The sequence below is a fragment of the Pedobacter zeaxanthinifaciens genome, from assembly GCF_003313335.1.
GTDB lineage: Bacteria > Bacteroidota > Bacteroidia > Sphingobacteriales > Sphingobacteriaceae > Pedobacter > Pedobacter zeaxanthinifaciens.
This window is the reverse complement of the sequence record NZ_QMHP01000004.1, coordinates 333988-391658: the sequence shown is the minus strand read 5'-3', so window position 1 is coordinate 391658 and position 57671 is coordinate 333988. Positions and strand designations below refer to the sequence as shown.

45 protein-coding genes and 1 tRNA gene (1 of these 46 running past the window's edge) are annotated in these 57671 nt (G+C 39.4%); 17 read left to right on the top strand and 29 right to left on the bottom strand.

Annotated features, from left to right (window positions below; translation table 11 throughout):
- From DUT68_RS08655 to DUT68_RS08585, 15 genes are all read right to left on the bottom strand, one after another.
- On the bottom strand, positions 1–1002 hold the 5' portion of the coding sequence (locus tag DUT68_RS08655; protein WP_237088297.1) for an alpha-amylase family glycosyl hydrolase. It extends 768 nt beyond the left edge of the window; 1002 of the gene's 1770 nt are visible here — the first part of the coding sequence; the start codon lies at positions 1000–1002; the stop codon falls past the left edge of the window.
- 10 nt (positions 1003–1012) lie between these two features.
- On the bottom strand, positions 1013–3331 hold the full coding sequence (locus DUT68_RS08650) for a glycoside hydrolase family 65 protein (protein ID WP_113637532.1): 2319 nt from the start codon (positions 3329–3331) through the stop codon (positions 1013–1015).
- Between the two features lie 21 nt (positions 3332–3352).
- Complete coding sequence (gene pgmB / locus DUT68_RS08645; protein WP_113637530.1) at positions 3353–4009, bottom strand: beta-phosphoglucomutase; 657 nt, start codon at positions 4007–4009, stop codon at positions 3353–3355.
- A 19-nt stretch (positions 4010–4028) separates the two neighbouring features.
- Positions 4029–5873 (bottom strand): glycoside hydrolase family 13 protein, encoded by a 1845-nt coding sequence (locus DUT68_RS08640; protein WP_113637528.1) that lies wholly within the window; start codon positions 5871–5873, stop codon positions 4029–4031.
- 3 nt (positions 5874–5876) lie between these two features.
- A complete protein-coding gene (locus DUT68_RS08635) occupies positions 5877–8321 on the bottom strand; it encodes a glycoside hydrolase family 31 protein (protein ID WP_113637526.1) in 2445 nt (814 codons plus the stop codon).
- A gap of 75 nt (positions 8322–8396) precedes the next feature.
- Positions 8397–10166 carry a SusE domain-containing protein gene (locus tag DUT68_RS08630; protein ID WP_113637524.1) on the bottom strand — a complete coding sequence of 590 codons (1770 nt, stop codon included), beginning with the start codon at positions 10164–10166 and terminating at the stop codon, positions 8397–8399.
- A gap of 8 nt (positions 10167–10174) precedes the next feature.
- Positions 10175–10945: a hypothetical protein gene (locus tag DUT68_RS08625; protein ID WP_157960817.1), complete on the bottom strand. Its 771-nt coding sequence runs from the start codon at positions 10943–10945 to the stop codon at positions 10175–10177.
- Between the two features lie 4 nt (positions 10946–10949).
- A complete protein-coding gene (locus DUT68_RS08620; protein WP_113637521.1) occupies positions 10950–11447 on the bottom strand; it encodes a DUF5004 domain-containing protein in 498 nt (165 codons plus the stop codon).
- Positions 11448–11458: 11 nt separating this feature from the next.
- Positions 11459–12832, bottom strand: a complete 1374-nt coding sequence (locus DUT68_RS08615; RefSeq protein ID WP_113637519.1) for a RagB/SusD family nutrient uptake outer membrane protein — start codon at positions 12830–12832, stop codon at positions 11459–11461.
- Positions 12833–12853: 21 nt separating this feature from the next.
- On the bottom strand, positions 12854–15913 hold the full coding sequence (locus DUT68_RS08610) for a SusC/RagA family TonB-linked outer membrane protein (protein WP_113637517.1): 3060 nt from the start codon (positions 15911–15913) through the stop codon (positions 12854–12856).
- A 430-nt stretch (positions 15914–16343) separates the two neighbouring features.
- On the bottom strand, positions 16344–17354 hold the full coding sequence (locus DUT68_RS08605; RefSeq protein ID WP_113637515.1) for a LacI family DNA-binding transcriptional regulator: 1011 nt from the start codon (positions 17352–17354) through the stop codon (positions 16344–16346).
- A gap of 156 nt (positions 17355–17510) precedes the next feature.
- A complete protein-coding gene (locus tag DUT68_RS08600) occupies positions 17511–18782 on the bottom strand; it encodes a DUF1501 domain-containing protein (protein WP_113637614.1) in 1272 nt (423 codons plus the stop codon).
- A 10-nt stretch (positions 18783–18792) separates the two neighbouring features.
- Positions 18793–20775 carry a DUF1800 domain-containing protein gene (locus DUT68_RS08595; protein WP_113637514.1) on the bottom strand — a complete coding sequence of 661 codons (1983 nt, stop codon included), beginning with the start codon at positions 20773–20775 and terminating at the stop codon, positions 18793–18795.
- Positions 20776–21117: 342 nt separating this feature from the next.
- Positions 21118–22650 carry an FAD-dependent oxidoreductase gene (locus DUT68_RS08590; RefSeq protein WP_198659557.1) on the bottom strand — a complete coding sequence of 511 codons (1533 nt, stop codon included), beginning with the start codon at positions 22648–22650 and terminating at the stop codon, positions 21118–21120.
- 7 nt (positions 22651–22657) lie between these two features.
- Positions 22658–23281: a hypothetical protein gene (locus DUT68_RS08585; RefSeq protein ID WP_113637510.1), complete on the bottom strand. Its 624-nt coding sequence runs from the start codon at positions 23279–23281 to the stop codon at positions 22658–22660.
- 186 nt (positions 23282–23467) lie between these two features.
- Between DUT68_RS08585 and DUT68_RS08580 the strand changes: the two genes are divergently transcribed.
- From DUT68_RS08580 to DUT68_RS08570, 3 genes are read left to right on the top strand one after another with little or no spacing between them, the layout of a single operon-like run.
- The gene (locus DUT68_RS08580; protein WP_113637508.1) at positions 23468–24091 is read left to right on the top strand and encodes a DUF4142 domain-containing protein; all 624 of its coding nucleotides are present in this window, start codon (positions 23468–23470) and stop codon (positions 24089–24091) included.
- A 13-nt stretch (positions 24092–24104) separates the two neighbouring features.
- Entirely contained in the window at positions 24105–24860 is a 756-nt protein-coding gene (locus DUT68_RS08575) for an SDR family oxidoreductase (RefSeq protein ID WP_113637506.1), read from the top strand.
- On the top strand, positions 24860–27070 hold the full coding sequence (locus DUT68_RS08570) for a hypothetical protein (RefSeq protein ID WP_113637504.1): 2211 nt from the start codon (positions 24860–24862) through the stop codon (positions 27068–27070). The genes DUT68_RS08575 and DUT68_RS08570 overlap by 1 nt, the downstream gene beginning before the upstream one ends.
- A gap of 28 nt (positions 27071–27098) precedes the next feature.
- Here DUT68_RS08570 and DUT68_RS08565 read toward each other — a convergent pair whose 3' ends face one another.
- Positions 27099–27539 carry a hypothetical protein gene (locus DUT68_RS08565; protein WP_113637502.1) on the bottom strand — a complete coding sequence of 147 codons (441 nt, stop codon included), beginning with the start codon at positions 27537–27539 and terminating at the stop codon, positions 27099–27101.
- 216 nt (positions 27540–27755) lie between these two features.
- On the opposite strand from DUT68_RS08565, the gene DUT68_RS08560 reads away from it, so the two are divergent.
- Complete coding sequence (locus DUT68_RS08560) at positions 27756–28034, top strand: SemiSWEET family sugar transporter (protein ID WP_113637500.1); 279 nt, start codon at positions 27756–27758, stop codon at positions 28032–28034.
- A gap of 31 nt (positions 28035–28065) precedes the next feature.
- Here the strand turns inward: DUT68_RS08560 and DUT68_RS08555 are convergent, their stop codons facing one another.
- The 3 genes from DUT68_RS08555 to DUT68_RS08545 form a co-directional block, all read right to left on the bottom strand.
- Positions 28066–30378: a mechanosensitive ion channel family protein gene (locus DUT68_RS08555; protein WP_113637498.1), complete on the bottom strand. Its 2313-nt coding sequence runs from the start codon at positions 30376–30378 to the stop codon at positions 28066–28068.
- A gap of 68 nt (positions 30379–30446) precedes the next feature.
- Entirely contained in the window at positions 30447–30758 is a 312-nt protein-coding gene (locus DUT68_RS08550; protein WP_157960811.1) for a hypothetical protein, read from the bottom strand.
- Between the two features lie 23 nt (positions 30759–30781).
- Positions 30782–31237, bottom strand: coding sequence for a ferritin-like domain-containing protein (locus DUT68_RS08545; protein ID WP_113637612.1), 456 nt, complete (start codon positions 31235–31237; stop codon positions 30782–30784).
- 325 nt (positions 31238–31562) lie between these two features.
- Here DUT68_RS08545 and DUT68_RS08540 point away from each other — a divergent pair, with 325 nt between their 5' ends.
- The 7 genes from DUT68_RS08540 (at position 31563) to DUT68_RS08510 (ending at position 42036) form a co-directional block, all read left to right on the top strand.
- The gene (locus DUT68_RS08540; RefSeq protein ID WP_113637495.1) at positions 31563–32165 is read left to right on the top strand and encodes an RNA polymerase sigma factor; all 603 of its coding nucleotides are present in this window, start codon (positions 31563–31565) and stop codon (positions 32163–32165) included.
- 94 nt (positions 32166–32259) lie between these two features.
- On the top strand, positions 32260–33435 hold the full coding sequence (locus tag DUT68_RS08535) for a FecR family protein (RefSeq protein ID WP_113637493.1): 1176 nt from the start codon (positions 32260–32262) through the stop codon (positions 33433–33435).
- 361 nt (positions 33436–33796) lie between these two features.
- On the top strand, positions 33797–37348 hold the full coding sequence (locus DUT68_RS08530; protein ID WP_237088296.1) for a SusC/RagA family TonB-linked outer membrane protein: 3552 nt from the start codon (positions 33797–33799) through the stop codon (positions 37346–37348).
- An 11-nt stretch (positions 37349–37359) separates the two neighbouring features.
- Positions 37360–38733 (top strand): RagB/SusD family nutrient uptake outer membrane protein, encoded by a 1374-nt coding sequence (locus DUT68_RS08525; protein ID WP_113637489.1) that lies wholly within the window; start codon positions 37360–37362, stop codon positions 38731–38733.
- A 17-nt stretch (positions 38734–38750) separates the two neighbouring features.
- Positions 38751–39719 carry a discoidin domain-containing protein gene (locus DUT68_RS08520; protein WP_113637487.1) on the top strand — a complete coding sequence of 323 codons (969 nt, stop codon included), beginning with the start codon at positions 38751–38753 and terminating at the stop codon, positions 39717–39719.
- Positions 39720–39754: 35 nt separating this feature from the next.
- Positions 39755–40882 (top strand): TlpA disulfide reductase family protein, encoded by a 1128-nt coding sequence (locus DUT68_RS08515; protein WP_113637485.1) that lies wholly within the window; start codon positions 39755–39757, stop codon positions 40880–40882.
- Positions 40883–40911: 29 nt separating this feature from the next.
- The gene (locus DUT68_RS08510) at positions 40912–42036 is read left to right on the top strand and encodes a TlpA disulfide reductase family protein (RefSeq protein ID WP_113637484.1); all 1125 of its coding nucleotides are present in this window, start codon (positions 40912–40914) and stop codon (positions 42034–42036) included.
- A 153-nt stretch (positions 42037–42189) separates the two neighbouring features.
- Here DUT68_RS08510 and DUT68_RS08505 read toward each other — a convergent pair.
- From DUT68_RS08505 to carA, 5 genes are all read right to left on the bottom strand, one after another.
- Positions 42190–42263: transfer RNA gene (locus tag DUT68_RS08505), tRNA-Pro, on the bottom strand.
- A 104-nt stretch (positions 42264–42367) separates the two neighbouring features.
- Complete coding sequence (locus DUT68_RS08500; RefSeq protein WP_113637482.1) at positions 42368–42928, bottom strand: NADPH-dependent FMN reductase; 561 nt, start codon at positions 42926–42928, stop codon at positions 42368–42370.
- 286 nt (positions 42929–43214) lie between these two features.
- Positions 43215–44306, bottom strand: coding sequence for an ABC transporter permease (locus tag DUT68_RS08495; RefSeq protein WP_113637481.1), 1092 nt, complete (start codon positions 44304–44306; stop codon positions 43215–43217).
- Positions 44307–44359: 53 nt separating this feature from the next.
- A complete protein-coding gene (locus DUT68_RS08490) occupies positions 44360–45124 on the bottom strand; it encodes an ABC transporter ATP-binding protein (protein WP_113637480.1) in 765 nt (254 codons plus the stop codon).
- 400 nt (positions 45125–45524) lie between these two features.
- Positions 45525–46637, bottom strand: coding sequence for a glutamine-hydrolyzing carbamoyl-phosphate synthase small subunit (gene carA, locus DUT68_RS08485; RefSeq protein WP_113637478.1), 1113 nt, complete (start codon positions 46635–46637; stop codon positions 45525–45527).
- A gap of 476 nt (positions 46638–47113) precedes the next feature.
- Between carA and panB the strand changes: the two genes are divergently transcribed.
- A complete protein-coding gene (panB, locus tag DUT68_RS08480; protein WP_113637476.1) occupies positions 47114–47929 on the top strand; it encodes a 3-methyl-2-oxobutanoate hydroxymethyltransferase in 816 nt (271 codons plus the stop codon).
- Positions 47930–48116: 187 nt separating this feature from the next.
- On the top strand, positions 48117–48803 hold the full coding sequence (locus DUT68_RS08475) for an RluA family pseudouridine synthase (RefSeq protein WP_113637474.1): 687 nt from the start codon (positions 48117–48119) through the stop codon (positions 48801–48803).
- Between the two features lie 11 nt (positions 48804–48814).
- Here DUT68_RS08475 and DUT68_RS08470 read toward each other — a convergent pair whose 3' ends face one another.
- Genes DUT68_RS08470 through DUT68_RS08460 form a run of 3 tightly spaced genes read right to left on the bottom strand, consistent with a single transcriptional unit; the run spans position 48815 to position 50467 of the window.
- On the bottom strand, positions 48815–49273 hold the full coding sequence (locus DUT68_RS08470; RefSeq protein ID WP_157960809.1) for a hypothetical protein: 459 nt from the start codon (positions 49271–49273) through the stop codon (positions 48815–48817).
- 54 nt (positions 49274–49327) lie between these two features.
- Positions 49328–50068 (bottom strand): SDR family NAD(P)-dependent oxidoreductase, encoded by a 741-nt coding sequence (locus tag DUT68_RS08465; protein ID WP_113637471.1) that lies wholly within the window; start codon positions 50066–50068, stop codon positions 49328–49330.
- A gap of 51 nt (positions 50069–50119) precedes the next feature.
- A complete protein-coding gene (locus tag DUT68_RS08460; protein WP_113637469.1) occupies positions 50120–50467 on the bottom strand; it encodes a hypothetical protein in 348 nt (115 codons plus the stop codon).
- A gap of 467 nt (positions 50468–50934) precedes the next feature.
- Here DUT68_RS08460 and eno point away from each other — a divergent pair, with 467 nt between their 5' ends.
- The 3 genes from eno to DUT68_RS08445 all read left to right on the top strand — a co-directional run bounded on the left by eno (position 50935) and on the right by DUT68_RS08445 (position 53287).
- Positions 50935–52230, top strand: coding sequence for a phosphopyruvate hydratase (gene eno / locus DUT68_RS08455; RefSeq protein WP_113637467.1), 1296 nt, complete (start codon positions 50935–50937; stop codon positions 52228–52230).
- Between the two features lie 190 nt (positions 52231–52420).
- Positions 52421–52720, top strand: coding sequence for an FtsB family cell division protein (locus DUT68_RS08450; protein WP_113637610.1), 300 nt, complete (start codon positions 52421–52423; stop codon positions 52718–52720).
- Between the two features lie 66 nt (positions 52721–52786).
- The gene (locus tag DUT68_RS08445) at positions 52787–53287 is read left to right on the top strand and encodes a hypothetical protein (protein ID WP_113637466.1); all 501 of its coding nucleotides are present in this window, start codon (positions 52787–52789) and stop codon (positions 53285–53287) included.
- Here DUT68_RS08445 and DUT68_RS08440 read toward each other — a convergent pair.
- Entirely contained in the window at positions 53284–53895 is a 612-nt protein-coding gene (locus DUT68_RS08440; RefSeq protein ID WP_113637464.1) for a trimeric intracellular cation channel family protein, read from the bottom strand. The genes DUT68_RS08445 and DUT68_RS08440 overlap by 4 nt on opposite strands.
- Complete coding sequence (locus tag DUT68_RS08435) at positions 53895–55979, bottom strand: hypothetical protein (protein WP_113637463.1); 2085 nt, start codon at positions 55977–55979, stop codon at positions 53895–53897. The genes DUT68_RS08440 and DUT68_RS08435 overlap by 1 nt, the downstream gene beginning before the upstream one ends.
- 123 nt (positions 55980–56102) lie before the next feature.
- On the opposite strand from DUT68_RS08435, the gene DUT68_RS08430 reads away from it, so the two are divergent.
- Positions 56103–56837: a L,D-transpeptidase family protein gene (locus tag DUT68_RS08430; protein ID WP_113637461.1), complete on the top strand. Its 735-nt coding sequence runs from the start codon at positions 56103–56105 to the stop codon at positions 56835–56837.
- Positions 56838–57671: the final 834 nt, after the last annotated feature.

Genomic DNA, 57671 nt, shown 5'->3' with positions numbered 1-57671 from the left:
TACTGTTGGGTTATAAGCCTCGCCAATGAAAATCAATTTCGGGTTCACCTTTTTCACTTCTGGAATTACCCAGCTCCAAAACTCCACAGGAACCATTTCTGCCACATCACATCTAAAACCATCTACTCCTTTTTCTGCCCAGTACACTAAAATATCTTTCATCTTAAGCCAAACTGGTGGCATGGGCGTTAAATGTTTAATTTCTTTTCCGTCCTTAAATTCAATTCCGTAGTTGAGTTTTACGGTTTCGTACCAATCATTAACCGAAGGTTGCGCAGCAAATACATTGTTGCCTGTAGCTTTAGCCGGACTTTCAGCGAATTTCCCATCCTGCAAAACTGCTAAAGGTCCATCGCTTTTTGAATTTGCGGGTACTTTAAAATCTTGACCGGGAATATAGTAAAAGTCGTTTGTAGCTTTGTAAGCCACTGTTTTATCATCAGTAGCGCCAAAATCTACTACATTTTTAGGCTTTGCGAAAGATTGATAACTTCTAGCTACGTGGTTGGGCACAAAGTCAATCAAAACCTTTAACCCCTTATTGTGAGTACGCTGTACCAAGGCCTCAAACTCGGCCATACGCTTATTAACGTCCACTGCCAAATCCGGATCCACATCATAGTAATCTCTAATAGCATAGGGCGAACCAGCCCTACCTTTCACTACGTCGGCATCTCCGGTGGGTATACCGTGCTTACTGTAGTCGGTTAAGCTAGCATGGGCAATTACGCCCGTGTACCAAACGTAATCCACATTTAGCTCTTTCAACCCATCTAGCGCCTTATCGTTGATGTCGTTAAATTTACCACAGCCATTTTCTACAATGGTTCCGAAAGGTTTATTGCTTGCATTGGTATTACCGAACAAACGAGGCAATAGCTGATAAATAATGATGTTATCTTTCTTATCGACTGTATTTGGTTGTTGATTTTCCTTGCACGACATCATCATCAAAACTAATAAACCTACAGCAAAGCTGAAATTAGCACTAAATTTCCTCATCATTTTATGTTTATGCCAGTACCTCGTTGGAGATTTTCAATTCTTCTGCAGCACCCAATTCGTATTCCTTATCGTGAATTTGCAGCGATAAACCTTTTTGAGCTAAATTAACGATATGGATTTCTTCTTTACTGATACTCAACTTGATATTAGCGCCTCTGAAACCTACAGTAAATGAAAACGATTTCCACTTTTGTGGCAAGAAAGGATTGAAAATCAACTTATCGTTGCGCACCCTCATTCCTGCAAAACCTTCCACCACGCTCATCCATGTACCAGCCATCGAAGTAATGTGCAGTCCATCTTCGGTATCGTTATTATAGTCGTCCAAATCTAATCGAGAGGTACGTAAATAAAACTCGTAAGCCCTGGCCTCATCATGCAGTTTAGCAGCTAAAATACTGTGTACGCAAGGCGATAACGAACTTTCATGCACCGTACGTGGTTCATAAAAATCGAAATTGCGTTTATGCGCATCAAAGTCGAAGTCATCTTCAAAGAAGTAGAAGCCTTGCAACACATCAGCCTGTTTAATAAAGCAAGAGCGTAAAATCCTGTCCCAGCTCCATTTTTGATTCAATGGACGCTCGGCTGCAGGTAAATCTTTCACCAAAATTTGCTCTTTATCCAAATAGCCATCCTGCTGTAAATACACGCCAAACTCCTCGCTATATGGATAATACATATTCTCTACAATGTGCTGCCATTGCGCAAATTCATCGCCAGAAAAATTAAGTTTCGACTTTAATTCCTGATAACGTTGAGGTGCATTTTGCTGAACCCAAGTTGCTGCCTCTTGTGCATATTTTAAGCACCAAACAGCTAAATAATTAGTGTACCAATTGTTGTTGATGTTGTTTTCATACTCGTTAGGTCCGGTAACCCCTAACATCACATATTGCGATTTGGCCTGACTCCAATTTACACGCTGTTTCCAAAAACGAGCAATACCGAACAACACTTCCAAGCCATATTCTGCTAGGTAATCAGCATCACCAGTGTAGCGGATGTAATTGAAAATGGCATAAGCAATGGCACCGTTTCTGTGGATTTCCTCGAAAGTAATTTCCCATTCGTTATGGCACTCTTCTCCGTTTATAGTTACCATTGGATATAAAGCCGCACCATTAGTAAAGCCTAACTTTTGTGCATTTTCGATGGCTTTATCCAGTTGTTTGTAACGATAAATCAGTAGGTTTTTACTTACTTGCTGTGGTGCAGTTGCCAAGTAAAAAGGCACACAATACGCTTCCGTATCCCAATAAGTTGAGCCACCGTATTTTTCACCAGTAAAACCTTTTGGCCCAATATTCAAGCGATCATCAGCACCAGTGTAGGTTTGAAATAGTTGATAGATATTGAAACGAATGGCTTGCTGTGCTGCTACATCGCCTTCAATAACGATATCGCTTTCTTGCCATTTTTTTGCCCAAGCTTGTTGCTGTTCAGCAAATAGCTGGTCGAAACCTTTTGCCACTGCATTGTCCAAAACAGTTTTTGCAGCTTGAAGCAATTGCTGGGGCTCATAATTTTGGGACGACAAGTTGACTGCCGTTTTGTAAAACGTTACTTCATCGCCTTTGGCTATTGCAACCGTAAATTGTTGTGCAATATATTTTTCCTGGCGGATAGTTTGCATTGCCAACTCTTGCTTTTGTCCATTTTTTTGCACCGAAATATGAGCTCCAGTACAAATTTCAAAAGCACTTTTCTTGGTCCTTAGTGTTAAAAAACAGGAGTTGTTAGCCTCATCATCAGCTACAAAATCCCAAAATTTTTCATCGTAATTGCTATCCTGATTTTTAACATCACCATCGATGTACGATTTAATGTTAAGCTCACCATCAAAATTTAACGCTTTAATTTGATATTTAATGGCACCAACCTCATCATCAGCTATGCTGCAAAAACGGATGGCTTTAACTTGCACCTGATGACCATTAGACAAAGTAGCTTTAAAGTTCCTCTCCAAGTAGCCTTCTTTCATGTGCAACACCCTTGAAAAATCCTCCACTTTTGCCTGAGCCAAGTCTAGTATTACGCCGTCAATTTCAATGGCAATGCCTATCCAATTGGCAGCATTTAGCACCTTTGCAAAATATTCTGGATAGCCGTTTTTCCACCAACCTACGCGTGTTTTATCAGGATAATACACCCCGGCAACATAATTTCCTTGTAGTGTTTCGCCAGAATAGGACTCCTCAAAATTGGCACGTTGCCCCATTCGTCCGTTGCCCAAACTGAAGATACTTTCAGATATCTTATTCAAATGCGGATCAAAACCCTCTTCAATAATGTTCCACTCGTGTGCTTTGATGTAATTCTTCATTTCTTTTACTGATTCAATGTCTTATAATTCGTCCATTTGGTGCAAATGCGCAACTGAGAGCCTACTTAAATCTTTTACTACAATGGTAGCTTCGGTTAAAACTTCTGGCGAGCCAATACCTACGCTCCTCATCCCCGCCCTATTGGCCGCCTCGATACCGGCAATAGCATCTTCAAAAACCAAACATTCTTGCGCTTTCATGCCTAAAAGCTCAGCCCCTTTTAAAAATACTTCCGGATCTGGCTTAGATTTACTCACCAAATTCCCATCAACAATAGCATCAAAAAAATGCGCTAAGTTGGTACGTTGTAATATGATAGCCGAGTTTTTACTGGCAGAACCCAGTGCAATTCGGTAACCTGCATTTTTGATGGAAGTGAGAAAATCCACTGTGCCGTTGAGCACCTCGGCGGGTGTCATTTGCTCAATCATGGCTACGTACCATTCATTTTTTTGTGTGGCCAAAGCAACCTTTTCCTCTTCCGACTTTTGTAGGTTGCCCCAATTCAAAATCCTGTCCAAACTCTCCATCCTACTAATGCCTTTTAGTTGCTCATTTTGTTCTTCGGTAAAATCAAAACCTAAACTGTTGGCCAATTGCTTCCACGCTTTAAAATGATAGATTGCCGTATCTACCAAAACTCCATCTAAATCAAAAAGGCAAGCCTTAATTTTCATCTATAATCTCTTTCTTATCTTATTGTAACTCTAATACTAATGTGGTTTTCGCAGGTATTTTCAGTTGACTGATATCTGCTAACAACTCATCGCTCACCACGTTTTTTGCGGCTTTTCTACCCAAAATCATTTCACTAAACCTATCTGTACTTAGCGTTTTGGCTTCTGTATTTCCGTTCATCACCACCATAACCGTTTTTTGATTGTTATACCTGAAATACACATAAATACCATCTTCGGGGATAAACTGCATCATTTTTCCAGTTTGTAATACCTCGTTGTTTTTGCGATAGTTGGCGAGCTTTTTTACATAGTTAAAAGCTTCGTTTTCTTTAGCTGTACGGCCCGTCGACGAAAACTTGTTAACTTTATCCGTAGCCCAACCACCAGCAAAATCGCTACGAACCAAACCATCTGGATTAGCGTAATTTTTCATCAGAATTTCGGTACCGTAATAAAACTGAGGTATGCCACGGGTAGTAAGTAACCAAGCAATCCCCGATTTATACTTATCGAAATCCTCACCAACTACCGAGTAAAAACGGCTGATATCGTGGTTGTCCAAAAAAACGACGTTGCGAGTAGGATCTTCATACATGTAATCGTTAGTGAGCGTGTTGTACAAACGTACTACACCATCAGTCCAACCGAACTTCCCGTTAAGCGCTTCATTAATTGCCCATAAGGCCTGAAAATCAGTTACGCCTTGCAATTCTGTATCAATGCCTTGATTTATTTTATTTCCTTTAGTGAAGAATGCCTGATTAGGCACTCCATGTACCCAAGTTTCGCCAAAGAAGGTGAATTTTGGATACTCTTCCATGATACGTTTACCCCATTCAGCCATAAACTTGGCATCGTTGTAAGCATAGGTATCTAATCTAAACCCATCCAAATCTGCATATTCTATCCACCAAATGTGGCTTTGGGTGAGATAGTTTTTCACAAACTCGTTGTTTTGATTCAAATCTGGCATGTGCCTATCAAACCAACCATTCAGCATCAAATCCTTATCTTTTTTTGAAACATAGGGATCAAAATGTACCTGTTCGCGGTAAGTAGTTTTGGTATAAGTTGGCCATTGATGTACCCAATCCTTAGTTGGCATATCTTTAATGGTAAAATGCTCCGTTCCGAAATGGTTGTGCACCAAATCTTTGATCATTTTCATCCCACGCTGATGGCAATCTGCCACCAATTGACGGTAATCTTCGTTAGTACCAAAACGGGGATCAATTTTATAATTTTCGGTATTGGCATAACCGTGATAAGAAGTTTTAGGCTGATTATTTTCTAACACCGGATTTAACCACAGCGCAGTAACACCTAACTCTTGCAAATAATCTAAATGGGCAGCAATTCCTTTCAAATCGCCACCATGCCTGTAATACATGCTATCGCGATTTAAGGCTGTTTCATTCATTCCCTTCACCACGTCATTCTTTGTATCGCCGTTGGCAAACCTATCTGGCATAATGAGGTAAATGAAGTCTTTATTCGTTACGCCCTGAAATTTTTGCTGATTAGCATTTCGCGTTTTTAATTCGTAAGTATATTTTGCTTGTTGTTTTCCATTTTGGCTAAAAACGATATCGAACTTGCCAGCCGGGGCGTCAGCCGAAATCAATAAATCCAAGAAAAGATAGTTAGGATTATCTACCTGATTTACCTTCATCAATTTTACTCCGGCGTAATTGATGCTTACTTCATTTTTGCTGATATCTTTTCCATGCACTAATAATTGCAGGTTAGGATTTTTCATTCCTACCCACCAAAACGAAGGTTCTATTCGCTCTAATTTTGGAAGTTGAGCTAATAGGGCTAACGGAACAGCTAAAAACAGCAATAACAAAGTTCTTCTCATGATCTAATATTTGATTTCGAATTGATTTTTATCGTTGGAGATGGTAACACTTTTAACATTACAACCAGTGGTTGGGTTGGCGGTACCTTGCGGATCAAACCTAGAAATTGGTGCGATAAACGATACAAAATCATTCTGTAACGCAGTACCTGTTTGAATTTTATCTTGATCGCCAAAGCCGTGGAAAACTAATTTCAGCTGGCTAAACTTCGATTTAAAATTACCTTCCACTTTTGCGAAAACAATTTTGCGCTGTTTAGCATCGTAAGTAATTTGCCTTTTGTAGAAATCGCCCTTTTCGTAGTTGTAGCTTTCGCCATCATCTTCATAATAAACGAAGCTGTTATTTTCCGAACCTTTGTAGATATGCAGCACCAACGTATCGCTTGGCTTTTCGGCAGTGCTTTGTATTAAAGATTGCATAGGCACAATGCTACTTCCCTTTACGAAAACGGGCAATTGTTGTAAGCTTAGGCGTATAATTTTCTCGGTATCCCCTTGCAAAGGTTCATCATTGTATAAACTGTACCAATTTCCTTTTGGAAAAAATACAGCGCCATATTCCTTAGTGCTTTCAAAGGGTGCTACCAAAAATGCCTGACCGAACATGAACTGATTTTGGAACTTACCATCGTAAACTCGTGGCTCATGGGTATTGGTAAACGCTAAGCTTCTTACCACCGGCATGCCCGTAGTGGCTGCTTCGTTAAAAGTGGAATACAAATAAGGCAGTAATTTGTAGCGTAGATTAATGAAGTTTCTTGAAATTTCTGTCACTTCTTCTCCGTAAGCCCAAGGCTCTGAAGATTTGGTATTAACAGCAGTATGGTTACGGAAATAAGGATTGAAGGCTCCAATTTGAATCCAGCGGGCATACAAACTCACCGAAGGATTACCGGTAAAACCACCGATATCCATGCCAGTGAAAGCTACACCACTTAATCCTAAACTGTTCAGTAAGCGAACGCCTGCCATCATGTGATCTTCCTCTGAGCGGTTATCGCCAGTCCAAATAGCAGTGTAACGTTGTAAGCCAGCATAACCAGCTCTAGTTAAATTAAAAGGACGTTTGTTGGTGGCTTGCACCATGCCTTCAAAACTTGAACGGGCCATTTGCATACCATATACATTGTGAGCTTGCTTGTGGCTTGCCAATGCACCATCGTAGTTAAATGAAATGTTTGATGGCATTTTTTGCCCCCAACTGGCAATCTCGTTCATGTCGTTCCAAATGCCATCAACTCCTGTATTTGCAAAAAACTTGATTTTTTCATGCCACCAATTTCTACCCAAGGGTGAAGTAAAATCGGGAAAATGGCACCATCCAGGCCACACCTGAGCGGTAAAGTTGGTGCTATCAGGATATTTGACGAAGATGTTTTTTTTAACCCCATCTTCGTAAGCGGCATAACCTTCTTCAACTTTGATTCCTGGATCTACAATTACAGTGGTTTTAAAACCCATTTCTTTGAGTTTTTTGTTCATGGCCAAGGGATCACCGAAACGTTGTTTATCCCAAGTGAACAATTTGTACTGATCCATGTAGTGGATATCCAAGGTAATTCCATCTGCAGGAATTTTCTTTTCACGCAATGTTTGTGCAATACGCATTACTTCCGTTTCTGGATAATAACTGTAGCGGTTTTGTTGGTAGCCTAAGCTCCACAATGGAGGCATTTTCATTCTGCCAGTTAAAGCCGTGTACGACTTTACGATATCCGACAGTTGAGTATGATAAATGAAGTAGTAGTTCAACTCTCCACCTTGTGCAGAAAAAGATGAAAAACGGTTGTTACTAGCTCCAAAATTAAAGTCAGTTTGATAGGTATTATCTAAGAAGATACCGTAATTTAAATTGTGATGTATTCCGATGTAAAAAGGAATAGAAGAATAAAGCGGATCTTGTCCGGTAGAATAGCCGAAAGCATCGTAGTTCCAATTGGTATAACCATTGCCTTTCCTATCTAAGTTTCCGTTTTTTTCTCCCAAGCCTACGAAGCGTTCGCCAGCTTGCATTTGTTTGTATGCAGTTACCTCGTCGGCAACCCATGAGTTTTGCAGACCTTTTTCATCCTGATTGATCAATTTACCGTCAAGGGTATAAAAAGCTACTGCGAATGGTTTTTTAGAAATTACTGCTTTTAAAGAATCTGTTAGCAGTACAATTTCGCTATCGCTTTGCGAAATTTTTACAGTTGTTTTTTGCGGCTGCATCACCACCGCATAAGAAAAATCTTTTGCCAATGCTTTTTTATCTAACCTTACCCTTATCACATTTGGAGAGTACACCAAAATTTCGCCTTGGGCATGTTCAGTTTTAAACGCCAACTTTTGCTGCTCGTTAGCGGTGCTGGTGATATTTCCTACGGATAAAACTGGGTTTTGCTGTGCAATGGTATGATTGCCTAAGGCAAAAAGAAAGAAGGCAAAGTAGATTAATCTTCGCATATCGGCATAAAAAAATGATAGAAAAAAGGAATAAAGGCCGCTTTACGCTATGGCGATAAGCGGCCTTTATACATATTAATTTTTAACTACGGTATAAGTTTTTGTAAACTCATTCAACGTAATGGTGTAGTTTCCTGAAGTGGCTACGCTTAAGTTTCCACCGCCATCCACTACGGTACCAGCAGTTGCTCCAGCACCATAACTGTAATCCCATGTACCTTTTTGCAACAAGAACTTAAACTCACCTGCGGTTAAGTTAGCAGTAACCCTCCACACACCGTTGCCTTGGTAGCTCATTGCCGGCAATGCAGCGTTATTGTTATCCCAACCACCTGCGGTAGCAGCACCAATTAAGTAAAGCGTACCAGTAGTGATTTGATATTTTAAATTTTTGATGTTAGTACCATCCCAGATTAAGCGATACAATGCTGTAGCTCCCGGAACAGTCATGTTATCTGCATCACCTTGAGTAATGGAACCATCAGTTTTGCCTTTCACTTTACCGAAATCTTTAGATCCATTTGCTGTACCATCTCCCCAAGCAGCACCATCAATAAATTTCCACTCTTGGCCAGCGGTTAGCGTTACAAAGCCCATAAATTTATTGGTTCCAATTAAGGTTAAAGCCTGTGTTGGGAATACCGAACCCGGATTCCAACCCGCAGCAGTTGCCGCTCCAACAGCCGCCATTCTACCCTGCTGAATGTAGTACTTGTTATTTTTCAAATCGGCACTTACGCGATAGTAGCCCGCAGCAGGAATATCGATGTTAGCGCTACCTCCACTTTGTAATAGGATGCCATCAGCCGAACCTTTACCATAAATTTTCTGCGAAGGCGTACTCCAATCGGTATTTTCACTTAAGAACTTCATGCCATCTTGTGTTAAATAAACATAAGAGTAGAATGTTCCCGGAAGGTTTTTATCTGGAATCATTTGGATTGCTTGTGGCGGATTCCAACCAATTGGCGTTGCACCACCCACCATGAATAACTTCACTTCTCTAACAATACTCAAGTTGTTTACATAATCAGAAGTTTTAGTGTAGGTACCCGATTTTGCCTCAACTGTCCATTGCAATTTAGCTGCCGATGATTGATCAGAAAATCCTTTTGCGGTCAGCATTTGGTCCATTGCTTGGTAGCTGATAGTAAATGTAGAGTCGGAACCTGAGTTGTTTGAAGCAGCTTCAAAAATTGGCGCATCAAAACTACCACCTTCGGCCACAAACTTAATTTTGTAAGTTACCGGATTGGTAGATTTACCAGGAAACGCTTTTTGCCATTTGAAGGTTAGCACGTCAGTGGTTGAATTAGGATTAATTTCGATGTTATTGGCAGAAGAAACTGGCCCGTACAACAAGAAATTGCTGATACCATCTCCAAAGCGGGTGATGGAAATATTGTAGCTCAAGCTTGCCATTTCTTTTTTGGTACCATTATCTGCTCTTACGTTCCAAATCAAGTCAGTTTTAGCTCCTTCGGCAACACCTTTACCTTTAAGGGCATCATCCAATTGCTTTTGAGTAAGCGTAAGTTTGTTGCTTTTTCCATTGTCATCTGACGGAATTTCTAGCAAAGGTTGTGTTAATGAACCCGTTTTAAGCGCCGCAACAAAAGTGTAGGTTGGCGCTGTAGATACACCAGGTTTCGCCGCCGACCAAGAAATTTGCACTTGTGCATTTGGAGTGGCACTGTTTAACACCAACATGGCATTATTTTGCGGAGCGCTTAGGCTAAAAGTACCCAATGCCTCCCCTTTCGATGCTTCATCGAAATCTATCTTTTTACAACCAAAAATTATTACTGATACTGACAGTAATAAATAAAACAGTTTATTCTTCATATCAATAGTTAATTAAAGGTTAAGTATGCTACCTCCACTACCGGTCCGCTGTATGGTACGTTGGCACCATTGGCATCTTTCAAATTACCAGAAAACTGATAGCTAAATTTAGAAAGCGTGGTTCCAGCCGGAAGCGTAATTAATTTTTCAGGGATAAAAGAATAAGAATATAATTTATCCGATTCTTTTTTAGCTACGATATTAGCTTTTTGCGAAAACTGATTACCAGCACCATCATAAAATGTAATGGTTACTTTGACATCAAATAAACGCTGTAAATTTTGATCGGTTGCCAAATCCTGGTGAAAGTAAACCGTTGCCATATCGGTTTGGTCTAACTTTGCCGGGAAAATCCTGAACTGTGACGGAGAAAATACCAAGGGATCAAATTTGTAAGGCTTGTAATCAGGAGTTTGTTTAGAACCGTCTTTTGTTTTAGCCAAAAAACCAAAATTGATTAATTCCGCCGGACTTTGACCGAATATGGTAGTACCTGTAAATTTGTAAGTAAATTTATTGGTAGCAATTTTGGTGAATTTAGCAGTTTCAGAAGAGTTTGTCCACTGGCCGTTTACCAAACCATCTTTTCCGCCACCAACACCATCGTTGGAGAAAATCCAAATGTAAATATCATTTAACCCAGCTAAAGGCGTATTAGAAACGTCTAAAGTAATGGTCACCTCGTCTTCGGCTGTAAAAGTTGCCGGACTAAAGGTTACTTGAGAAAATGCCCACAGTGAACATAAACTGAATAGCATTGAAAATAAAAACTTTTTCATCATGTTACTTTTTAGTGAACTCGTATTTGTAAGAGATAATCACCTTACCGTTAATTGACTTATTTTTAGTTAGATAAAACTTACCACTGCTTAATCCAGCGTAAGAACCTAATTTTAACAAATTGGTAGTAGTACCATTTTTCAATGTAATGGTAGTTGGTGCCATCGCATCATCTGCAGTCCATGTACCAGAAGTTAAATCGGCAATTTTTGGAGAGTTCCCGTTTGTGATAGTGAACGTGGTTGGATTGCCAGACGCATCACCTGACAAAGCAATAGTTAAATCTTTGTACGGATACACATTGGTAATGTCCAATTCTTTGTAAGGAAATCCTTTAGTGGTAGCATCTTGATCTACCTGCGTTACTTTAGTTAACCCCCAAGTTCCCTGTATTTGTTTCACCACATTTACCTCCGAAGTAATTGGGCCAAATTTTTCGGGCTTACATGCAAAAGCAAAAAGTATGCAAGCCAATAATGAGAAATATTTTAACGTTTTCATCTGTTTATATTTTAATTACAACCTCCCTCAGGATTACGAACAAAACTTGCATTGGTAGCCATTTCACCTTGTGGAAATTGTAGTACCAATCCATTGCAATTCCAACTAGCGCCACGTCTGTCGATATTTTCGCCTTTAGCACCAATCCTTTTAATTTCCGAAATTCGATTGCCCTCGCCAGCCATTTCAATGCTGCGCTCAAATCGTGCATTAGTTCTAATTAAACTAGCTGATGAACCAGCAGGAATGGATTTTGTGCCACCATAAGCTCTACTTAAGATATCATTGATGTCTTGAATCGCTATAGTTAAATTGGTGTTAGTTTCAGCAGCCGACTCAGCTCTGATTAACTTCATATCAGTTAGGTACAATACAGGAACCTCAAACCTATCGCTATTGTATTTTTTAGTAGCAACAAAACCTGGATATTTTACTGTTTCGTATAACGCTTTTCTTGTATCAGTAGCTGTGTTAACTGTAGCCCAAAAAGCACTGTTGAAACGTAATGTTGGCAAGTTAAAATCAGATCTAAACTGACCTCTTAATTCGCCTCCTGGCTCGTAAGTACCTTTACTATTCGTTATTTTAAAGATACTTTCTTTACATCCGGTTTCAGAAAATCTTGATGCATAGGTATCTAATGTGAACTTGTTTGAAGCAATTACCTGATTAGCGTAAAGGTAAGCATTGGCAAAATCATTCATTTGGAAATAAACCTTTGCCAATAATGCTTTAGCAGCCCATTTAGTTGCATAGCCATTATTTTCATCTGGCAGTCTTACTTCGGCAATTTTCAAATCAGCAATAATCTGATCATAAACCTGTTTTACCGTAGCCCTTTGTTGCGTTACAATGCTTGCAGCAGTTCTTAACGGCACACCAAGGTGACTGTTATCAGAAGAATAGCCGTAAGGCTGTGCCCATAATTTCACTGCTTCGAAATGTCCTAACGCTCTTACAAATAAAGCTTGCCCTTCTAGGTTGTCTCTAAGTGAACTGGTAACGCCAAGGTTTTCTAATACAATATTGGCACGATAGATGGCTTGATAAATGTCTTTATACATATCGTTTTTGTAAGCGCCAAAAACTGATGTTTTTCTACCATAGATTTCGCCAAAATCGCCGTTTAGTTGTGAGCCATCAAGCTGATCAGCAAGCAATTCGCCCATTACCTGAATTTTACCACCAAACATATTGGTTCCGCCAACAATTTGGTAAGCACCGTTCATTTCCTGCACTACGCCTTGCTCATTAGCTAAAGCCACTGATTTATTGATAGATTCAACTGGGGTTGCTTCTAAAAATTTCTTACATCCAGTACCAAAACCTGCTACCACAGAAAGTACAATGAATGATTTCCATATATTGTTATACTTAATTTTCATCTCTTTTTCGTTTTATTTTGGTTAAAATGATGTTGTTAAACCAAAGGTGATCGACTTTTGCTGTGGCGTAGTTAAGTAAGTCACGTTAGGACTCATATTTCTATCCTGAGGGTTTTCGAAATCACGAGCAATCTCTGGATCGCCACCTGGATATTTACTGAACGTTAACAGGTTCATACCAGTGGCAAATAACTTTAAGCTTTGCAACCTTAACTTACTCACTGCTTTTGCAGGAAGTGTATAAGAAAGTGTTACTTCTCTCAATCTAACGAAAGTTGCATCATACAAAAACATGGTAGAGTTGTACTGCCACTCACTTGATAAACCTGGATAGTTACCAGCATTCATTGTTAAACGAGGGAATTTAGCTACATCGCCTGGTTTTCTCCAACGATCAGCGATATCCTCTCTGATATTCCAATCTGTTACCACACCTAATTGGCGCTTAGCTGAGGCGTCGTATAAATTACCGCCGATAGCAAAAGTGAACATCGTATTTAATTCAAATCCCTTGAAATTGAATGTATTGGTTAATCCGCCAACATAATCTGGCAATACTTTACCAACTGGCACACGGTTATCTAACGAGAAAGTTTTAGTTTCAAAACCATCTTTGTCTAACCAAATAGGCAAACCATCATTAGGATCAACTCCTTTATATCTAACCAAGAAGTTAGTGCCAATAGGATATCCTTCGGCAATACGTGTATCGTTAGTACCACCACCAACTGCATCTGGACTAAAACCACCTAAACTTAATACTTCATTAAAGTTTTTTGAAGCATTTAACCTGGTTGTCCATTTGAAGTTTTTACCTTGGATATTGATAGTGTTTAACGAAAGTTCGTAACCTTCATTCAAAATTTCACCTACGTTCAACCAGCCTTTATCAAAACCTGTTGATGGAGAAATAGCGCTATTGATTAAGGCATCGGTTGTTTTTTTCCTGTAGTAACCTAACTCACCGCTAATACGGCCATTAAATAATCCAAAATCTAAACCTACATCTAAGTTTCTTCCCTCTTCCCATTTTAAGTTAGGATTTTCGGCATTAACAGGGAACAAAACTGGACGACCGTTATAAGATCCACTATATTCAAATTTTTGATAGTATTCGCCACTTGGGAAGTTGGAACTACCTACCAAACCGTAACTAGCTCTTAATTTTAAGTTACTGATTACCTTACTGCTTCTCAAGAAATCTTCCTGATTGATGTACCAAGATCCAGAAATTGAAGGAAAATAACCGTATTTGTTATTCGGACCAAATTTTGAAGATCCATCTCTACGAACAACTCCTTGCAAGTAATATTTATCTTTATAAGAGTAGTTGATACGTGCAAAAAGTGAGGAGAAAGTCTCTTTGTTAAAGCCAGTATAGAAGTTTAAGCCTCCAGCTGCAGCACCCACACGCATTGCTTCGTAATAGCTTGCCAAATCTTTATTGAAAGGGCCATCAGCATCGCCTGAAATACCGTTTCTGTATAAAGTTCTATCTGAAAACTGTGCCTCGGCACCAGCTAATAAAGTCAACTTATTGTCTTTGTTAATAGCTAAATCGTAGGTTGCAGTTCCAGTTACTGTACGGTTAAAAATACTTGTTGGATAAGCGGTTGCAAAACCTCTAGACGCATTTCTTAATGACGCTGGAGTAAATATATTATCGTCAACATCTAAGTTATCCATATTACCGATAGCTTTCAAGCTTAGGTTTTTAACTGGTTTCAATTCAAGCGTGATTCCTCCTATCAAACGTTGGTTAATTGTTTTCCAATCTAATAAACCAAGATTCCTTGAAGGGTTGGCGCCGTTTGAAAAGAACGAACCATCGCCGTTATATACTGGGTAAATTGGTAGTGCAGTTGACATTGCATCACCTAAACCACCAGCCCAAGCAGCATTTACACGATTATTAGTTCCTTTATCGTAGCCAATGTTAATGTTAGTAGTGAAATACGATGTTGGTTTTACATCTAAGTTTACACGGAAACCATAACGTTGGTAAGAGTTACCTTTAAGGTAGCTATGGTTGTCGCCGTAACTGGCAGAAATATAAGTGTTAACTTTCTCAGTACCTTGGCTGTAAGAAATAGATTGATCATTTGACTTACCTGTTTCAGTAACGATATCCCACCAATCTGTATCATTTTGACGAGCTTGTGCCCATGTTAAACCACCTGGCAGTGGAGCTAAACCGGTGTTACCATCGTTAGTCCAAGCCTCTTGGCGTAACGCTAACCATTCAGCGCCATTAGCAAATTTTGGTCTGTTGGCATAAGTACTTAAACCATACCTGCTAGAAAGCGTAATGGTTGGCCTTTTACCTGCCTTACCTCTTTTGGTAGTTACTAAGATTACCCCGTTTGCACCCCTAGAACCATAAATACCCGCCGCCGCAGCATCTTTTAAAATCTCAATAGATTCGATATCATTTGGATTGATGGTTGCCAAAGGGTTTTGGTTCATTGCACCACGGTTACCAGCGATAAAAGGATCAGAAGTGATCGGAATACCGTCTACTACGTAAAGCGGATCACCACCGGCGCTAATAGAACCGATACCACGGATACGAATTACCGAGCCGCTACCTGCCAAACCGCTACCTTGCGTAACTTGTACACCAGGTGCCTGTCCTTGTAAGCTGGCTTCAAAACTAGGGGTAGGCAAAGCGGTTAACTTTTCACCTGTAACCTTTGAGATGGCACCAGTAACCTGACGCTTGGTTTGCGAGCCGTAACCTAATATCACGACATCGTCTAGCATTTGACTATCTGACTGTAAGTTGAGGGTTACTTCGGTTTTACCAGAAACTTTTACCGTACGCAGTAAAGTTTTGTAAGCAATGATCCGTACTTCGAGTACTACATCGCCATTGGCAATTCCTGAAAATTGGAACACACCGTTATTGTCTGTTGACGCGGCCTTGTTAGTTCCTTTGATAAAAACAGAGGCTCCTGGCAAAGGAAGTCCGGTTTCATCTAGCACCTTTCCGGAGATAGATCCAGTTTGCGCCTGAACCTTCAGTACCATAAAGATAAATAGTAAAGAAAGCCCCCGTTTTAGTAAGTAAAATATTTTCATACTTAGGCTAAATTTGATTAATGAATTTGGTTAGAATTTTAGTTAAAATACACGAAGGACTAATTTACAAGTAGAAACTAGTAATCAAAATTTATTTGAAAATTAATTTTTTGCACCAAAATAGCCTACTTTTTTAACGTGATAAATCACACTTAGTGGCGTAAAAAATTCAAAAAACAACTAAGAAATAAACTATTTTAAATTATTGATAATCAATATATTGAAAACAATTTAAAATTAAAGAAAGTGTAAGCAAAACACTAAGCTTAATGGTACACTAAATAACGGGAACGTTCCCGTTATTCGAAGCGCATTTTGAAACAAATTTTCGGGAACGTTCCCGAAAATTTGTTGAAATTCTTCTTAAAATACACTAAGTGATGAAATTTTTTGAAAAAATAGCCTTGAAAAACCGTACTAAAAAACGGCCTTATTTCGCAGTGGATTTGCGCCCGTAAAGCTTTGATTTTAGGACCACTTCTTGAATGGTTTCTACCGACTCCTGACCTTCCAAAATATTGAAAAGTAGCTGTGCGGCCTGAGCTCCTATTTCGGTAGCAGGCTGAGTCATTGTGGTTAACGAAGGATTTAGCAATGGCGCAATTTCAAGGCTAGAAAAACCAATGACCTTCAAATCATCTGGGATACGTAAATTTAAATCAAAGCAAGCGTAGTAAGTGGCAAAAGCTAAACGCTCCACGGATGCAAATACGCCATCGGGTTTTAAATCTTGTAGTGCATTTTTGATGATCAACGCATTTTCTTCGTAGCTGTTACTGCAATCAACAATAAGTTTTTCGTTGAAAGGAATTTGATATTTTGCCAAAGCATCCTGATAGCCCCTCATACGTGTTTTACCAATACTTAGGTTTTTATTTACCACGAGGTAGCAAATGCGCTTACAACCCTGCTGAATCAAATGTTCTGTAGCTTTAAAACTGCTGTCATAATCATTTGTAATCACTCTAGGTGCCTCTATATCTTCATAAATACGGTCGAAAAACACCAAAGGCAATCGCTTTGCGCCTAAATTATTTAAATAAGCATGATCATCGGCCTCGCCTGAAGCAGACATAATGATACCATCAGCACGTCCGTTGTGCAAATGCCTAATGAAATCTACCTCTTTTTGATAGTCATCATCAGTTACATAAATTAAAATATGGTACTGGTGCTGGCGAGCAATGCGCTCAATACCGTGAATGGCTTGCGAAAAATAGTTATTAGCCAATTCGGGAACTATGATGGCAATGGTTCTACTTTTTTGTTCCCTTAAGTTACTAGCATAGTGGTTAGGCTCGTAATTAAGTTCCTTAGCCTTTGCCAATATTTTTTCCTTGGTATCAGGTTTAATGTCGCTGTTATCTCTAAAAGCCCTTGAAACTGTAGATTTGGACAGGTTCAATGCCTCAGCTAATTTTTTGATATTGATGCGCTCCATTAAATTTAGCGGTTAAGAAATTGATATTGCTAGTGTTGTTTGAGTTTATTACGGCCTTGCGTAAAAGCTATGGGCAAATATAAGTGATAAATTTTCACATAAAAAAACCAAGACCACAATTGCAGCCTTGGCTTAATTCAAAAAACTGTACAAAAACTATCCCCTCATCACGCCAATTTTCTTTCCATCAAAATCAGGGAATAATATCTTATCATTATTGATGCCCAAATGCACATCAGCAACTTCACTAAATACGCTTCTAAAATCGGTAGTTACTGCAAGGTCTCTACCATCTTCCAAGTTTTCTTTAGAAAGTGGATTTACCACGCCATGCACCAATCCGCCATTTACGCTATGGCCTAAAATGAAGTTACATGAACCACGGCCATGATCTGTGCCGCCGGTGCCATTTTGAGCTACCGTACGACCAAACTCTGTCATCGTCATTACGGTCAAATCATCTTGGTAACGAGCTAAATCATTCCAGAAGGCCATCATGCAAGTACTTAAATCTTCCACATTCCTAGCAAAAACGCCTGTATCCTTACCTTGATTAAAATGTGTATCCCAGCCGCCAGATTCTGCAAAGGCTACTTCTAACCCCACATCCATTTTAATGAGCTGTGCGATTTGCTTTAACGAGTTGCCTAAAGCTGTTGCTGGATAAACCACATTGTTTTCTGGTTTGTAGGCTTTCACATCTGTTTTTTGCAACATTTTAATTGCTTCAAAACTTTCTTTACCTGTATTTTTTAATAAACCAGAGGAAGTTTGATCATACAAATCCTCAAAACTTTGCGAAGCCATTTTAGCACCGTTGACGTTACCACGCATTTGGATGTTAAAATCAGCGAGGTTTTTAATAGCTACAGCAGGATTTTCACCGTAAAACGAACGAGGCAATGACGAGGTTAAACTTACACCTTGGAATGGAGTTGCGCCATCATGGCCCAATAATCCGACTGCTCTGTTGAGCCATCCGCTGGTTGTGCCTTTTTTAAACGGCGTACCAGATTCCATAAAATCTTGTGCATCAAAGTGCGAACGAGTATTGTTTGGTGAGCCTATACCATGTACAATGCCCAATCGTTTTTCCCTAAACATAGGCTCAAAAGCCGCCATTGAGGGGTGTAAACCAAATTTACCATCTAAATCAATTAACGGCTTTTGGTTAGGCGCACCTTTAGCCGCAGTCATAAACAACGAAGGGCGGGCTGCTTTTAAAAAGTTATCGGTAAACGGTGTTACGGCCATTAAGCCATCCATAGCACCGCGTTGGAAAATACAAACTAATATCTTCTTTCTTTTAAATAGGCCTGGTGCAACAGTGCCTGCTACGGCATCAGCTAAAAATCCAGGAATACCACCTAAGCCGATACCAAATAGTGCTAGGCCGCCTGCTTTTAAAAATCCTCTTCTAGAAACCATAACTTTAATTTTATTTACGTTGAAACTCTGGAGAACCAATAATTACGCCCACAACTTGTGCTAACATGGTGTTGGTTCCAGCTTTTTGTTTAATTACCGGATCTTGGTTAATTTTTCGGCCATCGCCTAATGTTGCTTTACCATTTCTACCGGCTTTCATGTCCATATCCATCGTTGTATCGGCAGGTTTTGGTACCGCAGCATTATTTTTCTCAGCTGCAGTCGCTACCTTATGTTGCAAATTTGGATCGTTGAGCATAGGTTTTAGTCGGGCCACGGTTTCAGTAAGTTCACGCTCAGGCATGATAATTTTACTGTAAGTTACCAAAGCAGCCTCGGCACTTTCAGGCTCTTTATTGTTATTAAGCGCTGCTAAATTTAAGCTTACGCCCGGGATGCGCTGTGTAGCCAAAGCCAAACCAAAATTCATACGGTTAAGCAGCGAGCCGGTGTTGATCCAGTATTGACCATTATCAGGGAAACCTGTAGGCGCTTGATAATAGTACATTTGTTGACCCATTTTATTGATCCAAGTATAGAGCTCGTAAGGTCTATCTATTTTAGCATCTAAACCACGTACTGCGCTCATAGCCAACTCAAATGGCGATTTGGTTTTTTCCCTTAGGGCATCTTTAGACCAAAATTCTGGTGAGTTTACCATGGTAATCAGCACGCTTTTGATATCTCCATTTGTGGCACTAAAGGTTTTCGCCATTTTATCAACTAGCGATGTTGGAGGGGTATCGTTAACAAAACGCACAGCTAATTTTTTAGAGATGAATTTTGCTGTAGAAGCATGATGCGCTAACATTTTTAACAGTTCAACACCTTCATCGTAACCACCACCAGCAGGAAATTTATGTCCTAAAACCACTTTCTCGCCATTGTCGTGTCTGTTCATATTGAACATGAAATCGCCATCAAAAACAAAACCCTTTTGCTGTAAATTACTTTCACCAAAACGATCAATCATTTTCTTTACTGCACCGCCGTAACCTATTTTACCCATTGGTGCGATGGTCCAACCGGTAAGCACCCTAGCTGCCTGTGTTACATCGCTTTGCGTGTAGCCGCCATCAACACCCATGGTGTGCAATTCCATTACCTCCCTGGCGTAATTTTCATTTAAACCACCTTGCCCTTTTTTCTGCTGCGCTTGTTGTTTAACTTTCTCCATGCGCTCCATAGCTCTTTTCTTTTGAGCAGGTGTTGCGTTTGCACCCATCATCATGTCCATGCTTTGATCTTGCGCAGGTACATTGTTTCCAGAACTGGTAAAGTTATCTAAGTATAGCAGCATTGCCGGCGATTTAGCTGTTTGCAACAACAGCTTTTGAAAATCTCCGAATACATTTGGACGAATGATATCTCTCTCGTAAGCAGGAACATAAGCAGCACACTGCGGTTTATTTAGTGCTACGTTAAAATGGTTGAACCAAAAATCGGTCATGATTTCTCTCAACTGATTTTCTGAATAAGCTGCCCTTAAAATTTTCTGACTAAAAAATTGGCGGAAGAGTTCTTGTTGAGGACGATATCCGTTTGCTTTCATATACGCTTCTAATCCCTCACGCTCATTTTTTCTATCGCCTTTGGCTAGAGAATCTTTGTTGATATATCCTTCATCGATAGCGAATTTCCTGATGCTTGGCGTACGCGGGAAGGTATTTTCCACCTCGGTATTGCTCATGTTAATTGCATCAAACTTGGTCAACATGTCGTCCAATGTGTTGTCTTTCTCGTCGCCTTTTAATTGCTCAGTTAACCATTTTTCGAGACCCATTTTGGCTACTTCCTGTACCTGGCCAGGTTTTGCCCCGTAAGTAAAACGACTTAATAAATGTGCGGCCGCCTGCTCGGTTGTTAAACCTGCTTTTTTGTAAGGCATGGCAATTTTGCTAGCCGGGCCTACAAAGCGAACGAACGAGGACAATAAAATTGCAGCACAAAATAAGATGATACTCCAATAAAAATTACGAACACTACTTTTCATATCTTTTGGTTTAGTTCTGTTGGTATGACCTTAAAAAAATGCAAAAGGATTAATTGCCTAATTAAAAAATATGCGAAAAAGCTCTAAATGCATCTCCTTAATTAAATAAACAAAGAGTTTAAATACTTGGTTTCATGAATCAATTTACCAAATAAGTTTAATAGAAATCTGTTAGTGCTTAAAATTGGATAAGATGCTACACAACAGATAGACAATATGATACAACACTTTTAGTAAGTAGATATCAAATGAGTTGTAAAAATAAAGGCGAGTTAAAGATAACCCGCCCTTGCAATCATAAACGTTTGTTTTATGATTTGTACTAATAAAGGATATCGAAACCTAAGCCTTAAGTTCCGACCAATCTAATTTTTCTAAATTTTGAAGTGGTGGCCCAGTAACTACCTTTCCATCGATATCATATCTTCCGCCATGACAAGGGCAGTCCCAACTTTGCTCCAACTTGTTGAATTTAACGATACAACCAGCATGGGTACAAACTGCGCTGATGGCTTTAATATGTCCGCTTTCTGATTTACTAACCGCTACTTTTCCCGAAGCGCTATCTACTACAACACCTTCGTTGGGAGCCAATGCATCAACAGCTTTAAGTTGCTCGGCAGTAAACCTATCTGCAACAAAATGCCAAGCCACATTTGCGTTTTCAGTTACAAACTCCTTGAAGCCAGCTACAGGTTTAATTCTAGATGGATTGAGCAAATCTTCATAATCACTAGGCTGTCCAATTATCAAATCGCTGATCATTTTGGCACTTATTGTTCCCCAAATCATTCCATTTCCATTGAAACCCGTTGCCACCCAAGTATTTTCATCGGCCATTGGCATTTTTCCAATGTAAGGCAGCCCATCAACCGGAATATAGTATTGTGATGACCATTCGAAAGTAAACTGATCTACCTCGAAGTACTTGCTTACATAATCCTTTAAATGCTGTAAAGCTTCAGCTGGATTGCCTTGTCCAGTTTTATGATCTTCGCCACCAACTAATAGCGTTTTTTTTCCATCAATTACATGCGTACGCCAATAATGGTAAGGCTCCTGCATATCATACCAAAGGCTGTCAGGGTAGTGATCCGTTTTCAGCTCCGCCCCCACCACATAACTACGGTACGGTGCGCAAGAAAAATTAAACAGATTGATACCAGGCGGAATATGTGTTGCGTATACTAAATGTTCAGCAAAGATTTCCAAATCACCTAATTGCACCAAATGGCAGTCATTTTCTATTTTACAGGATTTAAATGCTGTGTGCTCCAACACTTCGCCACCTTTTCGCAAAAACTCCTTTAATAAACCACTTATATATTTTATGGGATGAAATTGCGCTTGTCCATCAAACATTAATGCACTGAGGAATGACATGGGAAGCGGCGCTTCTTTACCTACCTGATGTACACTTACATTAGCTCGTTTTGAAGCTTCATAAATTTCATCGAGTTCTTTTTGTTGCTTTTCGTCTTCTGCATACAGGTAAGCCTTCTTTTCTTCAAAATCAGCGTCAATTTTTAATTCATAGATATGATTTTTGATAATTGTAATGGCCTCCTTCGTCGCTTTTGCCACCAAACTTGCAGCGTCTTCGCTAAAGTCGCTTTCAATTTCTGGGTAGGTAGCATCCAAGAAAGTGTTGATGTGCGCACTGGTGCCACCAGTTGTTCCGGCGCCAATGGTATTAGTGTCTATCAGCAAGCAATCTAAGCCCTGATTTTGAAGCATCAACGCAGTAGTTACCCCCGTGATACCGGCTCCAACAATCAGCACATTATATTTTTTAGGTAATTCAGCATCTTTTTCTTCCACAAATGGCACCGCCTTTTCCCATGGCGATGTGCTTTTACCATCTCTTGTATTCATTTTCATATCATTTAGTATCAATTAACCCTTTAACTAATGCTTTCCACTGCGGATAGGAGAATCCAACCATTGCTGCCCAACCTACAAGCATGTTGCGTAAATTATCTACCGTACTTGCGGTGTAAGTATTTGCTTGTTCGTTTCTGCCATGCTCTTCAGCATAAATGTGCCTTCCAATACGCTTAATTTGAAAAGTAGAGGTAGCTTGTTCCGTTAAAAAATGTGCTGTTTCGTTGCTTGTTGCCGAAAGCGGATTACTTGCTGGCCTTGCCCTTAAACTAATCATGTCCATACCAGCTTCGCTTTCTTCTGCTATTTCTTCAATCTTAACCCAATCGTAGCCTTTTCCCAAAGCAGTACCCGGCCCAGGGATATCAATTCGCAGATAATCGCCAACTTCGGCGTACCTATCCACTACATTGCCAAAGGCGTTGGTAAGTTGAAAACTCGATAAAGCGGTGCCAGCTAGTTTAGCCCAATGGTTTACATCAAGCAATCTTTTTCTTGCTATGGAAAAGAAATCTACTGCTTCTGTTTCGGTGGCAAATGTTCTTTCTTCCTTTACATCTAAATATTCGCCCAACCTTTGTTTAGGAATATATTGTTTTCCAAAATCATCTGCTGCTTTCATGATTACATATTATTGCTAATGTTAAATCGTACAAGCAGCGAAAAAGTTCGGCCGTAAAGCAAAACAGGTAGTTTACATCAGGCGCCAAGTAATAAGTTCAACATCATCGTACACAATACCTCTTTTTATAATTATCGCAACTTAAGCTTACTAAACCTGTTTCTCATACAGCAAAAATTTAATGAGATGAGAGTTTACTTTTTATGCCTTTTAATGTTTGGGACTTTAACGTCGTGCCAACGTAACCAAGACACCTGCAGTCAGAATAATTTGGAACAAATAGCGAAAACGCCAAAGGATAAAGCTTTGAACGATGGTGCCAGAAATGATTTTGCCATACAAGCGGCCGTGGGCACCATGATGGAGATAGAAAGCAGTGCGCACATGATTAAGCACACTGAAAATAGAGACATTCAGAACCTGGCCACCATTATGCTTAAAGATCATTTGATGGCAGAAAAAGAACTGAAGGGCATTGCCAAACAAACGAAGCTTTATGTTCCGCAAGAGTTGCCAAAAGACAAACTGGCTACACTTAACCATTTAGATGGACTGGACGAGTTTGAACGAAACCTTTTCTACGCAAAGCTGATGGTGAAAGAGCATGAAACCGCAGTTAAGCTTTTCTCTGCGGGAAGCAGCAATAGCAACCCTAAGCTAGCGCAATTTGCCTCAACTAAATTACCGCACTTGGAACACCATTTAGCCGAAGCCAGATTGGTATTGGATATCATGATGAAAATAAGCGGAGATAAAGGCGAATATCCTTTGAAAATTAGTCAATCGAGAAATCACGAACATACAGATTAACCTCCTAAAATAGATGAATAACTTTTTACCTGATTTAACGCAACTAGCTCAAAAAAGGGCATTAATTACCGGCGGAACAAGCGGCATAGGTTTAGCAACAGCCTTGCTATTGGCCAAGCATGGTGTAAGGCTTTACATTATTGGTAGAGATGAAGAGAAGCTGGAACAGGCCTTAGAACAAATCAAAGATGAAAATGAAGCGGTAGAAGTTTACGGAATGAGCGTAGATGTAACCGAAGCCTCAGCTTTGGAAAAACTATTTGACAGCATTGATAAACATTGGGGCGGACTGGATATTTTGATTAACAATGCTGCTTTGGGACATGGTAGCATTTTAGAAGGTGATTTCGAAGACTGGAATTATCTGGTTAAAACAAACATTACCGCTTACCTTGCCTGTTGTAATTACGCCGCAAAGCGAATGCTGCAACAAAATGATGGGCATATCATCAATATTGGCTCAATGAGCGCAGAAGCAAGGCAAGAGGGAAGTTCAGTTTATGTAGCCAGCAAATCAGCACTTCAAGGGTTTTCTGAAGCATTTAGAAAAGAAATCAATAACGATGGAATTTGCGTTACGCTAATAGAGCCTGGCGCAGTGGATACACCAATGCAGGATAGCTCGCAGGAGGAAAAAGACGAAAAAATACAAAACTTAGAAATGCTATTGAGCGAGGATGTGGCTAGAAGCGTTTTATATGTGCTAAGTCAGCCTAAACGATGTGCCATTGTTGATTTAAAGATTAGGCCTTTGAAACAATTAATTTAATGGAACCTTATACCGCATTAACACTGCAAACCGCCGAAGATTTAGCGCAACTAAATGCTATTGCGGCTATCAAAAGCGAAAAAATTGCACTGGAGCTTTATCTTAACGAAAATTCGTTATGGCTAATTAAAACTTGGAAAAATGGCATCAAAACAGGTTTCAGAACTGTTTATGACGAAGGAAATGCTTTGATGTTAACGAAGTTGGAGCAAACCGACACGGAAATAACGGTAAGCCTCAGCACCGCATCAGGAAAATACAGCAGTAAAATTAAGCTAGTTGAAGATGCATTGTTTCACTACACCGCTGCATTTACCCCAAAAAAGGATTTGTTGTTTGCTTACTGGCCCAAGGACATCCTCAATTTCACCAAAGATTGGAAGCTGTTATCCACAGGTAAAATACACACGCAACAAGTAGGCAACCGATCAGCGATTTTAAATTTTTCGTTAAATAAACCTGCAACTGGCAGTATTTTTTACTTTCAAAATCTCACTTCATTAAACCCTTACTTTGAGCATACCAAAACCTCTGGCGCAGGTTTAATTGGAGCAGGTTGGCCTGAAATCGGGTTTTCCATTCCAATATCTGCAGAAGAGCCGTTGCAAAAAAACCAAACTTACATTTTAAGTGATGCTTATGTATTGGTTGATGAGCAAGTGCCTAAAGATCAGCTTTCCGTTTGCAAGAGTTACCTGACTAATTTAGCGGCCATTTACCAACAGCTGCCCAAGCCAGAAACTGCCACACAAGACTGGTTAAAGATTGCAGATAATGGCATCAAGGATATGGAAATTCACCCGGGTTGTTGGAGTTATCAGGGTGGTCATCATTATTTAACAGCTTACCTGAGCGATTATAAAACACCGCCGGAAATTATGGTACAGTTGGCTGTGCTTTTGCCGGTAATGGAATATCTTGATTGGAAAGGAGAAGCATCACACCCTATTGTAGATAGATTAAAAGATGGGCTAGAAGCTTTTTACAAACCAGAACTAGGAACCATTGTGCGCTGGCTTCCAACTGCAGAATCAAATTTAGATTATTCGGAAGAGCAGAAAAAACCTAACGTAATGGACGCTTGGTACCTGCACCATCCGTTGATGAATTTAGCCAGGCTAACCGCTAGAGGCGGCGAAAAAATAGCTTCGAAGTTATTGATGGACTCCATCGGCTATGCCATGAAAGTTGCCAAAACTTTTAATTACCAGTGGCCCGTTTTTTATGAAATGGACACCCTAAATATTCTTAAAGCCGAAACTGCAGAAGGCGAAGGTGGCGAAAAAGATGTACCAGGCACATATGCAGATTTGATGTTGAAACTTTGGGAAATCACCGGAAAAAAAAGCTACCTTAACGAGGCCAAACGCAGCGTGAAGCATTTGGACAATCTGGGTTTTGATGTATTTTACCAAGCCAACAACACCACATTTTCAGCAGTAGCATTGCTTAAACTTTACAAACTCACTAAAAAGCAGCATTACCTTGATTTGAGTTACATGTGCTTGGCAGGCATTTTTAATAACGTACAATTGTGGGATTCCAATTATGGCTACGGAAAAAACTTCCCTTCGTTTTTTGCTATTTTTCCGCTGAAAGATGCGCCATACACCGCAGCTTACGAAGAACAAGAAGTGTACGCTGCGCTTTGTTATTATTATGAAGAGGCCAAAGGTGTGGAACTTTTGCCCGCAGTAAAAATGCTAATCGCCGAGTTTATCAAATATGCGATTAATAGAGTGCCTTACTATTTCGCTGCAATGTTACCGAAAGAAATGTTAGCAACAGAAGTAAAAACCGGAGAAATTGACCCCGACTTGTGGATTGCGCTGGAAGATTTAAGAGATGGTTGGGAACAAGCCGGACAGGTGGGGCAAGAAGTTTATGGAGCGGGTGTTGCTTTTGGTATTATCCCAAGGCAGTATCATCAAATTAAAAACGAAGATTTTTTAGTTTTTGCTGAATATCCACTAGATAGCTTTACAAAAAGGAAGCAGCAGTTGAATTTAACCATTGGTGGTGAAGGCGAGGCTGATTGTAAGCTACAGATTATCATTCCTACAGCAACACAATACGATTTTAAACTACAGTTGAAAGATGGAAGTAAGCAAATACTTTTGGAACCAAAAAGTGAGGAAGCAGGCTTGATCACCTATCATTTAAAAGCAAAAGCAGTGGTAAGTTTAACCTGGCAAAAAAAGCAACAGTAGGAATTTGTTGTCCCTACTGTTGCTTCGATTAGAGTACCGAACTGTCGTCCGAACGTCGTCCATCTAAATCTTCCTCTTCGGCATTGCGGCGCTCATCATCGCTCAAGCCTTCTTCCCTCGTCCATCCTGTGCGATTGGTAAATTCTCCTTCTTCGTCAATTTGTGGCTGCGATTCATTTTGCGTATCATCCTGCATTCTCGACTGCGCATCTTCGCTCACTACATTATCGTTGCGTTGCTCCCAGTTTTGCTGACTATCCTGAGGCTGTTGATTTTGCTGACCTTGTTGGTTTTGTTGGCCTTGCTGCCCATCTCCTCCCTCCTGTCTGTTTTGGTTTTCAAAGGCCGAATTTCCACCAGCCGAAGTACGCATTTGATCATTACCTTGTTGTTGCTGACCTTGATTTTCTTTTTGTTGAAACGTGCCTTGCTCGTTTCTTTCTTGTTCATTTTGATTTTGATAGTCCATGATATTTAGTTTTAAGTTTTTAAATCCGATGCTGTACTAACAGCTTCAAATACATAACAAACTAAAAAGGAAATAGCTCCGGAATTTTACCGAAAAAGTATTTGGAACAACGATTCAGGTAGATATACTTATTTGATCAAATAGAGTACTCAATCATGCTTCAAAGCAAATCAAGAGCGTGCTATAGCTGTTTTATTTAAGAACTAACAACTGGATATGGATACGAAACTGATAATAGGGATTGGCGCTGGCGTTCTTACGGCAATTTCTGCTATGCCGCAGATATTTAAGGCACTTAAAACAAAACAAGTTGCTCATGTTTCGCCATTTATGTTCATCATTTTAGCATTTGGAAACAGCGCATGGGTATTTTACGGCATCTTGCTTAAGGATCTCCCCATCATCATCACTAATTCCTTTTCGCTTGCAATGGATATCATTATACTGCTATTAAAATTACTGTACCACAAAAAAGACGAAGCAGAAAAAAGCTAATCTCGTAAACCTGAATTGCCTTATTTCCTAACTACAAAATTTTAATCTCTGCTTCGTTTAGTCGTTTAATCAACCCAATCATCAGCTCACTTTTAAATAGCGGCTCTGCATAAATGTTTTCAACCCAAGTCAACAGTTTAATTTCAATTGCTCCGGCTGCAATGGTATTTACCAACATTTCGGGAGGCAAATGTTCCATACGATGTTGCGTTTTCGCAAGCTGCTCGTCTATCAATTTTTTTAGCTGATCTAAATCGGTTTCCACAGGAACTTTAAAAAGCAATTCAGTTTTAACATAATCATGGCTTAAGGTCCAATTCACCAATCTTCCAGATAATAAATCTCCATTGGGGATGATTACTTCTGCCCCCTGTTGAGTGAGCAATTTACTAGATCGAATACCGATATCCTTTACCCTACCCTTTTTATCCGCCAATTCTACAAAATCCCCAATTCGAAAAGGACGTTCGAAAATCAAAATTACACCTGAAACAAAGTTGTTGACGATATTTTGCATGCCTAAACCAATCCCAACACCCAAGGCACCAAGGATTACCGTTACCCTATCCATTGGCAAACCAGACGCTGTTAAGGCCAATAGCAATGCAACGATGATAATAATTAACCGAATTAAGGCAACCTTTGAACTCTTTTGCTCTACCTGCCCTTCATAACTCAAAGTTCCTTCGCCAAAAACTATAGGCACACCTTTTTGGATTTTATTTGCGATATAAATGATCAGGATAAAAAATAAAATATTACCAAAAGAAAAATGAACTGCACCGAAGGATCGAGGCTTGCTTAGCGCAGTTTTCAAACTATTAAAAAGCACATCCATTAAGTTAAGGTGATTTAGGAAAACTACGCTCCAAATTACGATAGCTAACCACCACAAGATTTTTTTAACCGACTGCCTTGTTTTGCCATGATTAATTCTGGAAAATATGCCCTTGCTGCAAGCACTAATTCTAAGTTGGAGCTCCAGCGCATCTAGTATGATTTGAATAAAAATTGCAAGAGCCAGAAGCTGTATACAGCCAACAACGCCAGCTAATGCTAACACTTTTGATAAACTCAATCTGCCAAAAATGTTCAATACAATAGCTAAAACATTAAGAAAAATACCGATAGCAAGCACTGCTTTAACATACTTTTTAGGGAACTGTTGCAATCGCAGTTTTGCAAAAAGGCGCAATGCCATAAAAATGAAAAACAGGTGTAAACCAATCAGTAATAAGCGCATGGCAATACCTTGATTGCTCACCGTGGCTATACTTATCAAAAACAAATACGCTACGATAAATTGTAGCCAAACACGCCATTGCTTTACTGAAAGTGCCGTAAGATGTTTCGTAATTGCCAACAAAAGTACCAATTGAATAATTTCGATGTAGATGGAGGGCGCATCACTTTCCAACAGCGGCAAAAGATTTAAAGCAACAATTAAAGTGGCTAAAAAAGGAAAAGGATGTAAATCAGAAAACTTGAGTTCCCCTATTTTTCGTTTCACGGCAGGCCTACTTGCCAGCTTCGCATTACGATGCACCCAAACAAAGAAGACAAGTGCTATCACCCACAACAGTATGCGTTTATCCCAAGTAGATGAAAAAAAATATTGGATGATTTGTTTTTGCCCGAGATAGGAATTTTTTACCTGTTCCCAAATGCTAAGCTTCTCGTTTGCCCACAAGGTTGATTCCCATAATACTGGGACTTCCCTGCCTAATGCAATTTTTCCCTGTTGCTGCAATCGGTCTGCTACAGCAGTTTTTAAATCATTAATTAAGATATCTATAGCCGAAACTTCAGCCAATAACTTGCCAGAACGTTCCAAGTTGGCACCGGTAACTTCTCCAGTATTTTGCAACCTCAGTTTGATCACTTTCAGCTGATTACTATAAAGCACTTTGTCTGCATTTCCTGTTTGATCATCTACCAAAACCGTATCGTTACTCAACGTCAGCACCTTTTCCATCATCTGCTGAAGGTTGTCGTTGCTCTTCATTAATGCATTCTTCACCTTTTCCAGCCTATTACCTGCATCTTTTAAAATGAGCTCGTAACTTTGCAATGCCTTCGTATCAATGTCTCGGGCTTTTAAACCTTGTTTTAGTGCAGCCACATCTGTATTAATTTTGGCAACATCCGAGGCAATCACTTCAAAATTATAGCCTTGTTTATTACTGGCATTTACTTCGGTAACGGTAGCTTGTGCCTGCTTAATTTTAAACAGCAAAGTATCGGGTATTTTCGAAGTGGAATCCGCCACCTGCGCATAGCTAACCAAGCATGCCAAGGTAAATAAAATGATCAGAGGGTATCTTGCCAAAAATGAATATTTCATACGGTAACAACTAAAAAACCACCCCTTGGAAGAGGTGGCTTACACACAAACACATAAAATTTATTAAATTATTCGCTCGACCATTCGTCTTTCCAAGCGGTGGTTCCAGCGGATGGCACGTTAATTTTTGCGGTATCTTTTCTTCTTTTCATTGGGCCCTTCAGCGATTCTGCTTTTTGCATATCCTGCTCCCAATCGGAATGCTTACGTTGGCTCAGCTTTTCTTTCAACTGATCAAATGTGTCGCCTAGCCATTGGCTACAGGCTTTTCTAGTTTTAGGTATTGCACAAATTAATGCTATACCTGCAAGTGCCGTAAGGCCAGCAATTGCTGCTACCTTACCACCCGACTTATTAGGCATTAAATAATTCGTCATCATGTTCTTCAAATTAATGTTGATGTTTAACTTGTTGCTTTAGCCATATCTCTTAGCGCTTTAATTGTATCATGCGCTTTATCAATAGATCTAGATTGTGCCGCTACCGTGTCCATAGCCTCTCCAATCAATCCACCTTCGGTAAGGGTAGTGTGGTAAGCTTTTTTGATTGCGTCTTCGCCTCTTTCAGCTTCTGATAAAATACTTGCTCTATCGGTTCCGCCAAACAGTGCTTTTACATCAATCCAAACCCTGTGCAAGGTACCAGCTACCGTGTTTCCAGTATCTGGGTCACCATCTCTAACTGCTAATATTGCGGTCAATTCCTGACTAAACCTTCTGCTTTGCGCAGCATATTCTTGAAAGATTTCTTTTAAATCTACATTTTCATCGTTGATATCTGCCAGTACTTTCTCAAATCCCGACGCTCTATCGTTGTTAAGCTCAATAAGCTCGTTCAGTAAACTATTTGTTGTTGCCATTGCTATTGATTTAATGTTGTTTGAATTAAAATTAAAATGGGTAAAAGGAATGGGGCTTTGGTTCCCATCAATCCTAGGCTCCATCCTTTTCCCAAAGGCACAACATTCTAAAATAGTGTTGGTTTTAAGGAGGATTTAAAACACGTATTTCGCAAGTAAAATACCCGTTGGCACATCAAATTTTGGAAGATATACCTTTGATAGTATGTTGGTTTAGTATTTTGATGGATTTAGAAGAATGATGGTGCTTAAAACTTAAAGAGTTGGAACTACTGAATTTAACCATACGCTAATTAACTTCGGTTTTTGCTATATTCGTTAAATAATGCAGCAATCCGCCGATAAATCTTTAATTTCTGAAGAAAATCAACTACTTCTAGCAATCGCTGATGGTGATGAGCGTGCATTTGAGCTGATTTATTATCGTTTTTCTAAAAAGATTTATTATTTCGCCACCAGAATTTTGCAAGATGAAATGGCTGCCGAAGAAGTAGTGCAAGAAGTGATGTTGAAAATTTGGAATACCAGAACCACACTTGCGACTATCAACCATTTTGAATCTTATCTTAGGGTGTTATCAAGAAATATTGCACTTAATACATTACGCCGACAAGCGATTGAAAATAGAGCTAATGAAAAGCTAAAATCCTATTGGAAAGTAGAAGGTAATGATACCGAAGAACGCGTGATACTGCAGGAAACAAAGAAATTACTAGACCAAGCGGTAGCAGAACTGCCGCCGCAGCAGCGAGAAGTTTACAAGCTTTGCCACCAGCAAGGTTTAAAATACGAAGATGCGGCTAAACAACTTAACCTTGCGCCTTCCACGGTAGCTACTCACATGAAACTAGCGCTTCGATTTTTACGAAATTATTTGAAGCAACATGGCCATTTGATGGTAATCTGCATCATTTTAAAATTATTTTAATTTTTTTTCATTTTCCATTACCTCGGTGATAGGGTGAAATGTGTCTATAGTTTAAAGAGCATTAAACTCGCCATCTAAAAACGCCCGAAAATATATGACTGAAGAAAGAATTGCGCATTTACTGAAAGCCTATCAAAATGGCACTGCTACGGAACTTGAAAAAGAAGAGTTTACCAACTTATTGAGCGACCGTGACAATGCGGATTTTTTTGAAAACCTGCTTGATGAACAGTGGGCGAACATCAGTGAGGATGATTTAAAGCATTTTGAATTCCGTGAACAACCTACTGTTTTACAACGCATTAAAAACGAAATCCACCCTGTTTCCATATCTAAAAAAACAAGTTTTTTACGTATAGCAGTTGCCGCAGCGGTTGTTTTATGCATTGTAAGTATTGGTTTTTATCTTACAAAATACACCAATAAACCGCAGGAAATTTATTTTGCCAACGACATAGCTCCTGGTAAAAATGGCGCAACACTTACTTTAGGCAATGGCAAAAAAATAGCTATTAATGATGCACTGAGTGGCAATATCGCTAACGAAGCTGGTGTGAAAATTTTCAAAAATGAAAAAGGACAGCTCATTTATCAGGTAGTGGAGGATTTAAATAGCGCTTTAACGTTTAACACGCTTACCACAACACGTGGAGAACAAACAGAAGTACTTTTGCCCGATGGAACTTTGGTCTTTCTTAACTCGCAATCTTCGTTGAATTTTCCAACCAATTTTAAAGGTGCCAAAGAACGGAAAGTAACATTAACTGGCGAAGGTTATTTCGAAGTAACCAAGAACAAACTACAGCCTTTTATTGTAGCTAGTAACCAACAGCGGGTAAAGGTACTGGGCACAACATTCAATATTAATGCCTACGCTGATGAACCCCATACAGCAACTACTTTATTAGAAGGCAGTGTAAATATCACCAATACCAATAGCCAGCAAAACGCTACATTATCTCCTGGCCAGCAGGCAATTATTTCAACTCAACAATTAGATGTTAAAACAGTAGAAACCGATGATGTAGTAGCTTGGAAAAATGGATATTTTATGTTCAACAACGAAACCTTATCAACCATTTTAAATCGGGTTTCGAAATGGTATGATGTTGATGTAATTTATAAAGATGATGCAATGAAGAATAAAACATTTTTCGGTTCAATTAGTCGCTACAAAAACATTTCAGAGCTGTTAAAAGTAATTCAAAAAACCGATGTTGCTACGTTTGAAATCAAAGGGCGGCAGATCATTGTGAGTTCAACAGATTAAACCATAAATCACTAACTAAAAACCTAACCTAACAAACAAAATGAGAAAAGACCTTAAAGACATTCCTTAGCAACAACACCATCAAACTATAGTAAAAAAGGGCTCCGACGGCCATCGGAGCCCATCATCTGTAGAATTATCTTACAACAATTATTTTATCGGCTTATGCACAAAATTTCAAAACCGGTGCAAAGCCTAACAGACACGTCAAACTTAGCAAATATCGCTTAGTTAAGCAATTGCGTATGCATAATTACGCCAAAGGCCTGCGTGTTCTGGAAAAAACCAATGGACAACTATGCATAAACAAACTACATTTTTTCCTCTAACGCCCAAGGGCAAGCTCTCGAAAATACTATTGATGATGAAACTAACCACTTTCATATTAATGATTTCGCTATTACAGGTTAATGCCGCAAGCTTTGCCCAAAAACTTAACCTGGTGCAATCCCCTGTAACTATTGAGAAAGTTTTAAGAGAAATTAAGAAGCAAACCAACTATAATGTGTTGGTAGAAAGCACACACTTTAACACCTCTGCTAAAATCAACGCCAACTTTGTAGATGCGCCACTAGAAAAGGTGATGGAAACATTATTAAGCGGCAGCGAAACAACTTATGTAATAGAAAACAAAACTGTTATCATTAAGTACAAACCTAAATCGCTTTTTGACCGAATAGTAGCAAATTTTTTAGCTATTGATGTTACCGGAAAGGTAGTGGATGCGTTAACCAACAAGCCTTTAGCAGGTGCATCTGTATTTGCAAAAAACACATCTAAGGGAGTAATCACTGGAGAGGATGGATCTTTCACCCTATCCAATGTAGATGAAAACGCCACGATTGTAATTAGATACACCGGGTACAAACCTGTTGAACTAAAAGCAGCTAAAAACTTAGGCACTATTTTATTAAGTGTTGATGTGGGTGAATTGAAAGAAATCGGTATCACGGTAAATACAGGTTATCAAAAGATCAAACCTGAGCAAAGTACGGGTTCTATAGCGCAAATTAGTACTAAAGAATACGAATCAAGAGTAAGTTCAAATTTTTTAGATGGTTTGGTAAACAGGCTACCAGGCTTAATGATTAACAATACCGTTAATTTCACCAGTACGTCTCCAGATGGCACGCAATCATCAAGGCCTCTATTCAATATCCGCGGTATTTCTACCATGTCGGCAAATCAAAGCCCATTAATTGTAGTGGATGGTTATCCAACCGAACTCACTTTGGATATGATTGACCCCAACGAAATTAAATCGGTAACTATTTTAAAGGATGCAGCAGCAGCTACGGTATATGGCGTAAGGGCATCAAACGGAGTAATCATTATTGAAAGAAAGCAGGCCGAACCAGGAGCAGCACAGTTTAATTTTAGAACTACCTTAGAGTTAACACCAGAAGAAAATTACAGTCGCTACAGATGGGATCCACAAGCATCAGCTATTAATGCAAATTACATCCGCGAAAGACAGTCACTTGTTGTTACGCCAAATAGTTGGGGACAGTTATTTGCTCCTAATTCTTCAACAGGTGGTAACGTACGCCGATCCATTCCTTACTACATTTTGGCTCAACTTTCTGCCGGTATCATTTCTCCGGCACAAGCCGAAAGCTCTTTTGCAGAACTTACAAGCTACGACAACATCGAAGATTACAACCGTTTGTTTTTGAGAACGGCTGCTACGCAAACCCATACTTTAAACGTTTCTGGAGGCACACCTAATGCCCTTTACTACATTACGGCAAACTACACTGGCAATAGAAACAACCAGATTATGAACGATAACAACAAGTTATTGCTGACTGGTAGAACTACGCTTAAATTGGCGAAAAGATTAAGTTTAGAACTTACAACCGAATATCAAGAGCAACGTTTTAATGGCGCTCCAATACCTGGCGCCGCATCAGCTGCCCCTTATGAGCGTTACGAAGACGTAAACGGAAATCCAGCCGCAATTATATCTCAAAGCTATGCTCCGGTTTACAACAACGTGCTTTTGTCACAGGGCTTGCTGGATCAAAATTATTATCCTTTGGTGGATGCTAATCTAATCAGCGACAAAACGCGAACCATCAACAATAAAACAATAGCCAACTTTAACTACAACATTGGAAAGGGCTTTAACTTATTATTTGGCGGGGTTTATGAAAATTCAAGTTCAGAATTCAAGTATTTAGCTCGCCAAGGTTCATCGGTTGTAAATGCTTGGATAAATAACTATACCGTTACGCCTACCGCAGCACAACCTACGCTGGCTTTTAAGAAAAACATTCCTGATGGCGACTTTCTTCGTCAGCGAAACACAAATTCTAGGGGCTACACCGCTCGTACACAATTAAATTACGATAAAAAAATCGGTAAGCATTCTTTAAACGGTATCATCGGTGCCGAAATCAGAAGTGTGGTGAACCAAGGTAATTTAGCATCTTATTTCGGTTATAACGACCAAAGCTTATTGCAGCAGCCGGTAGACTACGCTTCTATATTTAGCGGTGCCTCAGCTGTTAGGGGAACATTAGTTACTTCAAATACGCTAGGATCTATTGAAAGTTTCTTTAACCAAAGTTACAGCGATGACCGTTTTCTATCAGCGTTTTCTAACATTGTTTATTCCTTTAAAGATACCTATTCTCTATCTGGAAGTATTCGCATTGATCAATCCAACCTTTTTGGTACGGATCCTAAGTACAAGTACAAACCACTTTGGTCATTAGGTGCAGCTTGGAATATCCACAAGGAAGATTTTATGAAGAATTTAAATTGGATTCATTTATTGAAACTGCGCAGTGCTTTCGGATTTAACGGAAACGTGGCCAAGCTTTCGCTTCCTCAGGTAATTGCTCGTTCTCAATTCAACACATCTAACACGCCAACATTAAATTCTCTTATTTTATCGTCCAACGCCAACAGCAGCTTGCGTTGGGAACAAACCGAAAACTTTAACCTCGGCTTAGATTTCAATATTCTCAAAAATATCTCTGGTAGTGTAGATTATTACACCAAAAAAACCAGCGATATCATGGGCAATTCTACAATTGACCCTACTTTAGGTGCAACAAGTGCCCTTATCAATTATGCTACAATTAGGAATAACGGTATAGAATTTAGTTTAAAAGCAGACTGGATAGCTAGAAGAAACTTTAACTGGAATACCGGATTGGTAATTGCCAAAAACAGCAGTAAAGTATTGGATGTTTTCAGACTTGGACAGTACAACCCACAAGTATTAGATGTTTTAGGCTATGTTAGCGGTTACCCTGTTGGTGCTATGTTTTCATACAACACCGTAGGTCTCAACAGCGAAGGTCATCCAATTATTGTAGATGAAAATGGGAATCAATTTGTGGTAAACACAAGTTCATCTACCAACCCTTTGGTAATAGCCATGTCTACTAAATCTTCGGGCTTAGTACAATACTCTGGAACTACGGTACCAAGCATTAACGCCGGTTTAAGTAATAGGATTGACGTAGGCAATTTCTATTTCTTCGCCATGATTAACTATTACGGTGGTTTTAAAGTAAGGGTACCACGACCTACACCTGCTGAAAACAGACCTTTAATTGGCTCTAATAATTTCTGGAGAGTACCTGGCGATGAACTAAATACGGATATTCCAAATTTAGTAGACTTAAATAGCTTTGCCCCTGGTATTGCTTACAGATCAAACAGTAATTATGTGGTTAACGGAGATTACCTAACCCTTGGTGACATTACTGTTTCTTACCGATTAAACGGGTTAAATTTCATTAAAAAAGCTGGCTTTAAAAACTTTGAACTTAAAGCGCAGGCTTCTAACGTTTACACCGTTGGCTTTAACCGTTACAACTTTAGCATGGGTACCGGAAGCTACGCAAAATCATACGTTACCCCAACTTATACCCTAGGTTTATTCACTAACTTTTAAAATTTAAACCGATGAAAAAATTTCAATATATAGCTGCTCAACTTTTACTATGCTGCTTGGTTTTTAGTGGCTGCGATAAATATTTAGATGTAGAACCAAAAGGCAAGCAATTACTTAAAACAACCAGCGACTACGATTTATGGTTAAATAGTTCAATACTTACCACCGAAACAAATGCTGATAATATTTTGAACCTAATGACGGATAACATCGATTTAGTTACTGTCAGCAATCCACCTATTTCTCTTGCCGAATTGGTTTATACTTGGGCACCGCAATTTACTAATGATGTGAACTCACTTACCTATTTATGGGGAGAACATTACAGAAGAATTAGCTTGTTCAATACCGTAATATTAGGCATTGATGCGGCTGAAAATGGTACTGATTCTCAGAAAAAAAGTCTAAAAGCAGAAGCTTTACTAGGCCGTGCACATTCTTATTTTTATTTGGTTAACGAATACGGTAAACCTTACGATCCGGCAACAGCAGCTGTTGATTTGGCAGTTCCTTTTGTAACTTCTGATGATGTAAGTAAAAAATCACCTGCTCGAAGCACCGTTGCCGAAATCTACAAACACATTATCGACGACATTAACGAAGCAATCCCTAATTTACCAGAGAACAATAGCAACGCAAGATTTAGAGGTTCTAAAGGGGCTGCTTACAGCGTGTTGGCCCGTGTTTACCTTTACAGAAGGGAATATGCAGAAGCGCAGCGTTATGCTGAACTGGCATTAGCCAATACACGTGCCGTGATGATAGATTATACCAACTCGGCTACTTTCCCAACTACAACCAATGTGGTTTCTCATGCCGATGCCATTTATGGACGTTCATCTGTTGCAGCTGGCATTCCCATCTCTTCAGAGTTAAAAAACCTGTTTGCAAGTAACGACGCCAGAAGAACGGTATTGTATTATAACTGGGCAAGTACTGCCAGAGGCGGAACCTCATTTTATGCAGCGGCTGTAACACCTGCGTTTCAGTTAACCAACTCTGGCACTACCGTACAAGAGATGCACTTAATTGCAGCTGAAGGTGCCGCAAGAGCGAACAACCTCACCAATGCACTTAGCCATTTGAATGAAGTGCGCAGAAATCGCCTTACAGGTACACCTTTGGCTAGCAGAGATTTCAATGTTACCGACCAGAATTTGGTATTGACTGAAATACTAGCGGAGCGAAGACGTGAATTACCTTTCCACGGCTTACGCTGGTTTGATATGCGCAGGTTAGATACAGAAAACAGAATGCAAACCATCATCAGAACAACCGCTCAGAATGTAGAGGTAGCTAGGCTAGAACCACATAGCAATAAGTATACGCTACAGATACCTATACAAGTTTTAGCTTTTAATCCAGACATGGCACAAAATCCATAACATAAAAACATTAAGAGATGAAGACATATCAATTAAATATATTGGCAATGTGCACAGTTGTACTATTGCTTATGGCATGCAAAAAAGACAACGCTAGTCGCGAAGCGTTGCCAGAAGGCCGTGTAACGTTTGATTTACCAGCTACCACAGATGTAGTTACCAGATCATTAGACATTAAAAACGTTTCACTTCTCAGCATGGAAATGAAGGCAACGTTGCAAGGTAGTACCTCTCCCGATGTACACTATGTGACCTTTGCGCCAGATACCACCAAAATTGTAGATTACAGACTAAAGTATGGAAGTGCCGCATTGCTGCTTCCAACAAACACTTATTTGTACTACAAGTCAACAGTGGCAATTCCTGCTGGGAGCAACCTTTCTGAAGCAGCTGTACTAAACCTTAGTTTTCAAACTGCTTTGAGGCCGCTTAGCACCTACGTACTGCCCTTAACAATTACTTCAGTTGATGGTAAACCGCAAGATCCAGTAACCAGAAGAGTGGTGTATTACGTATTTAAAACTGGAGAAGCTTTATATGTAGACCATACTGGCTACACCCCTACCGCTACAGCATCTTCTACATCGGGAAGTAATGTTGCAAGCCGAGCAATAGATGCCAATACAGGAGGAACTTACTGGGCAAGTGCCACTACCGTAACCCTACCACAATGGGTAAGCGTAGATTATGGACGTGAGCTTAGCTTTTCGGGATTAGATTACTTTTTCCCAACTGCGGTAACGCCAGCTATGGGTGGTTATACTACCTCTGCTAAAGTAGAAACCAGTTCAAACGGCACCACCTGGACAGATAGAGGTACTTACGCCATCGACGTAAACAACGCAGCCAAAAAGCATACCATCAACTTTCCTGCATTAGCAACTGGAAGGTACGTACGTTTTACCGTATTGGCTTCAACGCCATACATCTCAGGAACAGCTACATTTAGCATCGCATTTGTAGGTGGCATTGTACTGAGAAATTAATAGCTGATTACAACTTAAATAAAAGAAACACACAAATGAAAAAATTAATATTTACAATGCTGTTGCTGCCGTTTTTCGCAGCAGCACAGCAATCGTACACCCTTACTGGTAAATTAACCGAACTAAAAACACCGGCTAAAGCCTACATCGCCTTTTTAAAAAATGGCATTTGGAAAGAGACAGATTCGACAACAATTAAAAATGGAAGTTTTACGTTTAAAGGCAGCTTAGATGAACCTCAAAACGTCATTGTAGCAGTTAGACCAATAAATGCTAAACAAGCTTCAGCAAACCGTGATTACATTGGTTTTATTCTCGAAAATTCTAAAGTTACTTTAACTGGAAAAGATGGCATTGCCAATGCTAGCGTAAACGGTTCAAAAGCTGAGGATGAAAATAAAGAAAGAGAAGCAACGGTTAGGCCATTGACTAATAAAATTATCGCCCTGCAGAATAAATACGGCAAAAAAAATAAGGATGGCGAATATGAATTTGCTTTGGAGCAGCGCAAAAAAGCTGGCGATTCCATTTCTACGCTAGTCGCAGAGATCAAAAAAATCAATACCACCTTTGCGGAAACTCACTTAAACTCTTACGCTGGTTTATTGGCTTATAACTACTACGTGCTAGATAGCAAATTTGTAGCAAGTGAGGTTGAACCCATGTTCCATCGCTTCTCGGCACAGTTGAAAAATTCGCCGCTTGGCAAACGTACCATGGAGAAAATTGAAATAGGTAAACGCCGCCAAGAAGGTTCAAAAGCAACTGATTTTACGCAAAACGATCAAAATGGCAAACCTTTCAAGCTTTCTTCGCTACGCGGTAAATACGTTTTGGTAGATTTTTGGGCCAGCTGGTGTGTGCCTTGCAGGGCAGAAAACCCCAACGTAGTTAAAGCTTACAATGCGCTTAAGGGCGATAAATTTGAGATTGTAAGTGTTTCCCTTGATGCTGGAAAGGAACAATGGCTAGCCGCTATTGAAACGGATGGCATGCCTTGGATTCACGTTAGTGATTTGAAATACTGGAAAAACGAAGTGGCTTTGATGTATGGCATCAACTCGGTCCCGCAAAACATCTTGGTAGATCCAAACGGACTTATTGTAGCCAAGAACTTACGTGGCGAAAATTTAACGGAACAATTGAGAAAATACATCAAGTAGTAGCGAAATAGAAATCTAAAAACACACAAATGAAAAAAATAATTTTAGTCGCACTGTTAGCTTTGGCTTTTACAGCTAACGCTCAGGATAAGTTTGAAATAACTGGCAATCTTACAAAATTAGCAAACGATAAAGCGGTTGTGCTAAGCTTTAGAAATCCTAAAGGCAAAGAGCAAAAAGATACCGCCAACATTATCAACGGGAAATTTAGCTTTAAGGGCGAAACTGCCTTTGGTAACAGGGCCTATCTTTCAATTATACCAATTAAAAAAGATACCGCAAAGCTACGCCAGCAAGCAGATTATAAAGAGTTTTACCTGGAAATTGGCAAATATAAAGTGCTAGGCACCGACAGTTTGAAAAATGCAAAAATTACAGGTCCGCAGGCTCAAACAGATTTTTTGGAATACACCGCACTAACACAAGAAAAATTAGCGCAGTTTAAAGCCATTAGCGATAGGTTTGCAAAGGTTTATTATGCAAAAGTTAAGGATACGGTTAAAATAAAAGAGATACAGGCCGAAGCCAGACCACTACACGCAAAAATTGAATCCATTTTAGATTCATTTATTTTTAGCCATCCAAATTCTTATGTAACTGCCGATTTAATTCACGAAAATAAAATGGCAGTAATTGATGTAGCAAAGTTTGATCCGTATTATAAGATATTGACCCCAAAGGTACTTGCTAGCTTTACCGGCAAAAAAATAACCGAAAAATATAACAAAGCTAAACAGATAGCTATCGGTAAAACGGTTGATTTTACATTGCCTGACACCAAAGGTAACGAGTTCAAGTTATCATCCTTAAAGGGCAAATATGTATTGGTAGATTTTTGGGCGAGCTGGTGTGTGCCTTGCAGAGCAGAAAACCCGCATCTTTTAAAGGCATATAACGAACTAAAAAGCAAGAACTTCGAAATCGTTGGTGTTTCATTGGATGACAAAAAAGAACCTTGGCTAAAAGCAGTAGAAGCAGATAAATTGCCTTGGACGCAAGTGAGCGATGTAAAAGGTTTCCAAACCGAAGTGGCTGTCCGCTTTGGCATTACAGCGATTCCTCAAAATTTCTTGATAGACCCTAGTGGAAAAATCATCGCTAAAGATTTACGCGGTGAAGATGTAAACCAAAAAATTGCTTCATACATCAAATAATTGAAGTAGAAGTAGTTAAACTTTAAATTTTTAGGTTAGTGATGATAAGACGGCGGGCCGGATGGTTCGCCGCTTTCATTTTGTAGTATGGCAAAAATACTAAAAACTAAAAATCCCCTGTAAGTTTGAATTTACAGGGGATTAATTTTATTGTCGGGGTGGCAGGATTCGAACCTACGACCTCCACATCCCAAATGTGGCGCGATACCGGGCTACGCTACACCCCGATGGTGGTATCACCTTTGTTTCCCGCCATAGCCCTAGAGCTAAACGAGGTTGCAAAGATAAGCAATTATAACTCCCTTGCAAATCGATTTTAAAAAATATTTATTTATGATGCAGAAGCCGCTTTTGCAGCTATCCAAAACAACAGCTCATTAACAAACACCGAAGCCTTTTTATCCATTGTTTCTGGATCAGTTGGCCTACCGTCGTCGTTGAAAGTTTTTTCTACCGTAGGCACTGGAAACATAGCTGGTACCGTTAAAGCACCTATTTTCCATAAGCTGAATTGCAATGATGTGATGACTTGCGAGCCACCAAATGCACCTGCAGAAACTGTGGCAATGGCAATGGGTTTGCGTTTCCACTCGCTATAAAGCAAATCAATTACATTTTTTAAGCTGGCCGGATAACCACCATTATATTCTGGTGTTACAATGATAATACCGTCTGCATTGGTAATAGCGGCTGCCAGTTGAAGCATATCCTCTGTCGGATTTTCTATCAAGCGCAAACGCTCTTCGAAAATTGGAAATTTGTAGACATCTAAATCAATGATTTCTATTTCGGCAAGCTGCTTTTCAGTTAAGTAATGTTGAAAATAAAGCGCTACACTGTGACTTTTGCGTCCTTTTCTTACGCTGGCGGAGATAACTGCTATTTTAGGCATATCGATAAAATTTACTGTGCAGCTAAACTAACGAATAATAATTAATGTTGTTTGCGATGAGGTATGGAAAGCAAACAAACTTTGGCAGAAAAATTCGTTTCATTTTTAGCAGCTAACGGTGTTGCACTGCGATAAGCCCAATGTTAGTTTTATTGGAGGAACTTGGTTATTTAGCCCCGATTGAAACGAAAAGCCCACATTCCGATGTAAAAATCGGAAGCGGACTTGTAGTAAAAAGCGGGACAAAAGTATCAGAAGAGGCAGGGAAACTGCGCTTCTAATCAAACTACTCCCATTTAAATGTTTTTACTGCCACGGCATAGATGCCAACACCCCAAACCAACATGATCAGGATTTGCTGCTTTACATCCCATAAACCTGCGCCTTCGAAAGCCACCTTACGCATGGCATCGTTCAAATAAGTTAAAGGCAAGGCCCTGCTAATAGGCTGCAACCAACTTGGAAAGGCATTAATGGAGAAAAACGTGCCTGAAAGCAGAAACTGAGGCAAGGTAATGATATTGGAAATTGGCGGAATGGTACTTTCGCTTTTGGCTAAACCAGAAACCACAAACCCAAAACCCATGAATACCACTACACCTATGAGCGCTAAAACCAGCATGTTAATTACGGTGACAGCCCCATTGATTAATGTAAAATTAAAGGCAAAATGACCAATAATGATAATAAACAAAGCGCCTAACAAAGCAAAACCTATGCGAGCAATAGCTTCGCCAAGCACAATACTGGAACGCCTTACAGGTGTAGCGAAAAAACGTTTGATGACTAAGTTTTGTCGCAGGGCGAAGAAAATAAATGCGGTACCAAAAACACCGGTACTAAGCAACGAAAATCCGAGCTGGCCTGGCAAAATAAAATCGATGGTGCGGTACTCCCTGCCTGTAACGGTTGTAGCACGAACTTCGGTTACGGTTGGTTTTTGGTTTACGGTATTGAGCTTCCCTACCACATCATTCAAAACTGATTTTAATACATTGCCGTTAGTTAGCGATGCCGAGGTGTATTTCACGTTGGTGTAATAGGCCGGTAATCCGTTTGGATTTTTTTCGATGCTAATTACCGCATCATAAGCTCCTTTTTCTAAGCTTTTATCAATATTTTGTTGCGTATCGTTTTTGGTTAAACGCACCACTCCGGTTTTTTCAAGCGCTGCAATGATAGGATTTTGCAAATCAGAACCCGGCAGCACAGCCACATCAAGCTTTACTCCGCCTCCGCCAATAAAGCCGAAAACAACGATAAAGATTAATGGAAAAGCAAGGGTAAAGATTACCGCGGAAGGGCTTCGGGTAATTGACCTGAAACTTGCCTTTGCTAGCGCCAAAGTGGCTTTGGTATGATTGTAAGTTTTTGACATTGCTTATGTGTTTGGCTTGACTTTTTACTTTTAACTTTCTACTCTTAACTTAATTACTCTCTCCACTCTTTGCCTGTTAGGTTGATGAACACATCTTCCAGGTTGGCTGCTTTCACTTCTTTTTTACGCTCAAATCCACTTGCAATCAAATTATCTATCAATTGATCTGGTGTATCTAAAGCGATGATTTTTCCGGCTTCCACAAAAGCTACCCTATCACATAGCTGTTCGGCTTCGTCCATATAGTGCGTGGTGATGACAACCGTAGTACCATTATTTCTGATTTCAGTAATTAAGTCCCACAAATTACGGCGAGCTTGGGGATCAAGGCCTGTTGTAGGTTCATCCAAAAAAATAATTTTTGGCGAATTAATTAGTGTAGTTGCAATAGAAAAGCGTTGTTTTTGTCCGCCAGACAGCTCTTTATACTTCGCTTTTGCCTTGTCCTGCAAATTTACTTTAGCCAGCATTTCAATTGGTGATACATCTACGCCGTACAAGCCAGAAAATAGCTTCAACAATTCCAGCAGATTGAGGTTGGGGTAATAACCTGCAGCCTGCAACTGCACCCCAATAATTTGTTTGATGGCGTTAGCATCTGTTTCTACATTTAAACCATTTACCAAAACCTGTCCGCTTGTTTTGCTGCGCAGGGTTTCAATAATTTCGAGAGTTGTGGTTTTTCCGGCGCCATTTGGACCAAGCAGGCCAAATATTTCATTTTCGTAAACATCAAACGATAAGCCCTGAACGGCCTTAAAATCGCCATAGTGTTTAACTAAATTTTGTACGCTAATGATTGCTTTTCTATCTGTCATTTGATATAAATGTAAGAAGCTTTAAAAGAATTGTAAACGCTTTTAGGATAAATGGAATAATTATGAAGATGAAATGATGAATGGGGCGGATGGATGTTTGGTTGGTTAGTTGTTTGGATTTTTGGATTTTTGGTTAATTGGTTAATCGTTCAATTGATGACCGGCTACCAATTAATTACTAACCCCTGACCACTGATACCTGACTACTAATATCTAATCCCTAGCCACTAATACCTGACCCCTGATTCCTGACCCCTGATACCTGACCCCTAATACCTAATCCCTAATACCTACTCTAACTAAAAAGGATGCCTGCCTACACAAACATCCTTAATTTATTCGCTATAAAGCCAAGTTCAACTTTTGAATTTTGACTTTTGAATTTTTAATTTTTACTTAACTACCAAACTAAATCACCTTTAATCATGCTGATGAAATCATCAAAAAGATAACGTGAATCGTGTGGACCAGGTGAGCTTTCTGGGTGATACTGAACCGAAAAGGCCTTTTTACCTTTCACACGGATACCTTCGATAGAATCATCGTTTAAGTTAACGTGGGTAATTTCAACTTTATCAGATTTCTTAACCTCTTCCGGAATAACACCAAAGCCGTGGTTTTGCGAAGTTACCTCGCAGTGGTTTTTAATGATATTTTTAACTGGGTGGTTCAATCCGCGGTGACCGTTGAACATTTTCATGGTTCCAATACCATTTGCTTCTGCCAACAGTTGGTGGCCTAAACAAATACCGAACAATGGCTTATCAGCTTCCAATACCGCTTTTACAGTTTCAATAGCATAAGGCATAGCCGATGGATCACCAGGGCCGTTAGAGATAAAGTAACCATCAGCACCCCAAGCATTCATTTCCTCAAACGTAGTTTTAGCAGGGAATACTTTGATATAAAGTTCCCTATCGTCAAAATTGCGAAGGATATTCTTTTTAATTCCTAAGTCTAATGCTGCAACTTTAATTGGTGCTTCTGGATTGCCGTAGTAATATGGCTCTTTAGTAGAAACCACCGACGATAATTCTAAACCATCCATTGGCGGCACTTCTTCTAATTTCTTTCTTAACTGCTGCAAATCTGTAATTTCCGACGAGATGATGGCATTCATTGCTCCCTTATTACGGATGTGACGCACCAAAGCACGTGTATCGATATCGCAAATACCTACGATGTTTTCATTTTGGAAGTTATCCTGAATTGATTCGGTAGCTTCTTTTCTTGAATAATTAACATTGTAATTTTTGCAAACCAAGCCGGCAATTTTAATCCCACCGGATTCTATTTCGTCGCGGTGCATACCATAGTTACCAATATGAGCATTGGTAGTCACCATAATTTGTCCGAAATAAGAAGGATCCGTAAAAACCTCCTGATAACCAGTCATACCTGTGTTGAAACAAATTTCACCAGTAGTAGTTCCTATTTTTCCAGCAGCCTTGCCGTAAAAAACGGTGCCATCGGCCAATAACAAAATAGCTGGTAACTTAGTGTAGTTAGTCATTTAAATTACAATAAAAATTGGGGATGAAAAATGATATAAAACAATGGGAGTTTTTAACGGGAAAACCGCTTTTAAAGGATGTTAAAACCGTATGATTGAACTCTCTCATTTCGGAGTACAAAGATAGGTGTTTAAAACCGTTATTTTTAAGATTTTTTAAAAAAAATGGATTGTTGGTTGATTGGTTATTTGGTTGTTTAGTTTTTTAGTTGTTTGGTGATTGGTCCATTTGTCATTGGTTCATTAGTTCATTGGTCATTGGTCATTGGTTCATTGGTTCATTTGTTATAGTCACTGGATATTGGTTATTAATCACTACCAATCAATAGCTCCTAATCCCTAACCACTAATACCTAACAACTGATCCCTGTCAACTGATCCCTGTCAACTGACCCCTGACCACTAATACCTAATCCCTACCAACTGCCCACTTTTAAAAAATAAACCCTAATTTTGTGCACACCAAAACACAAAGCATGTCGGTTAACAAAGAAATTAAGCGTATCACCACACACACGCTGCAAGAAATGAAGCAACGCAACGAAAAAATTGCCATGCTAACAGCCTATGATTATTCTATGGCTACCATTTTGGATGATGCAGGTCTTGATGTGCTGTTAGTGGGCGATTCGGCCTCTAATGTAATGGCTGGACACGAAACTACCCTACCCATCACTTTAGATCAAATGATTTACCATGCACAATCTGTAGTACGTGGCGCTAGCAGAGCTTTTGTAGTGGTAGATTTGCCTTTTGGCTCCTATCAGGGCAATTCAAAAGAGGCATTAAACTCTGCCATCCGTATCATGAAAGAAAGCGGTGCCCACGGCGTTAAGCTGGAAGGTGGCGTTGAAATTGTTGAGTCTATCCAGCGCATTATCACTGCTGGCATACCGGTAATGGGGCATTTGGGCTTAACTCCGCAGTCAATTTATAAGTTTGGAACTTATACTGTTAGGGCAAAAGATGAAGCAGAGGCTAATAAACTTAAAACAGATATTTTGGCCTTGCAGGAAGCGGGTTGTTTTGCGGTAGTATTGGAAAAAATCCCAGCTAAATTGGCCAAAGAAGTTACCGAAAGTTTAGCTATCCCAACCATTGGCATTGGCGCTGGCCCCAATTGCGATGGACAGGTGCTCGTAGTAAACGACATGATTGGACTTACCAAAGGCTTTAAACCGCGTTTTTTACGCCAGTATTTAGATTTATACGAAGGCATTAAAGGCGCAGCACAATCATACATTGCCGATGTAAAGGCAAATGATTTCCCTAACGAAAAAGAACAATATTAATGTAGCAAGGATAATTTCTGGAAAGCAATTTCAGTGCTAATCGGATAAATCAGTCCCGCTTTTTGTTTCTCCCGATGAAAAATCGGGATCCACTACAATCGGGTTTAGCTTACAAAAGCCATTGCAAAAAAATAAAAACACCAACTTCCAATTTTACATTTTAACGATCTAAACCATTAACAGAGCCATGGCCATTACCGAAGCTGACGTACTTTACGAAGACAACCACCTTATTGCTATCAACAAGAGAGCGGGCGATGTGGTACAAGTTGACGAAACTGGAGACATGCCTTTGGATGAAATGGTGAGGGAGTTTTTGGCAAAAAAATACAATAAATCTGGTGCTGCATTTTTAGGTGTGCCCCACCGTCTTGATCGCCCAGTAAGCGGACTCATCCTATTTGCTAAAACCAGTAAGGCTTTAGATCGAATGAACGCCATTTTCAAAAACAGGGAAATCAAGAAAACATATTTTGCTGTAGTAAGAAAAAAACCTGCCAAGCCTCAGGGCAAGCTTATCAATTGGCTCATCAAAGACCCTAAGAAGAATGTAGTAAAATCTTACGATTACGAAGCAAAAGGAAGCCAGTATTGCGAACTAGATTATCAGGTACTTACTGAACTAGACGGCTACTATTTGCTTAGGGTAAACCCGTTAACTGGGCGCTCCCACCAAATTAGGGTACAGCTATCTACCATGGGCTGCCCAATTGTAGGCGATAATAAGTATGGCTATCCCCGCGGCAGCAAAAAAGGAAGCATTTGCCTACATGCCCGCCAGCTGGAGTTTATACACCCCGTTAAAAAAGAGCCTGTAAAAATCTTTGCCAAACTACCTAAAGATGGCTTTTGGGAGAAATTTGAAAAATACTAGTTAAACTTTGGCTATTTACAAGCCACTTTTTGAAACACTACCGACTTACCAAAGCTCAATTTTGAAAGATCTTTGAATTGAACTTTGCCATTCATGTCAGCAACATCTCCTGTACCTTCTAAAAGTTGGTCGCCTTTTTTCAAAAATGCTACCTGACGCACAGATTGCTGTCCCTCAGAATTAAAAGTATAAGAAGCTAACAAAGTATCTCCATGCATTTCACCTTCTATTGTACCAATGTTTTTATCCTTCTCAAACCATTTGTACTCAAGCTCTCCAGTTGATACTTTTCCTGTGGTAAGCAAGGTCAACATCGCTGTATCCTTACCTTTTATGTACGAATAACAATCTTGCGCTGTTTTAGCGCCAGCCATGCTCCTATCCGAATTTTGCTTTTCGCCTGTAACTCTGGTTTTTTGTCTGCAAGCCATTAATGATAAAAACAGCACCACAATACAAAGTGTTCTCATATAAATTCTATTTAGCTGATTCATAGAACAGTCAAATAGAAAAAATGTTTTCGATTAATTTTTACCCGCTACACGTAGTATAGCACCCGAAACCAAACTGTCGTCGTGATCCATCCGCCATATTTCTTGCCCCACGGTTGTTGCATCATTTAACCCGCCATCTTCCTTCAGCGATACAAAGCGTTTTAAATCTTTAAAGTCGGCTTCATCAGTACTCCTAATTTGAGTTTGCATATCGGTATCAACCACACCTGGCGCTATGGCCAACACTTTAACGCCTCCATCCATTTCCATTTGCTCCAGGGCAATAGTTTGCGACAACATGTTTAAAGCTGCTTTGCTACTGCAATAAGCCGACCATCCAAAATATGGCTTAAGCGCTGCACCCGATGTGATATTGATAATGGTTTTAGCACAGCTCCAATTTTTAGTGAGGTTGATAAACGAAGAACAGCAAATAAATGGCGCTACAAGGTTGAGAGAAAAAGTGGCACTTATCGTAGTAGTATCTACATTTTCCAGCCTGGCAATTTGTCCCAAAGTACCTGCGTTATTAATCAAAGTAATTTTTTCAGGGGCAGTATTACCCATTTGAGCAAAAATACTTTGAAAAGTATCAGCAATTTGATCAACTTGTGTCAAATCAAATTCAATCTGGGTAACACCTAATTTTGTTAGCTCCACATTTGCTGATCTCGCTATCGAGTAAACTGAAAATCCGTCAGCAAGATAGGCGCCTATTATCCCTTTACCAATTCCCTTACTACCCCCAGTAATGATCAAAATCTTTTTCATCTGTGCTATTTTCCTTCAAATATAGCACTTCAAATATCAACAGATCATTTATTAAGTTCCCTTCAACAACAACACATCATCATTGGCATCAATCAAATAGCCATATTCGTAGCAACAAATATATACTTTGCCTTCATCGGTTAAATGATAGTGTGTATGGTAATCAAAATCAAAGCCTTTTTTGACTAAGATTTCTCGTTTCACTTTATCAAGGCCATTATTAGACTCTTCCCGTAAGGTTTTCCTGTTTTTATTAAGGATTTGATTTATTTTCCTTACAAACTCACTATCTTCACTCTTGAGTTTGTTATTATAATTATTTCTGCACTGATCGTCACAGAATTTTTTATCTGTACGCCCTTTCAATTCGGCATGACAGTCTAAGCAAAATCGATTCATAGGTTTTTATCGGCTTATACCGTCTTAAAACTACAAAAAAATCATGTATTGGAGACAAATTATTGCCTTTACTCGTAAATAAGCGTTTATAAATGGTTATTATACGAGTACCAAACCCTATAATGCTGACATTTGTAGGACAATCATCGATAGCAAAGAAAAAATCTCCCGAAAAAGAAACTATATACCAAAAAATAAAAACACTACCAATTACCTATGATCGAAGCAGCTGCAATATTAGCAGTTGCTTTTTTTTTTGCAATATACTTTTCCCCAACCCTGCTGTCGGCGCAAAACATTGATAAAAAATATAGCATCTAACATATTTTAAAGTAAGCTGTTAACAGCATCTATACAAAAAAAGATGATTTGATTATTTAAGTTTGATAAAATATTTTAACTTTGAAAAAACCCTACTAATTGTATTTTTTACACTAAGGGTATTTCTAATTCAAAACAAATATAAAATGAGTTTAATTATTGATGTCCATGCAAGACAAATCCTCGATTCGAGAGGAAATCCAACAATTGAGGTAGAAGTGATGACTGAAAACGGCTTTATGGGCCGTGCAGCTGTTCCATCTGGAGCTAGTACTGGTCAGTACGAGGCTGTTGAATTACGTGACGGCGACAAGAAGACCTACTTAGGTAAGGGTGTTTTAAAAGCGGTTGAAAACGTAAATACTAAAATTGCACAAGCCTTGCAAGGTGTTGATGTTTTTGAACAGAATTTAATTGATCAATTAATGATTGACCTAGATGGTACCGAGAACAAAGGTAACCTAGGCGCAAATGCTATTTTGGGTGTTTCTTTAGCTGTTGCTAAAGCTGCCGCAAAAGAAAGCAGACAACCATTATACCGTTACATTGGCGGCGTAAACGCAAATACATTGCCTATCCCAATGATGAACATCATCAACGGAGGCTCTCACTCTGATGCCCCTATCGCATTTCAAGAATTTATGATTATGCCTGTTGGAGCACCTTCTTTTTCCGAAGCATTACGTTGGGGTACAGAAGTTTTCCATAATTTAAAAGCTATTTTACACGATAGAGGCTTATCAACTGCAGTAGGCGACGAAGGTGGTTTTGCACCAACTTTTGATGGCACTGAAGATGCAATTGAAACCGTACTTAAAGCCATTGAAAAAGCAGGTTACAAACCAGGTTCAGAAATTTGCTTGGCATTAGACTGCGCTTCTTCGGAGTTTTACAAAGATGGAAAATACGACTATACTAAATTTGAAGGCGCTACAGGTGTAGTTCGTTCTAGCGAAGAACAAGCTCAATATTTGGCGGATTTAACTGTAAAATATCCAATCATTTCTATTGAGGATGGTATGGACGAAAATGACTGGGATGGCTGGAAAAGCTTAACCGACAAAGTTGGAGATCGCGTTCAGTTGGTAGGTGATGATTTATTTGTAACTAACGTTAAGCGTTTACAACAAGGTATCGATACCCATACTGCAAACTCAATTTTAGTGAAAGTAAACCAAATTGGTTCATTAACTGAAACGATTAACGCGGTAAGTTTAGCGCAAACCAACGGTTATACATCGGTAATGAGCCACCGCTCAGGTGAAACTGAAGATACTACCATTGCTGATTTAGCTGTGGCATTAAATTGTGGTCAAATTAAAACTGGTTCGGCTTCACGTTCAGACAGGATTGCAAAATACAACCAATTGCTTCGTATTGAAGAGGAATTGGGTGATGCTGCAAAATTCATCGGCAAAAACTTCAAGTTTGCTAAAAAATAATAGCAACCTTTTGCTTGTAAATTAGCTTACTTAAGCTCAACCTGCCATGCAGCGTGTTAACAAGTGAATAAATACATTTGCAAAACATCCGAAGATTTAAAAACTTCGGATGTTTTTATTTTTACCCAATAACGCAGTAACATTAGATATACTTGCTGATTTTGATTTTTTAATTTTTACTTTTGAGTTAATGAAGCGATTATTAGATCTTTTCCGGAACAAATATTTTATAGCCATTGCTGCATTTAGCGTTTGGATGATGTTTTTTGATAAAAATGACATTATTGCCCAGTACGAATACAGTGTGCAGGTTAAAAAGTTGCAGCAGGAAAAAGATTTTTATGAGAAGGAAACTGCTTTAGTAAAAAAGGACCTGAAAGAGTTGGACAGTAACATGACTAGCGCAGAGAAGTTTGCCCGCGAAAAGTACTTCATGAAAAAGGAAAATGAAGATGTTTTCGTTATTGTAAAAGAAAATACAGAAAAATAGGTTTAGTATTACCACGCTGAGAAAACAAAATCGAGCTTTGTTATCCATAATGCAAAAAAACATTTCATGAGGAACCTCACTCTTGTCTTATTTGTAATCCTTTCATTTAAAGCGGTAGTTACTACAGGACAAGAACTTCCTAACCTAAAAGGTTTAAAATTAAATAGGCGTGCCGATTTCAAAAATGCGGAAAATACAGTAGCTAAAGTGACAGAGTATCTTTTCCAAACACCTATAGATACCAAAAACAAAGCAAGAAATGAAGCTGGTAAGTTTTTGGTAGACTGGATGAATGGAACGCCTGACCATGTATTTTATTTGGAAGAAAAAGAAACTTCTTACTTTAACTCCAACTCGGATTTGTTACTGATGTATATGGCGGCGTTAGCCAAGTTTTCCCTTGCACAACCTTTGGCAAAAGAGAAACAACAACAGGCTTTGGGAGCAATGAATTTAACACTCCCCTATCTTTACCAACACAGCGACAAAAAAACTTGGAGCAAAGAGCTTTGGCAGCTGTACGATGCTTCCAAAAATGGCAAGCTGAAAGAATTTCTTTATCCTTAGTACCCAAACCTTGGCAAGGTGAGCTTGTAGCGCACTACAATAATTCGCAACGTTACGATAAAAGTAATTACAATCACTTTAGCGATATCAGCCTTAAGCTCCATAGCCAAAAGGCCAAAGTAAAGTGCACCGCCGGCAATACAAGCAGTAGCATAAATCTCTTTCCTAAATATGAGGGGTATGGTATTAAGCAGCGTATCTCTGATAATACCACCAAAACAACCTGTGATGGTACCTAAAGCTACACAAATACCAGGTTCCAAGCCAAATACAATTCCCTTTTGTACACCAACTAAAGTAAACAGGCCTAAACCAAGGGAATCAAAAAGAAACAACGTAACCTTGAACTTTTTAATTTGATGTTTGAAAAACAGCGTAAGAATCGAGGTAACAAGAATCAATAAACAATAATTGACATCACGCATCCAAGCCACTGGAGTATCGCCTAATAACAAATCCCTAACGGTACCACCTCCAATAGATGTTACAAACGCAATAATTAGTACACCAAAAGGATCCAAGCGCTTTTGCACAGCTGCAAAAGTTCCCGAAATAGCAAAGGAAATAGTTCCTAGCACCTCAATAACTTCAGTGGTATTAAAATTCATCAGGCTTCGCCATTACGTTTTCTAAAAAACCATTCGATACTTAACAATGCCATAATGACGGCAAAAATCCATTTGAAGTTAATGATTTCCTCAAATCTCCTGTCTTCGTAACTAATGGTTTTAACTTGTCCGCTTTTTTCCAAGTCATCAACAATATTTAGCAATTGTGCAGGCAAATACATTTTACCATTGGTTTGCTGCGCCATTGTATTTAAAAGCTGATGATTTGCAGTAGTTTGTTGGTACTCGGTAATGATGGCGTTTACGTAAAATGCACCGTTAGCCGTGTATTTTTTATCGCCCAAGTTGGTTGATGCCACATAAGTATAGTTCCCTTGCGGTAAAGCTCCTGCATCCAATTGGTAAGCATTTCCGAATTTAGAAAACGTGAAATTATAGGTTTTACCCTGCTCGTTTTTAACCTGTACTTTAACTTCCGGCGTGTTCACCGCCTCGTAAGCATCATTGTACAACGTTGCATTAAGCACTACATTTTCGTTCTCCTCAAAAGTATTTTTATTGGCATAAACCTTAAACTTTCTTTTATCATCCTTAACGGATAAATATTGTACTGTTTTCGCAATTAACTCCGCTAACAAGGGGTAGCTATTTTCATTTTTCGCTTCCTCTAACTTCCATTTCCAAATGCCCTCACCTAATAAAAATCCAATTTTCGTCCCGCCATCTTCGGCAAAAAACAACAACGGACTTTCGGTATTTACTTTACCTATACGCTGGTTAAGCACTGACGTGTAATTTCCTTTAATCATCAAATTGGCAAAAGGCACTAGCAGGGGATCATAGGTTTCCAGCTGTTTCAAAGCTTCAGCATTTAGGCCGTAGGCTGTAAAATTGTTTTCGTAGTAAGGAAAAACTTCCTGCAAACTGCCGTTTGGCCTAGCAAAATTTAATTGAGTTTGTGTTTGATTTAGGCGCTGAATGTTGGTTTGGGCACCTACCACGAACCACATTGCTATTTTCTGCTGTTTTGCTTTGTTAATTAGCGAAGCAGCTGAATAATATACTGCAGGGAGCTGATAAAGGATCACTAAGCTATATTTGGAAAGCTCAACCTTCTCCAGTTCATCGGCTATTGCGGTGCTTACCTCGTAATGTTTATTCAGTTCAATAGCCTGTTTAAAGGTAGCTAAATCGGGGTGTGGACCAGCGGCTGCAAGTAACACTTTTTGCTTGCCATCAATTACCTCAACAAAAATGGTTTGACTATTATTTTTGGTGGTGATTTCATTTTTAACTTCAGAAACGCTCACCGTATAACGATGAATGCCCACCTTATTGGCTTTCAGCTTTACCTGAACATCTTTCACAAAACTATTGTTATTGATTTGGATGGATTGCTCCGTTAATTGCTTCCCGCTTTCAGCAACTGATAGTCTGATTTGCTCGCCCTTACTTTCAAAAGCTTGCACCTGTACATCGAAAGTAAAATCATTATCCAGGTACACGATGTTGTTGTAATTCACATTGGCTACCAAAACATCTCTTTTCGGAATGGTATCACCAAGTGCAATGGTATAAACTGGTGCTTTAATTTTGTTGAGGTCATATAACGGGTTTCCACCACGGTTAAAAATGCCATCCGTTGCCATAATTACAGCACCCACATTTCTATTCAACAGCTGGTCATTCAGTTGATCCACTAGCGCAGCTCCATTGGTCAGTTGATCTGTACCAGAAAATGCCAAGCCTTCTTTAATGCTATCACCAAAGCTGTAAGTTTTTACTTCGTATTTTTCGCCCAGCTGCTCAGCAAGTTGCTTTAAATCCTGCTGATATTTTTTAGCATCAAAGCCTGTTGGGGTAATATTTTTAACAGAAATGGAATTATCATTAGCGATGATGATGATAGGCTTTTCAGGGGTGTGCGTTACCCTTCGAACCAAAGGCGCAAACAACAAAAAAGCCAAAATAGCAACGGCCAATGCTCTAAATACGGCTAGTGCACTTCGTACCGTTTTTACTAGATTTTTGTTAGTGCCATATAACAACCAAGCATAGCCGATGCCTAATGCTAGGCAGGCAATAAAAATCAGCAAGGTGGCAAACGAGATAAAGTTGGTCATACGCTAATTGTAAAGATGCTACATTTAAGTTGAAAGTGAAAAGTAAAAATTGAAAAGAGCAATGTGCATAGCCATATGGAAGGATTTGGAAACAAATTGTAACTTGCGGATAAAACAATCTTTATGAAATTTCTATTTGCAGCGTTGATGATTTTTATGAGTATTTCTACCAAAGCACAACAGCCATTTAAACTCCAACAGTTACAGTTTGAACGTGTTAAATTGGCTTATGATTTAAAGTGGACAAGCTTACAGAAAGAGTTGCAGCAGGCAGGTTTTAAGGAAAACTTTGAGCTGTTAATCACGGCCTATAAAGCAGAGGGAAAGCTAGAGATATGGATAAAAAATAAGGACAAACAGAAGTTCAGTTTATTTAAAACCTACGATTTTTGTGCTCACTCTGGTAAACTTGGACCTAAAGTGATAGAGGGTGATTTACAAACGCCAGAAGGTTTCTACAAGATCAATGTTTTTAACCCCATGAGCAGCTACCATTTGTCTTTAGGGGTTGATTACCCGAATGAAGTTGATAAAGTTAGAACAGGAAAGGATCGTAAAACCGGTGGAGACATCTATATTCACGGAGATTGCGTGACGGTTGGCTGTATTCCGCTAACTGATGATAAGATTAGAGAGGTTTACGTTTTGGCGGTGGAAGCTAAAAATAGCGGTCAGTTAGAGATTCCTGTGTATATTTTTCCGTTTAGGATGACTAAAGTGAATTTTGAAAGCTATGCTAAAGAGTATCCGCAACATATTGCTTTTTGGAACACCTTGCAGCCGGGGTTTCATTATTTTGAGAAGAATAAAAAAATGGCGAGGGTTATGCAGGCTGGCGGGAAGTATCTGATAAAGTAGTTATTAAACGTCGTTTGCGAACAGCAAATTTTCTATGCGTTTCGTCATGCTGTCCCGAATGTTCGGGATCAGCATCAGCTCCATCAGTAGCTTTTCTCGCTCTTCCAGATTTGCAATCTGGAAGCCGCATCCAAGGATTTGTAATCCTTTATGGAAAATGTCAACGTGGATTACAAATCCACTGATAGGACTTCGCGATTACAAATCACGAAGAGCAAAGAAGAATAAAAAAATGGCGAAAGTTATGCAGGCTGGCGGGAAGTAATTGACAAAGTAGTTATTAAACGTCGTTTGCAAGGCACCGCCTGCTCCGATAGTTGGGAGAAGAAATATTAAAGTGCTAGTAGGATTGCTTACAAGAGTTGTGGGATTGCTTCGTACCTCGCAATGACGAACTGCTCTTCCACAGCGCTCTTCCAGATTTGCAATCTGGAAGCCGTATCCAAGGATTTATAATCCTTTATGGAAGAATGGCAACGTGGATTAAAAATCCACCGATAGGACTTCGCGATTACAAATCAAGAAGAGCAAAGAAGAATAAAAAAATGGCGAAGGTTATGCAGGCTGGCGGTTAGTAATTGATAAAGTAGTTATTAAACGTCGTTTGCAAGGCACCGCCTGCTCCGATAGTTGGGAGAAGAAATATTAAAGTGCTAGTAGGATTGCTTACAAGAGTTGTGGGATTGCTTCGTACCTCGCAATGACGAACTGCTCTTCCACAGCGCTCTTCCAGATTTGCAATCTGGAAGCCGTATCCAAGGATTTATAATCCTTTATGGAAGAATGGCAACGTGGATTAAAAATCCACCGATAGGACTTCGCGATTACAAATCA

What these genes read in the sequence shown, in the direction of transcription:
- DUT68_RS08650 (WP_113637532.1), bottom strand. Translation starts at nt 3,331, where the DNA reads ATGAAGAATTACATCAAAGCACACGAGTGGAACATTATTGAAGAGGGT.
- pgmB (WP_113637530.1), bottom strand. Translation starts at nt 4,009, where the DNA reads ATGAAAATTAAGGCTTGCCTTTTTGATTTAGATGGAGTTTTGGTAGAT.
- DUT68_RS08640 (WP_113637528.1), bottom strand. Translation starts at nt 5,873, where the DNA reads ATGAGAAGAACTTTGTTATTGCTGTTTTTAGCTGTTCCGTTAGCCCTA.
- DUT68_RS08635 (WP_113637526.1), bottom strand. Translation starts at nt 8,321, where the DNA reads ATGCGAAGATTAATCTACTTTGCCTTCTTTCTTTTTGCCTTAGGCAAT.
- DUT68_RS08630 (WP_113637524.1), bottom strand. Translation starts at nt 10,166, where the DNA reads ATGAAGAATAAACTGTTTTATTTATTACTGTCAGTATCAGTAATAATT.
- DUT68_RS08625 (WP_157960817.1), bottom strand. Translation starts at nt 10,945, where the DNA reads ATGAAAAAGTTTTTATTTTCAATGCTATTCAGTTTATGTTCACTGTGG.
- DUT68_RS08620 (WP_113637521.1), bottom strand. Translation starts at nt 11,447, where the DNA reads ATGAAAACGTTAAAATATTTCTCATTATTGGCTTGCATACTTTTTGCT.
- DUT68_RS08615 (WP_113637519.1), bottom strand. Translation starts at nt 12,832, where the DNA reads ATGAAAATTAAGTATAACAATATATGGAAATCATTCATTGTACTTTCT.
- DUT68_RS08610 (WP_113637517.1), bottom strand. Translation starts at nt 15,913, where the DNA reads ATGAAAATATTTTACTTACTAAAACGGGGGCTTTCTTTACTATTTATC.
- DUT68_RS08605 (WP_113637515.1), bottom strand. Translation starts at nt 17,354, where the DNA reads ATGGAGCGCATCAATATCAAAAAATTAGCTGAGGCATTGAACCTGTCC.
- DUT68_RS08600 (WP_113637614.1), bottom strand. Translation starts at nt 18,782, where the DNA reads ATGGTTTCTAGAAGAGGATTTTTAAAAGCAGGCGGCCTAGCACTATTT.
- DUT68_RS08595 (WP_113637514.1), bottom strand. Translation starts at nt 20,775, where the DNA reads ATGAAAAGTAGTGTTCGTAATTTTTATTGGAGTATCATCTTATTTTGT.
- DUT68_RS08590 (WP_198659557.1), bottom strand. Translation starts at nt 22,650, where the DNA reads ATGAATACAAGAGATGGTAAAAGCACATCGCCATGGGAAAAGGCGGTG.
- DUT68_RS08585 (WP_113637510.1), bottom strand. Translation starts at nt 23,281, where the DNA reads ATGAAAGCAGCAGATGATTTTGGAAAACAATATATTCCTAAACAAAGG.
- DUT68_RS08580 (WP_113637508.1), top strand. Translation starts at nt 23,468, where the DNA reads ATGAGAGTTTACTTTTTATGCCTTTTAATGTTTGGGACTTTAACGTCG.
- DUT68_RS08575 (WP_113637506.1), top strand. Translation starts at nt 24,105, where the DNA reads ATGAATAACTTTTTACCTGATTTAACGCAACTAGCTCAAAAAAGGGCA.
- DUT68_RS08570 (WP_113637504.1), top strand. Translation starts at nt 24,860, where the DNA reads ATGGAACCTTATACCGCATTAACACTGCAAACCGCCGAAGATTTAGCG.
- DUT68_RS08565 (WP_113637502.1), bottom strand. Translation starts at nt 27,539, where the DNA reads ATGGACTATCAAAATCAAAATGAACAAGAAAGAAACGAGCAAGGCACG.
- DUT68_RS08560 (WP_113637500.1), top strand. Translation starts at nt 27,756, where the DNA reads ATGGATACGAAACTGATAATAGGGATTGGCGCTGGCGTTCTTACGGCA.
- DUT68_RS08555 (WP_113637498.1), bottom strand. Translation starts at nt 30,378, where the DNA reads ATGAAATATTCATTTTTGGCAAGATACCCTCTGATCATTTTATTTACC.
- DUT68_RS08550 (WP_157960811.1), bottom strand. Translation starts at nt 30,758, where the DNA reads ATGATGACGAATTATTTAATGCCTAATAAGTCGGGTGGTAAGGTAGCA.
- DUT68_RS08545 (WP_113637612.1), bottom strand. Translation starts at nt 31,237, where the DNA reads ATGGCAACAACAAATAGTTTACTGAACGAGCTTATTGAGCTTAACAAC.
- DUT68_RS08540 (WP_113637495.1), top strand. Translation starts at nt 31,563, where the DNA reads ATGCAGCAATCCGCCGATAAATCTTTAATTTCTGAAGAAAATCAACTA.
- DUT68_RS08535 (WP_113637493.1), top strand. Translation starts at nt 32,260, where the DNA reads ATGACTGAAGAAAGAATTGCGCATTTACTGAAAGCCTATCAAAATGGC.
- DUT68_RS08530 (WP_237088296.1), top strand. Translation starts at nt 33,797, where the DNA reads ATGATGAAACTAACCACTTTCATATTAATGATTTCGCTATTACAGGTT.
- DUT68_RS08525 (WP_113637489.1), top strand. Translation starts at nt 37,360, where the DNA reads ATGAAAAAATTTCAATATATAGCTGCTCAACTTTTACTATGCTGCTTG.
- DUT68_RS08520 (WP_113637487.1), top strand. Translation starts at nt 38,751, where the DNA reads ATGAAGACATATCAATTAAATATATTGGCAATGTGCACAGTTGTACTA.
- DUT68_RS08515 (WP_113637485.1), top strand. Translation starts at nt 39,755, where the DNA reads ATGAAAAAATTAATATTTACAATGCTGTTGCTGCCGTTTTTCGCAGCA.
- DUT68_RS08510 (WP_113637484.1), top strand. Translation starts at nt 40,912, where the DNA reads ATGAAAAAAATAATTTTAGTCGCACTGTTAGCTTTGGCTTTTACAGCT.
- DUT68_RS08500 (WP_113637482.1), bottom strand. Translation starts at nt 42,928, where the DNA reads ATGCCTAAAATAGCAGTTATCTCCGCCAGCGTAAGAAAAGGACGCAAA.
- DUT68_RS08495 (WP_113637481.1), bottom strand. Translation starts at nt 44,306, where the DNA reads ATGTCAAAAACTTACAATCATACCAAAGCCACTTTGGCGCTAGCAAAG.
- DUT68_RS08490 (WP_113637480.1), bottom strand. Translation starts at nt 45,124, where the DNA reads ATGACAGATAGAAAAGCAATCATTAGCGTACAAAATTTAGTTAAACAC.
- carA (WP_113637478.1), bottom strand. Translation starts at nt 46,637, where the DNA reads ATGACTAACTACACTAAGTTACCAGCTATTTTGTTATTGGCCGATGGC.
- panB (WP_113637476.1), top strand. Translation starts at nt 47,114, where the DNA reads ATGTCGGTTAACAAAGAAATTAAGCGTATCACCACACACACGCTGCAA.
- DUT68_RS08475 (WP_113637474.1), top strand. Translation starts at nt 48,117, where the DNA reads ATGGCCATTACCGAAGCTGACGTACTTTACGAAGACAACCACCTTATT.
- DUT68_RS08470 (WP_157960809.1), bottom strand. Translation starts at nt 49,273, where the DNA reads ATGAGAACACTTTGTATTGTGGTGCTGTTTTTATCATTAATGGCTTGC.
- DUT68_RS08465 (WP_113637471.1), bottom strand. Translation starts at nt 50,068, where the DNA reads ATGAAAAAGATTTTGATCATTACTGGGGGTAGTAAGGGAATTGGTAAA.
- DUT68_RS08460 (WP_113637469.1), bottom strand. Translation starts at nt 50,467, where the DNA reads ATGAATCGATTTTGCTTAGACTGTCATGCCGAATTGAAAGGGCGTACA.
- eno (WP_113637467.1), top strand. Translation starts at nt 50,935, where the DNA reads ATGAGTTTAATTATTGATGTCCATGCAAGACAAATCCTCGATTCGAGA.
- DUT68_RS08450 (WP_113637610.1), top strand. Translation starts at nt 52,421, where the DNA reads ATGAAGCGATTATTAGATCTTTTCCGGAACAAATATTTTATAGCCATT.
- DUT68_RS08445 (WP_113637466.1), top strand. Translation starts at nt 52,787, where the DNA reads ATGAGGAACCTCACTCTTGTCTTATTTGTAATCCTTTCATTTAAAGCG.
- DUT68_RS08440 (WP_113637464.1), bottom strand. Translation starts at nt 53,895, where the DNA reads ATGAATTTTAATACCACTGAAGTTATTGAGGTGCTAGGAACTATTTCC.
- DUT68_RS08435 (WP_113637463.1), bottom strand. Translation starts at nt 55,979, where the DNA reads ATGACCAACTTTATCTCGTTTGCCACCTTGCTGATTTTTATTGCCTGC.
- DUT68_RS08430 (WP_113637461.1), top strand. Translation starts at nt 56,103, where the DNA reads ATGAAATTTCTATTTGCAGCGTTGATGATTTTTATGAGTATTTCTACC.